Here is a 56792-nt window from a genome sequence, read left to right on the forward strand (position 1 = left end):
TACACCGGCCCGATCCTGCTCACGATCACCCTCGCGGGCGGTGTCGCCCTGGTCGTTCTGATGATCGCGATCACGCTCCATGTCGCCTCGGCCGCCGCTGTCGCCGTGCTCTCCGCGACCGGCGGCGTGGGCCTGACACTCACCCTCCGCAAGCACCGCAAGTAGCCCTGACAGCAAGAAACCAACCACGGAAGGAACCGCACATGAGCTTCTTCGAACCGGGCACCACCTACTTCTTCAAGCCGCACAACTACGCCGCTCCTGAGCAGTGGCAGTACTTCCAGTGCAAGGCCGTGACCGTCAGGCCCGGGACAGAGATCCGGATTGCCTTCGGCTTCATCAAGAGCGGTCTGCCCGACAGCGCCTGGACCCCCACCGGTCTCGGCTACAGCGAATGGGCACGCGACTGGACCACCTGCCAGGACAACTGATCAACGCCCGGGGCGGCCTCAACCGCCAAGTCTCCGCCGCCCCGGGCGCCTGCACCTCTTCCAGATCCAACGGACCCGAAAGGGAGACCCCATCATGCCCCAGCACACCCGGCCCCGGCCCATCTGCCGCGCCTGTGACGGATTCCCCGTCGTGGCGATCACGACTGGATCCCGCCACCACGACGGCACCCGCACCACCCTCCCCGTCACCTGCACGGCCTGCCACGGCAGCGGCACCCGCACCCCCGCCCGCCGGTCGGTGAACGCCTGATGGGCATCTTCCGCCGCGACGACTCCGGCCGCGACATCGGCGAGGACATCGACCGCGCCAAGGAACAGGCCGCGCAGGAGCGCGACATCAACACCGCGCACACCGCCCTCGGATGCGGACACGGCAGCAAGACCCCCGGGAAGCCTTCTGGCCCCGCGTCCCCCACCGCCTCCACCCCCCAGAAGCGCGGGTGGCTCCGGTGACCGGCCTGAACCCGACCCCGCAGACCCCCGGCATTCACATCGCCTCCGCGACCGGTAGCAAGCCCGCTCGCGCCTCGGCTGTGTGCCACTGCGGCGCCTCGGCGACCGCCACCGGCCCCGAACAGGTCCAGCGCCTGGCCGAGGGCTGGAACACCCACCACGGCCCCGCCCACCAGGGAGCCGCCACGTGACTGACACCGCCACTCTGGCGGGCCCGGAACCGGCCACCCTCGCCGACGCGCTGAGGGTGGCCGGGGCTCCCGGCTTCGACCGCTGGCAGGACCAGATCCGCCGCACCGGCGGATGCTTCGACCCCATCCACCTCCAGGGCGCGACCGTCACCCGCGACGCCGCATCGGGTCAGGTCCTGCACTCCTACTCGACCGACACCGAACCCGGTGGACGGCTCCGGGTCGCCTGCGGCAACCGCCGGGTCTCCCGCTGCCCCTCCTGCGCCTGGACCTACGCAGGAGACACCTACCACCTGATCCGAGCCGGCCTCACAGGCGACCCCGCCAAGGGCACCCCGTTCACCGTGCGTGACCACCCTCGTGTGTTCGCCACCCTCACTGCCCCCTCCTTCGGCCCCGTGCACAACCGCCCCGGCACCCGCCCGTGCCGCTGCGGCACCCGCCACCGGGACGACGCACCCGAACTCGGCACCCCCCTCGACCCCGACCGCTACGACTACCCGGGCGCGGTCCTGTGGAACAACCACGCTTCCGAACTCTGGCGCTACTTCACGATCTATCTCCGGCGCGAGATCGCCCGCCGCGCCGGACTCACACAGAAAGAAGCCCGGGAACAGTCGAAGATCTCCTTCGGGAAGGTCGCCGAGTACCAGAAGCGCGGGGCAGTGCACTTCCATGCCGTCATCCGCTTCGACGGCCCCGAAGGACCGCATACCCCGCCTCCGGCCTGGGCCACCCTCGATCTCCTCACCGACGCCATCCAAGCCGCTGCCGCCCGCGTCGCGGTCGACGTCCCTGCGGCCGGACACCAACCCGCCCGGACCCTTACATGGGGCACCCAGCTCGACATCCGGCCCATCAAAGCCCTCGGCGCCGGAGAAGAGATCACCGAACAGGCAGTCGCCTCCTACGTCGCCAAATACGCCACCAAAGCCGCCGAAACGACCGGCGCGGCAGACACCCCCGTCCACTGCCGCAAGTGCGGCGGCACCGGCCTCTCCTCCCGCTTCCCCCGCCCAGGCACCGTCCTCGGCCAGTGCTCCGCCTGCCACGGCACCGGCACATCCGGTGACCTCACCGGCCCGGAGATCTCCGACCATGCCCGGAGCCTGATGGCCACCTGCATCACACTCCAGCGCTCCTATCCCGAACGGGCCCTGGCCCCCTGGGCTCACATGCTCGGCTTCCGGGGCCACTTCTCCACCAAATCCCGCAACTACTCCACCACCCTCGGCGCACTCCGACAGGTCCGCGCTGACTACCGCGCCGCCCAGCAACGCACCGCCCTCGGCCTCCCCGACCCCGACGACCACCCCGAAGCAAGCACACTCACCCTCGCCCACTGGACCTACGCCGGCCACGGCCATACCCCCGGCGAAAGCTGGCTCGCCGCCACCATCGCAAAGGAGATCCATCTGAACCGTGAGATCGCGCGGGAGCACCGATCCAACGACTCCGATGGCTGGGAGGTTCGGGCATGAGTGCGGTGCTGCCTGACCGGTACCTGAAGCCGGAAGACCTTGTGACTCTGCTGGGGCTTCCGAGTGTCGAGACGATCTACCAGTGGCGTCGCCGTGGATGCGGACCGCGCGGGTTCCGCGTCGGCCGGTACGTCCGCTTCGACCCCGAGGATGTTCGGGCCTGGGTCGAGTCCCAGATGGGTGGTGCGGCCTGATGGCGGGGCATATCCAGGATCGCTGGTTCAAGTCCGAGGTGGGCCCTGGCGGTAAGACGCGTCGGGTCAAGACCGACCGGTACGGCACCGGACTCCGCTACCGGGCCCGTTACATCGGCCCCGATGGCAGCGAGCAGTCACAGAGCTTCCCCGACCGGGAGAAGGGGCGGGCCGAGAAGTGGCTCAACCGGATCAAGGCCGACATGGACTCGGGGCAGTTCCTCGACCCGAAAGCCGGGCGGATCACCTTCAGTGAGTACGCGGAGAAGTGGCTGGGCGGTCTCACAACCGACCTGGTCAGCCAGGAGGCTGTACGTCGGCGTGTTCGGCTCCATGCGGTCCCGTATATGGGCACACGGCCCATGGGGTCGTTCAAGCCGGAGCACGTGCGCTTCTGGCTGAGCAGGCTCACGAAGGCCGTTCCGAACGCGACGTACCGGCGCTCCATCTACGACTCGGTGTCGTCGCTGTTCAATGCGGCAGTGGACGACGGAGTGATCCGGTCGAATCCGTGCCACGCACAGTCGGTCAAGGCCCCGGAGCCCGATCCGCGCCTCGTCCAGCCCTGGCACGAGGACCGTGTCTTCGCGGTCCGGGCCGGCCTGCCCGACCGCTACGCGGCCACGGTGGACGCGGGTGGTGGCTGTGGTCTGCGGCAGGGTGAGATCTTCGGGTTGGATCAGGAGAACATCGGCTTCGGCGCCGGATGGGTCCATGTGCGTCAGCAGGTGAAGCGCGTGGGCGGTGCGCTCGTCTTCGCTCCTCCGAAGCGGGGCAAGCTCCGGGACGTGCCGCTGAGCCCGGCTACCGCTGCGGCTTTGAGCGCCCACATGAGGCGTTTCCCGCCTGTTGAGGTCAAGTTGCCCTGGAAGACCCCGGATGGGCCGCTGGTGGCCCGGCGGCTGGTCTTCACGAGCGGCGTGGGCAAGGCCATCTGGCGCAGCTACTTCGACGACCACGTCTGGAAGCCCGCTCTTGCATCGGCGTCGGTCATCCCGCCCAAGGAACCCGGCGCCCGGTACGCTGCCGCGCCGGATGACGGGATGCACGCGCTCCGGCACTTCTACGCATCGGTCCTCCTGGACGGCGGGGAGAGCATCAAGGCCCTGAGCATCTACCTCGGTCACTCGGACCCCGGGTTCACGCTGCGGATCTACACTCACTTGATGCCGAGCAGCGAACAGCGCACCCGCGCGGCCATCTCGGCGGTCTTCAGCCGGACTCCCGGCGAGACTTCCCCTCCGACAGTCTGACGGCCCACAGACGGCCCACGGCCCCACAACAGCCCCTGCCCGGCGATCCCGTCGCTGGTCAGGGGCTGTTCGGCTGCGCCCGTTGGCCAGAAACACCCCATCTTGCCGTACGTCCAGCCGAGGACGAAAACGAGTGAGCCGCGCCGTCCCGGCCGCCCCTGCCGTCCCGGCGGTCCCGCTCTCAGCTCCCGGCCGTCCCTTCCGTCTCCGTCATCAGCTGTTCGATCCGGTCCGGTGTCCAGGTGCCCGCCGCGCCCGGGGCACGGGACAGATAGCGGGCGATGGCCGGGAGGTCCCAGGCCCGGGCCGTGAGCAGGCCGGCCGCGAGGTGGCGGAGATACGCGGCCGAGGGGGCGGTGACGGGGACGCCGGCGTGCCGCCACGGGGCGGTGAAGGTCAGTACGGGGATGCCGTCGAGCCCGCCGGGGCAGACCAGCGTCTCGTAGCGCCCGGGGCCGAGGGTGTCGCGGCCGTCCCTGAGCACCGCCGTGAGGTCGAGGTCGGTGCCCGGTGGCCGGTACATCTCCTGGGCCGCGATGTCCGAGAACTGGCGGGCGGTGATGAGGTGGGCGCATGCCCACACGGGGCCGGCGGGGTGTGCCCCCGGGGCCGGGGCGGGGTCGAGGAACGCCCGGCCGCCGGTCCACACCGGGGACTCGGTGGCGAAGTACAGCGTCCCGGGGAGCTCGACGGGGACCGAGCGCTCCGGAGGGGTGTGTTCCCTGCATCCGGGGTGGGTCCGGGCGGCGCCGGCGGGCCGGCCGCCGGCCAGGTAGGCGCGGAGGCGGGCGGGGTCCGTGTTGGAGCCGTAGGCGGCGTACCAGACCCGGTCGGGGCGGTACGGGGGGCCGGGCGGCGGTGGGACCGGGCGGTGGACGGTGTTCAAGGGCGACTCCGCGGTGATGTCCTGTTCTCGTCCCCCCGCCCGCTCACCCCCCGCGCCCGCGGGCTCACTGCGTGGCGGGTCCGGTCCGTCGGAGCCGTGCGGGCCCACCCCCCGCGCCCGCGGGCTCACTCCTCGCCGGGGGACTTCTTCTTGCGGAGGAGGAAGACGGCGGCGCCGCCGATGACGACCAGGGTGATCGCGCCGCCGGTGATCAGCGGGGTGGCTCCGGAGCCGCCCGTCGCGGCGAGGTCGCCCTCCAGCCCCGCCGAGCCCCCGCCGACGGAGGCGGGTGCGAGCTGCGAGACCGGGGCCTCCGTGGCGGTGACCTCGGTGGCCGCCCCGATGGTCAGGCAGTCCAGGACTCCCCGGTGGGTCCGGCTGAAGCCGCCGGACGCGGTGACCGTGAAGTCGTACGCCTGGTCCTCGGCCACCGGGAGGGTGACGGTCCGCGTCGCCCCGGCCGGGACGGTGTGCTCGGTCCCCGCCAGCTCGAAGGTGAAGGGGGCGTCGCCGTTGTTGCCCGCGGTGATGTCCACCCCTCCCTTCGCGCAGTTCTTCCGGTCGGTGACCGCGGGTATCGGGCCCGTCTTCGCCCAGCCGGCGCTCGTCCGGGCGGAGACGGCGGACTCGCTGGAGCCCGCGAGGATCTGGATCTGGCTCCTGGTGGTGGAGGAGAAGGCCCGGCCGACCGGTATCGAGGTGGTCGCGCGGGCGGTCAGGGTCGCCGTGGCGTCCGGGGCGTCGGCGGGTATGTCGAAGTACACCTTGGCGCCGTTGACCACCGAGGTCAGGGGCTTTCCGGCGGCGTCGGTGACGGTGGCCCCGCCGGACGCGGGGGTGTCCGCGGGCGGAATCAGGTCGACCCGGTCCGCGTCCGTGCGCACGGTCACGGGTCCGAGGCGGTCGCCCGGCAGCCCGGTGACGGCGGCGGGTTCAAGGCTGAGCGAGGCCCTCGGCTCGGGGGAGTTCCGGGCCTGCCTCTCCAGCCAGTCGGCGAGCTTCTCCGCGGCCGGGTCGAGGGCCCGGACATCGGAGCCGTCCGCGTGGCGCCAGATGGCGACCTGGGTGCCGGCGGCGGCGGTCTCCGGGGTGAGCGGTCCGGTCCGGGCGTCCTTCGCGAGCTGGGCGAGATCGTCGACGAGGGGGTAGGAGTGCCGGAGGATCCAGCGGATCTTCCCGGCGTTTCTGTTGGTTCCGAGGGAGGTCTGGTCCCAGGCGGTCTCCAGATATCGGGCCTGCTCCTGAGCGGGCTTCTGGATGTCCGCGCCGTAGGTCTTCAGCCGGCCGCCGCCCTCGACGGTCATCTCGGAGAGGCCGGCGGGCAGCTCGTGGTCCCGGCCCTCGACCCGGAGCACGGCCCGGTCGAAGGTCTTCAGCCCGTCGAGTGAGGCGACCGCACCGCCCTGGTGGTGAACGCCGTCGTCGGCCGCGGCGGCTCCCGCGCCGGCGAGCGAGCCGGCCACCACGAGGCCGGGCAGCAGAACCGCCGCCGCGAGCCGCCGCGAGCCGCCCCGTCCGCGTACAACCAGCTCAGAGAACGTCGCAAACACAGAATTCCCCTCCGGGCGAGGCGGCTTCAGCAGCTGACAGGGACTCACATGCGCGGTCCGGTACCGGTGTGCCGCTTGCCCCCGGGCCCGGTGACCACCGCTTCCGTGATCCGCCGAGCCCGTGCGCACATGCTTCACGTGTGACGCGTGAGGGAGTGTGCCTCGCCAGCAAACTCAAGTGCCCCGTGATTACTGGGAAATCCTAGAGACGCCGCGCGGCGCGGTCCCCCGTCACAGGGCGGGATAACCATTCCGAATCGGAATCGTTATCGCTCCTCACCCGGCACACGCGGTTCCCTCATTCCTGAATCGACAAATCTCCACAATTCGAGGGAGTGGCGGGGGCGGGGCGTGACAGCCGGCCCGGGGAGCCGGTCGCCGCCGGTAGCCGGTCGTCCGCCGCCCGGCCGCCGGCGGTGGCCGGTAGCCGGTCGCGCCGGTCGCCCGCGATCAGAAGGGTGCCGCCGGCGGCCGGGCCTCCGCTCCGGTCGGCGCCGGGGCGGCGGGCCGTGCCGGGGAGGGCGGCCCGCCCGGTCCCGCCGCGCTCCCGGGCGGTCCCGACCGGCCGGACCACACCTCCGCCACCTGGGAGATCTGCTTCGGAGCACGCCGGAACACCGTTGTCCCGCGCGTCAGATCGTGCCCCACGCTCAGCGCCTCGATGTCCACGAACGTCCTTCGCGGCGGATCGTCCCGCCCGTCCCGGAAGCCGCCGGGCTCACCGGTCCCGTCCCGCGTCTCCTCCCGCACCCGCAACCGCCCGTGCACCAGGAGCGGCTCACCGAGGGTCACCGAACCGGCCAGATTCGCCGCGAGAGCCCGCCATGCGAAAACCGTGTAAAAAGCGGTGTGTCCATCGGTCCAGCTCTCGCTCTGCCGATCCCAGCGCCTCGGCGTCACGGCGAACCTGAATCGCACCATCATTCCCGACGCGGTTTCCCGGGTTTCCACATTCGTGGCGACATTTCCAGCCACGGTGACCAGGGTCTCCTGCATGGCATCCACCTTCCCCAAGGGCCCGGTCGGCCCGGCGCCGACCGGATTTCTCCATGCTGGACCGATCCCCGGAATCCCGCCGGAGCCTGTGGACAACCGGCCGGTTGTGGACAACTCCGTCACCCTCGGAGGGAGGCGGAGTCCACCGACAGCCCGGACCGGCACCCTCGACCGGCGCACTGAACAGGCGCCGTCGACCGGCACCCCTGCCCGCCCCCGGAACCAGGGTTCACCCGCCCCTGACCGCCCCCTCCCGGACCCCCGTCCCCGCCCCCACCCCGCCCCGTCCGCCGGCCGCCCCGCCGGCCGGACCACCCCCCGGCCGCCCCGAGACCGTCGCGTACTGCTCGCGCACCTCCCGGTACCGCAGCAGCTCCCCCGCGACCGGATCGAGCACCCGCGCCCGCCCGCACCCCGCCGCGGCCTCCCGCAGCCGCCGCTGGGCGTCCTGCCCGTACCGCCGCGCCGGCCCCCGCACCGCGGCCGTGCACGCCCACTCCACCAGCGGCCCGCCCACGATCCCCGCCAGCATCAGCAGCGCCGGAACCACCAGTCCCGGCTCCAGCACACCGAGAATCTGTCCCACCAGCCACAGGCCGCCATAGATCTGAAGGAGCGTCATCGACGCCTGGGCCAGTACGGCGGCGGGCCACCACGCGGGCCGCAGCGGCCGTTTGCCGGTGACCGCCGCCTCCCGTACGGCCAGCTCGTCCAGTGCCTCCGGCAGCCCCTCGGCCCCCCGGACCGCCGCCTCGCGCACCGCATGCGCCCAGGGCGCGGGCAGCCCGGAAGCCGCCTCGTCCGCCACCGTGCGCACCGCCTGCTCGACCCGCTGGCGCGCGGTCAGCTCCTCCTCCACCGGCGCCGCCGGCGGAGTGGCGGCGCCCCCCGGCGTGCGCGTCCGCTCGTACCAGCGCCACAGCCGCAGCCAGGGCGTCCCGCAGGCCCGCCCCGCGTGTCTGCGCCACTCGCGCTCGGCCGCCTCGCCCGCCGCCCGCGCGCCGACCGCCTCGGCCAGCCGGTCGGCGAAATCGTCCCGCGCCCGCTCGTCGAGACCGGTGCGGCCCTCGGCCACGTACTCCGCTCGCAGCCGTCCGGCGGCGGCGTCCACATCGGCGGAGAGCCGGCGCGCGGGGGCCGTCCGGTCCTGCACGAAGACCCCGAGCAGCTCCCGCAGCTCGGTCACGCCCTCCCCGGTGAGCGCGGAGAGGGCCAGTACGGTGGCGCCCGGCTCGCCGTGTTCGCCGAGTGCCATGCCGTCCTCGTCCAGGAGTCTGCGCAGATCGTCGAGTACCTGATCGGCGGCGTCCGGGGGCAGCCGGTCGATCTGGTTCAGGACCACGAAGGTGATCTCGGCATGGCCCGCCAGGGGCCGCAGATACCGCTCGTGCAGGGCGGCGTCCGCGTACTTCTCCGGATCGACGACCCAGATCACCGCATCGACCAGCGCCAGCACCCGGTCCACCTGCTCGCGGTGTCTGACCAGCGCCGAGTCATGGTCGGGGAGGTCGACCAGGACCAGTCCGGAGAGCTCGTCGGAGCCGCCCGCGAGCGGTCTGCGGCGCAGCCGGGAGGGGATCGCGAGCCGGTCGAGCAGCCCGGCGGCCCCGTCGGACCAGCTGCATGCGATGGGCGCGGAGGTGGTGGGCCTGCGCAGTCCGGTGTCCGAGAGCGGGACCTGGGCGAGTGCGTTGAAGAGAGTGGACTTGCCGCTTCCGGTGGCGCCGGCGATGGCGACCACGGTGTGCCGGGAGGAGAGCCGCTGCCGGGCCGCGGCCTCGTCGAGCACCCGCCCGGCCTCGTCGAGCGTGGTGCCCTCCAGCCGGGTACGGGAGAGGCCGACCAGCTCGCGGAGGGCGTCGAGCCGGGCGCGGAGCGGCCCCTCGTAGCTCCCGCCGATGGGTACGTGGTCGTCCTCGCCGGCCCGCCCGTCCCCGGCGCCGCGGTCGTACCGTTCCCGGCCGGCGGCGCGCCGGGCGATCAGTCCGTCGTCCCAGCGACCGCTCTCCGCCCCTTCGCGCTCATGTTCCGGTTCGCCGTCACCGGGGCCGTCCGCCCCGTCCGTCCGTTCCTCGTCACCCGTGATGGCGGTCACCGCCGTCACCTCACCTTCTGGAGCAGGGACAGTGCGGCGATCAGTTCGGCCTGCGGTTCGGGGGAGACATCGAGCGCGTCGAGGGGGGCGAGGCGGCGGTCGCGCTCGCCGTCGAGGACTCCGTCGACGCATCCGGCGAGGAGTTCCCCGCCCCGGTCCCGGAGCCGGAGCGCGCCCTGCGCCCCGATCCGCTCGGCCAGCCGCTCCCCCGCGCCCCGGGCCCGCCGCCCGCCGAGCAGGACGGCCGCGACGAGCGCGGCGACGGTCTCGGGGTCGGGCGGCGGGCTCAGCTCCAGCCCGCGCACCTCCTCGTCGGCGAGCTCCTCCAGCTCGCGCCGCCAGCGCCGGACGGCGAGCCCGAGGCGTTCCGCCGCCTCCGGATCGCGCTCTCCCCGGTCCACCACACCACGGGCGGCGGGCTCCCGGCGCCAGGTCTCCCGCACATGCTCGTCGGCGGCGGCCACCGCGCACTGCACCAGCGCGCAGAGGCTGCCGACGAGCGCGTCCAGCAGCTCGGCGGCCGAGCTGTCACGGGGGAATCCCCGCCAGCGGGTGCGGGCGTCCCCGGCCAGTACGGCCCCCTTGGCGAGCTGCCGGTTCACCCGCTCGCGCTCCCGGTCGTACGCCTCCTCGACCGCCCCCATGAGGCGTACGGCCGCCGCGTACTGCCCGGCGACCGCGGCGGCCAGTGCGGGCATCCGGGCATTGAGCGAATCGATGACCCCGGTGGCGGTGCGGCCGAGGGCCTGCTGGCGGGCGGCCGGGTCCTGGACCCGGTGGGCGAGCCAGGCGAAGAGCGGCGCCACGGCGGTGGTGGGCAGCAGCCCGTTGCCGCCGCCGGCCGATTCGGGCAGCTCGGGGATGGTGAAGCGGGGCACCTCGCCGAGCCCCGCCTTGGTGAGCAGGGCGGCGTACTGCCGGGACACCTCGGCGATCACCTGGTGGGGCACCCGGTCGAGGACGGTGACGAGGCTGGCGTCGTACTCCTTGGCGGTGCGCAGCAGATGCCAGGGCACCGCGTCTGCGTACCGCGACGCGGTGGTGACCATGACCCAGACATCGGCGGCGCAGATCAACTCGGCCGCGAGCAGCCGGTTCTCGACCACCAGCGAGTCGATGTCGGGCGCGTCGAGCAGCGCCAGCCCGCGCGGCAGCGAGGCCGCCTTCTCGACCCGCAGCCGCCGGCCGCCGTCGGCCGGTTCGCCGGTGTCATCGGTCTCGTCCTGCTGGGGCAGCCATACACGGGTGAGCTGCGGCAGGATCCGCATTCCCGCGAACCAGTGGTGGTCGTCGGGATGACAGACAAGAACAGGCGTACGAGTCGTGGGCCGCAGCACTCCGGCCTCGGTGACCCGCCGCCCGACGAGGGAATTGACCAGCGTCGACTTCCCGGCCCCGGTCGACCCCCCGACGACGGCGAGCAGTGGCGCGGCCGGATCCCTGAGCCGGGGCACCAGATAGTCGTCGAGCTGCGCGAGCAGCTCGACCCGCGTCTGCCGGGCCCGTGGCGCACCGGGCAGGGGCAGGGGCAGACGCACGGCTGCGACACGGTCGCGCAGGGCGGTCAGTGCGTCGATCAATTGAGGCCGCGCATCCAAGGTCACCACATGCGAAGAATGCCTAATTTTGGACGCTTTTTGAAGCGTATGGGTTTGTCTGCGCGCCGGTCGGACACTTGGGACAGACGGAATGAGTGGGACACAGGCATAACGAGTGCACAACACCCGCGACGAGAGACGCCAAAAGCGATGCAGGAATCGCACCTGCCTGCGATTATCGGTTCGCTTCACCGAACCTCCACATCGTGCCACGCAGGTGAAGCAACGGGGTCAAGGCACTCGGAGCCCTATCCTTGTCCCCGGCAAGGCTGCGGACCCCAGGGTTCCGGTAGCCCTGGCCGCCATCGGCCCCCGTAGCTCAGTGGATAGAGCAGGCGCCTTCTAAGCGCTTGGCCGCAGGTTCGAGTCCTGCCGGGGGCGCACACCAAGCCTCACCAGCCGGAATACCGGTGGGGCTTTCTCACGCCCGGAAGCACATCGCCGATGGGCCAAGCGCCCGGCCGCGGGTTCGAGTCCGGCCGGGGCACATCTCATCGCGATCCGCCGGCTCCCCGGCGCGGGGGGCCTTCCCCATGGCCGGAAGGCATCCGGCGGGGTGGCGGGCCCGGAGATCCAGCCGAGCGCATGCGGTGTCCACAGCCTCGTCCCATAACCTCTTCCGTGGAGACGTCACATCCCATGTGCGTCCACGGCGGGGAGGCGATGATGTCCGGAAAGGGTGTGCGGTTGCTCGCGGGCGTCACCGCCGTCGCGGCCTGTGTGGTGATCATTGGTCCCAGTACGCCGGACGGTGTCCCCGTCGCCAGGCCGCTGCCGCCCGACGCCGTCCGGGATGTCGTGCCGAACCGGGTCATGACCTGGAACATCTGCAATCCCTGCAAGGAGAGCAACATCGACCGGGCGGCGGAGATCGCCGCCTTCGCGCCGCAGGTCATCGGCCTCCAGGAATCGTGTGTGCGCGATGTCGAGGCGATACGGGGGTATCTGGAGCGGCTGCACGGGCTCGTCTACCACGTCGAGTACGGAATGGTGCTCAAGAACCGGGGCCGCTGCGGTGGAGTGCCGTGGAATCCGGGGGGCTTCGGCCAGGCGCTGCTCTCGGCCGCGCCGATGACCGACCGCGTCCGCGAGGAGTATCCCGACGGCGGATCCGAGGACCGGGGCTATCTGGCGGTCACCACCACCGTGGGCGGCAAGCCCGTCCGGGTCTTCAACACGCATCTCGCGCAGCGGCGCCAGGAGGAGGTCCGGGCGGACCAGACGCGCGTGCTGGCGAGGGAGATCGCCCGCCACGACCGGGCCATTGTGCTGGGCGACTTCAACGCGGTGCCGGACTCGTCCGAGCTCACCGGGATGATGAAGCTGGCCTCGGACACGGATCCCAACTGCCGTCCCGCGCCCGCCGGTGTCTGCGCGCCGACCACCGACTGGGAGCTGAAGTTCGACTACATCTTCCTCCGGGGCTTCGTCCCGGCCGAGCAGGGCGTACGTCCCTCCCGGTACTCGGACCACCATCTGGTCCACGCCGATGTGGACCCGGCGCGGGAAGCCGTGTCCGCCGGCGGTGCCCCCTCCGTGAAGGGAACACCATGAGCAAAAGGCCCTCGGACACCGCCCGGTTCGTCTCCCTCGGCGAGCAGCACGACATCCGCCGGGACCAGGTCGAGGCGGCGGCGTCCCGGCTGGTGCCCGCGCACAGCGGGGCGTTCGGTCCGAACCGGGAGTGGTACGCCCTGGTCGGCACCGGTCTGTACTACGTCAGGGACCTCGTGTCCGAGGCGACCGGGCACGCGCCGTCGGATGTGCGGACCGCGCGCATGGCACTGGCCGGGCTCGGTTTCCCGGTGCTCTGCTGGGCCTGGGGCGATCTGCTGGAGAACGGCCACCCGATGCATGTCGGCGGCTGAGCGGTACGCCGCGGATCACCCGGGCGGGCGGAGTGCCGGAGCGAGCAGCTCCAGGGCCTCCTCCCAGCGGAACCCGGCCGGCGCGCCGCCCGATTGGGGCGGGTGAGGGATGTGCGAGCCGAACAGGACGCCCATCCCCCGGAGCCTTCGCAGGCTCTCGCCGTAGGCGGGGTGCGCGGCCTGGGCCGAGTTCAGATACGGCAGCGCGGCGATCGGGACACCGAGGCCGTACGCCTCGCAGAGGATGCCCACGGCCAGAGTGTCGGAGATCCCGGCGGCCCATTTGTTGATCGTGTTGAAGGTGGCCGGGGCCACCGCGATGGCGTCGGGGGGCGGCAGCGGGCGGGGGTCGCCCGGGGAGCGCCAGGCCGAGCGGATCGGGTAACCGGTCAGCTCCTCGACCGCCGCCGTGTCGATGAAACCGAGGCCCTGCGGGGTGGCGACGGCGCCCACGTCCCAGCCCTCCGCCTTTGCGGACGTGATCAGTTGGCCGACATCGGCGGCGACTCCGGCCGCGCAGACGACCACGTACAGAAACGGCTTCCGGGACCGCCGGCCGGTCCGATCCTTCACGCGGGGCTCCTCTCGGCGTCCGGCATCACACGGCAGGGTACGGGGCGGGCGGCGGCGGATCACCGCCGCCGCCCGCGCTCGTGGTCCGCGAGCACGCCCCGCCGGCCGGTCACGGGCGGATCAGCTCCCCGCCGGCCGGTCACGACGGATCAGCTGCCGTTCAGTCGCGGCGGATCAGCTCCGGGTCGATCCGGCGGCCGGCCAGCGGCAGCGTGCCCGCGGCGGCCACCAGCACCACGCCCGCCGCCGCGAGAACCAGCAGCGGAAGGCCGTCGATGTCCCAGCCGACGGCCCCGCCCCCGGTGATCAGATAACTCGACTCCGCGAGTTTCCCGGTGACGATCGCCAGGACAAGCCCCAGGCAGAGGGGCAGGACGACCTGGACGCACTGCACCGCCCGCATCGTCCGCGCCCGGGCACCGATCAGCGTGACGGCGGTGACCTGTGAACGGCGCTCCATCGCCCGGTCGGTGACGGAGACCAGGAAGGCGGCCACCCCGATCAGCAGCCCCATGATCATGCCCAGTACGAGCAGGGTCTCGACCACCGAGATCTGTTCGAGGCCCTGGATGTTCAGCCCGACCAGCTCGACATCGGCGATCGGGGCCACCGCCCCGATGCCGTCGAGGACCCTGCGGACCTCACCGGGGTCCGAGCCGCTGGTGAGCACGAGTTGCGCGTCGTCGGGGCGCGCGCCGGCGGGCAGCGCCGAGGGCGGGACGAGCAGCGCGGCGCCGCCGATCGCCGAGGCGCCGTACCCGGTGTACACGATCCGCTCCGCCGGGAGGACGACGTCGGTCCTCCCCGGTTTCGCGCCGTCGTGGCGGAAGCGGAAGGTGGTGCCCGTCGCGAGGCCGGAGCCGAGGCTCGAATTGGGGTCGACGAGCCGCATCACCCTGCCGTCCACGCACCCCTCGGACGCACTGACCATGCGTTCCAGCTGTGCGCAGGTGGCGACCAGGGCGGTGGCCGAGGAGGCGAACGCCTCCTCGGGCCGTTCGGTGTCCAGGTCCACCCAGGAGTTCATCATCACGGCCGCGTTGCGCACCCCGGCCACCTCGCCCAGCTCCCGCTGCTGCCCTTCGGTGAGCCGGGACAGGGCGAGGGAGTAGTCCTGTACGGGGCCGGACGGTCGGCTGACCTGGGCGAGCTGGATGAGCACCCCCTGGGCGAGCGAGGCCGCGTAGACCAGGAGCACCAGGCCGGTGACGACCCGCATGGTGCTCCCCGGTTCCGCCTCATTGCGCCGCATGGCGAGATTGAGGGTGAGGGATCCGGTGGAGCCCGCCAGCCGGCGGGCGAGCACATGGGAGAGGTACGGCAGGGTCAGCACCAGGCCGACGCCGGTCAGCAGGACACCGGCGACCACCAGCAGGGCGTTCACCCCGGTACTGGAGGCGGGGCGCCCGATGAGGCCGGTGAGGCAGTAGCCGCACACAATGCCCAGACCGGCCAGGAGGAGGAATCCGTACCACTTGGAGGGCGGGCGGGGCACCGCTGTCCGCCGCACCGCCAGCGGGTTCGCGGTGGCCTCCCGCGCGCTCTTGCGGCCGACGAACCAGGCGAGCGCCGGGCAGCCGAGCAGGCACACCGCGACGGTGGTCGCGGAGAGCTCCCCGTCGGCCGGATACCACCGCAGGGACGGCAGACCCGTCCGTGCCATCACCTGGTTGAGCACCCAGTACTCACCGAGCCCCAGGACCGCGCCGGCGAGCGCGGCGGCCACCGTCTCGGCGGCGTTCACCCGCCGGGTGCCCTTCCGGCTGAGCCCGAGCAGCCGCAGCGAGGCGAGGCGGCGGGTACGGCCGGCCGCGGACAGCCGGGCGCAGACGGAGAGGAAGATGCCCAGCGGCAGAAGGACCAGCGTCGCCAGGGCGAAGCGCACATCCGTGAGGGTGGACGGCTCGACGGCCGGGAAGGGGGCGTAGCGGTAGCCGAAGTCCTTCAGATGGCGTCCGTCGCGGGCGAGCTCGTCGCGGGTGGTGCCGATGTAGACGTACAGCTCATCGGGGTGGGCCAGCCCGGCCGGGCCGATCAGACCACGGTCGCGTCCCGGCAGCAGGCCCCTGACGGCCGGTGCCTCGCGCAGGAGTTCGCGGACGCGCGGGGAGACGACCAGTTCCCCGGGGCCCGGCAGCTCTCCGACCCCGGGCGGGGAGGTCTTCGCTCCCCCGCTCCCCCGTGCCACGAAGACCCGGGTGAAGGAGTGCGAGCCGTACGCGTCCGAGCGCAGGAGGACCAGGGTGCTGTCAGCCGTGCCCTTCGGCGCGGTGACGGGCTGCCGCGCCGCGGCCCGGCCGTCGTGCGCCTCCAGGATCGCCGGGACGGTGAGTACGAGCGCGAGACAGCAGACCCCGATGGAGCCGCCGACCGCCATCAGCAGGAACCGTACGCGGTTGCCCCGTCCCGAACCGGCGAGCAGTCGCAGACCGAGCAGGAACTCCGTCACCCGTCCCCCCAGGGGGACAGGACTCCGTCGGTCATCGTGTAGCGGGTGTCGGCCTGTTCGGCCACGGTCCCGTCATGGGTCACCAGGATCACGGCGGTGCTCCGGGAGCGGGCCAGGCCGAGGAACTCCCCCAGCACGGCGGAGGCGTTGGCACTGTCCAGGGAGCCGGTCGGTTCGTCGGCGAACACCACGGCGGGCCGGTGTACGAGGGCCCGCGCCACCGCGACCCGCTGGCTCTGGCCCCCCGACACCTGCGCGGGCCGGCGTTCGCCCAGCTCGCCGATGCCCAGCCGGTCCAGAACCTCGCGCGCCGCCTCGATGGCCGGCCGTTTGCGCCTGCCGGCCAGGCGGAGCGGCAGTGCCGTGTTCTCCTCGATGGTCAGTTCGGGGAGCAGTTCGCCGTACTGGAAGACGAAGCCGAAACGCTCCCGCCGGAGGGTGCTGATCTCGTCGTCGGAGAGGGCGCCGAGCACCCGTCCGCCGAAGCTCACCCGGCCGCGGGTGACGGGCAGGACCCCGGCCAGGCAGTAGAGGAGCGAGGACTTGCCGGATCCGCTCTGCCCGGTGATGGCCACGACCTCTCCCGGGGACACCGCGAGCCGGGCGCCGCGCACGGCGGGCTGGTCGCCGTAGAAGAGGTCGACTCCCTCGGCCGAGAGTATTTCTGACGTGCTGATGGTTCCCCCCGAAACGAAGGTGCGGGTCCAGGGGCGATCCCTTGGAACCGAAGGCTTGTGGGCCCTTCTACCGCTGTTGGCTCGTCGCCGGCGAGGGGGGCGGGGTTCGGTGAGCCCGGTCACGGGAAAGCGAATGCCCGGCTTCCGGGCAGTGGGGAGCATATGCGCCCGCCGGCCGTCCCTTCTGTCCGGTACGACCGGTGCCCGCGGGTGTCGGCGGCGTCTTGACGATCACCTCGTGATACGCCGCCGGGCCGTCGGCGCCGGAGCCGGAACCTCACCTCCGGCCGGGGTCAGAACTTCTCCGGATGGAGGAACGCGGCCACCAGATACCCGACCAGACAGGCGGCGACAATCAGGCCCACCACATTCTCGATACCCATGCCGCGATCAGCTCCCTGTCCATGACTGCGCCCGGCCGCCGGCACGAGCCTCTCTCCGGCCGGCCGGCCGGGGAGGACCCGACGCGTTCACCTTGACGCCTTCCTGGCGCTCATCACGCCGATACTGACGCGGCCTTGACAGGGAGTCGGGGCGATGATCGGACCGCGATACGGCGATCATTCGCCGACATCACGGCCGCATGCGGGGACGGCCTCCCTCCGCTCGGGGCCGGAGCCGTAACGCCCCCTGCACGGAACCGCCTTGACGGTCCCTTCCGCTTCGCCGCCAATAAGCCGTCAGCGCGGCGTCAACAGCGCGCGAAGGGCCTCCCCCGGGGCCCCGGGCGGGCCTAGATTTCCGGTCAGCCGCTCCATTTCCCCGGGGACGTCAGTGGCATGACCGGACTCGGGGAACGAGGCGCTCGGTGGCAGCTCTCCCTGCCCCGTGCGGAGCCGCGGTCTGCCGGCCGACAGGGACATGCCCCGGGTCGGCAGACCGCCCGGCGGCCGGTACTCCACCGTCCGGCCGCTGCCCGCCGTACCGGGCCGCGGCCCCTCACGAAGGCTGCCCGCGATGCGTCCTGCCGCGCCCCCGTCCCCGTCCGCACCCGTGATCGCGGGCGGGCAGGCGCCGCCCGCCGAGCCGCGGCACCGGGCCGTGCCGGGGGGTCTGCTCGATCCCGTACAGCTGCTGACATCGCTTCCGGCGGCCGTGCGCAAACTGCACCCGCGCGCGCTGGCGCGCAACCCCGTGCTCCTCGTGGTCGCCACTCTCTCCGCGCTCACCACTCTCTCCGCGCTCATCCATCCATCGGTCTTCACCTGGGTGATCAGCCTCTGGCTCTGGCTGACGGTGATCTTCGCCAACCTCGCCGAGGCGGTGGCGGAGGGACGCGGCAGGGCACAGGCCGAGTCGCTGCGGCGGTCGCGCGCCGACACCTTCGCGGTGCGGCTGCGGCACTGGCGGTACGGGGCCGACCCCGACCGGGCCGAGTCGGAGCGGGTGCCCGCGGGCGAGTTGCGGCTTCTCGACTTCGTCGTCGTCCGGGCCGGGGAAAGGATCCCCGCCGACGGTGAGGTGGTGGACGGGGCCGCGGCGGTCGACGAGTCCGCCGTCACCGGCGAGTCCGCACCGGTCATCCGGGAGTCCGGCGGCGACCGGTCCGGTGTCACCGGGGGCACCACCGTGCTCTCCGACCGGATCGTGGTCCGGGTCACCTCACGCCCCGGGCACTCCTTCATGGAGCGGATGATCGCCCTGGTGGAGGGGGCGAAGCGGCAGAAGACCCCGAACGAGATCGCGCTCAACATCCTGCTCGCCGCGCTGACCGCGGGCTTTGTGCTGGTGGTTCTCACCCTTCAGCCGATGGCCTCGTACGCCGGAGCCGCGCAGTCCACCACCGTGCTGGTCGCTCTGCTGGTCACCCTCATTCCGACGACGATCGGGGCGCTGCTCTCCGCGATCGGGATCGCCGGGATGGACCGGCTGGTCCAGCGCAATGTGGTGGCCATGTCCGGCCGGGCCGTCGAGGCGGCGGGGGATGTGGGCACCCTGCTGCTCGACAAGACCGGCACCATCACCCTCGGCAACCGGGCGGCGGCCGACTTCGTGCCGCTGCCGGGGGTCGGCGCCCTGGCGCTGGCGGACGCGGCGCAGCTCTCGTCTCTCGCCGACACCACGCCCGAGGGGCGGTCCGCGGTCGCTCTGGCGGAATCGCGGTACGGGCTCCGGGCACCGGATCCGGCCACCCTGACCCGGGCGCTCTTCGTGGAGTTCAGTGCCCGGACCCGGATGAGCGGGATCGATCTGCGCTGGGAGAACGGCACCGGGTGCGCGATCCGCAAGGGCGCGGCGGCTCAGGTGGCCGACTGGGTACGGCTGCGCGGCGGCACCGTGCCGGCCGAGGCCCGGGACTGGACCGACGCCATCGCCGCGAGCGGGGGCACTCCGCTCCTCGTCGCCGTGCACGACTGGGACGGGCCGCGGGTCCTCGGGATCGTCCATCTCAAGGACGTCGTCAAGGAGGGGATCCGCGAACGCTTCGCCGAGCTGCGCCGGATGGGCATCCGCACGGTCATGGTCACCGGCGACAATCCGCTGACCGCCCGGGCCATCGCGCACGAGGCGGGGGTGGACGACTGGCTCGCCGAGGCCGGGCCGGAGGACAAGCTGGCGCTCATCAGGAGGGAGCAGGAGGGCGGCAGGCTCGTGGCGATGACCGGCGACGGGACCAATGACGCGCCCGCGCTCGCCCAGGCCGATGTGGGGGTGGCGATGAGTTCGGGCACCTCGGCGGCGAAGGAGGCCGGGAACATGGTCGATCTCGACTCCAACCCGACCAAGCTCATCGAGATCGTCCGGATCGGCAAACAGCTCCTCATCACCCGGGGCGCGCTCACCACCTTCTCGATCACCAATGACGTGGCGAAGTACTTCGCGATCATCCCGGCGATGTTCACCGGCGCGTATCCGGGTCTCGACGCGCTCAACATCATGGGCCTGCACAGCCCGGTCTCCGCGATCACCTCGGCGATCATCTTCAACGCGCTGATCATCGTGGCGCTGATCCCGCTGGCACTGCGGGGTGTGCGGTACGAGCCCGCGTCCGCGGACCGGCTGCTGCGGCGCAATCTCGCGGTGTACGGGCTCGGCGGGCTCGTGCTGCCCTTTCTCGGTATCAAGGTGATCGATCTGGGCGTCTCCGCCATTCCCGGGCTGGGGTGAGGGCGGGAGCGAGGCGGGGGGGAGTCGGGGGGGACGGTGGCAGCGGGGCGGGGTGACCGCCCCGGTGCGGGGCGGGGGTCATCCCGGCGGGTCGTCCCCGATCGCGGGCGTTCGCCATCGGGCGGGCAACACGAATTCATGGCCAATGCTTTGACGGTGCGTCATTCCGCTGACCCTCGCGGCTGATTTACGCCCCACCCAGGCGTACCGGACTCCCGATTCGGGAACAAACCGACCGTACGCACCGTGCCCCGGCGGAATCCCCAGAACCCGGGCCATCGCGCACACTCCCCCCGCTCGTCCCCGCTCCTCACAGCGCCGGCCAGGGCGCGCCGAAACGTGCTGCCCGACGCCGGCCCGGCCCCGTGCGACCGCACCCGGGGCCGCTCCCCGCCGTCCGCCCGGAGGACTCCATGCGCCGTCGTCGCACCACTCCCCTGACCGCCGCCGCACTCGCTCTGCCCCTCGCCATCGGCCTGGCCGCCTCCCCGGCCTGGGCGGCCCCGGCGGCGGTCCCCGCCGACAAGCCCAGGGTCCTGAGCTCCTGGACGCAGACCGGCGCGAGCAGCTACAACGCCTGGCACGCGGCCAGGCAGAACCAGTCCGCGTGGCGCGCGTACAAATTCGACTGGTCCACCGACCTCTGCACCAGCTCCCCGGACAACCCCTTCGGCTTCCCCTTCCAGAAGTCCTGCGCCCGGCACGACTTCGGCTACCGCAACTACAAGGCCGCGGGGAGCTTCCCGGCCAACAAGGCCCGCCTGGACAATGCCTTCCACGCCGACATGAAGCGGGTCTGCGCGGCCTACTCCGGTGCGCGGAAGGTCTCCTGCACCGGCACGGCCTGGACCTACTACCAGGCGGTGGTGAGATTCGGTTCCGTCATCGGCATCGAGGGCCGGGCGGCCGGGCGCTGAGCCGCCGCCGGACTTGGGGCCGCCGCCGACCCGGGGCCGCACCCGGGGCCGGCAGGCCGGCGGGCGCCGGCCGGCCCCGGTCAGGCGTCCGTCAGCTCGCGGATGAACTCGGCGACCCGTTCCGTCTCGATGAGGAAGCCGTCGTGTCCGTACGGCGACTCGATGATCCGCAGACCGTCCGCGCCGGGAATGTGCGCGGCGAGGTATCCCTGCTGGGCGAGCGGATAGAGACGGTCCGAATCGACCCCGGCCACCAGGGCGGGGGCACTGATCCGGCGCAGGGCGGCGGCCGCCCCGCCGCGGCCCCGGCCGATGTCATGGCTGTTCATCGCCTCGGTCAGCACCACATAGCTGCCCGCGTCGAAGCGCCGGGCCAGCTTCGCCGCGTGGTGGTCGAGATACGACTCCACCTGATACCGGCCGCCGCGCAGCGGGTCCTCGCTCCCCTGGGGGGAACGCCCGAACCGGGCGCCGAGTTCCGATTCGCAGCGGTAGGTGACATGCGCCAGGCGCCGGGCCAGCCCCAGGCCCTCGTGCGGGCCGCGGCCGGGCGGCGCGTCGTGATAGTCGCCGCCGCGCCAGTGGGGGTCCGCGCGGATGGCGCGGAGCTGGAGGCCGGCCCAGGCGATCTGTTCGGCGCTCGCGGCGGCGGTGCAGGCGAGCAGCAGGAGCGAGCCGGTGCGTTCCGGGTGGGTCACCGCCCACTCCAGGGCACGCATCCCGCCCATGGATCCGCCGATCACCAGTGCCCAGCGCCCGATGCCGAGCGCGTCCGCCAGCCGGACCTCGGCCGCGACCTGGTCGCGGGTGGTCAGGAAGGGGAACGCGCCTCCCCAGCGGCGGCCGTCCGGCCGGAGCGAGGCGGGGCCGGTGCTGCCCTGGCAGCCGCCCAGCACATTGGGGGCGACGACGAACCAGCGGTCGGTGTCGAGCGCGCGGCCCGGGCCGATCAGCCCGTCCCACCAGCCGGCGGTGGGGTGGCCGGGCCCGGCCGGGCCGCTGACATGGCTGTCGCCGGTGAGCGCGTGGAGCACCAGAACGGCGTTGGAGCCGTCGGCCGCCGGCTCCCCCCAGGTCTCGTAGGCGAGCTGGACCGAGCCCCCGGCGGCCTCGGCGCCGGGGCCGAAGGGCTGGGCGGGAAGGATGCCGGAGTGCGTGCCGGGGGTCGGGATGTCGGAGGGCAGGCCGCCGGAGTACGCGCCGCCGGGGAGTTCCCCGCCCGCCTCCAGAGCGAGCGGGGCGCCCAGCCGGACCCATCGGCGCCGGCCGGGCGGATCCCCCTCCCGCCAGGCCCCGGTGGCGGGAGGCGGGAGGGCGCCCGGGCGCTGCCGGCCGGGGGCGGAACCGGCGTGCCCGGAGGCAGTGCCGGCGTGTTCGGAGACGTTCACGGAACCGGAGCGTCCGGAGCCGTCCGCCCCGGAGCCGACCGCCCGGGAGCCGACCGCCCCGGAGCCGACCCCTCCGGAGCCGACCGATCCGGCCACCTCGGCCGCCCCTGAACCGACCGGCCCGACCGGCCCGGCCGCCCCGGGGGCCGCGGGGGCCGCGGGGGCCGCGGGGGCCGCGGGGGCCGCGGAAACGACCCGCCCGGGGCCCCCGGAACCGGTGTTCAGGAGGCGCCCTTGGCCGCGCGGAAGCCGGCTTCCAGGTCCGCCTTCAGATCGGCGATGTTCTCGATCCCGGCCGAGAGCCGGACCAGTCCGGGCGAGGTCCCGGTCGCCGCGAGCTGCTCGGCGTCGAGCTGGCTGTGGGTGGTGGAGGCCGGGTGGATGATCAGGCTCCGCACGTCCCCGATGTTCGCCAGATGACTGAAGAGCTCCACCGCGTCCACGAACCGCTTCCCGGCCTCCACCCCGTCGCGGAGCTCGAAGGAGAGCACCGCCCCCGCGCCGCGCGGCAGATACCGCCGGGCCGCCTCGTACCAGCGGTTGCCCGGGAGTCCCGGGTAGTGCACCGCCGCCACCTCGTCGCGCTGTTCCAGCCATTCCGCGAGCGCGAGCGCGTTGGCGGAGTGACGCTCGATGCGCAGGCTGAGGGTCTCCACGCCCTGGAGGAGCAGGAAGGCGGAGTGCGGGGCGATGGCGGGGCCGATGTCGCGCAGCAGCTGGACCCGCAGCTTGACGGCGAAGGCGCCCGGACCGAGGGCGGGCCAGTACTGGAGGCCGTGGTAGCTGGCGTCGGGCTGGTGGAAGTCGGGGAACCGCTCGGCGTGGGCGCCGAAGTCGAAGGTGCCGCCGTCGACCACCACACCGCCCAGGGTGGTGCCGTGCCCGCCGAGGAACTTGGTCGCCGAGTGGACCACGATGTCCGCGCCGTGCTCGATCGGCCGGAGCAGATAGGGCGTGGGCACCGTGTTGTCGACGATCAGCGGCACACCCGCCGAGTGCGCGGCGTCGGCCACCGTCCGTACGTCGAGGACGTTGCCGCGCGGGTTGCCGAGGGTCTCGGCGAAGAACGCCTTGGTGTTGGGACGGACGGCGGCGGCCCACGCCTCCCGGTCGTCGGGGTCCTCCACGAAGGAGACCTCGATGCCGAAGCGGGGCAGGGTGTGCCGGAAGAGGTTGTACGTCCCGCCGTAGAGCGAGGCGCTGGAGACGATGTGGTCCCCGGCGCCCGCCAGGGTCAGGATCGCCAGGGTCTCCGCCGCCTGCCCGGAGGCGAGCGCCACGGCCGCGACACCGCCCTCCAGCGCCGCCACGCGCTGCTCCAGGGCGTCCTGGGTCGGGTTGTGGATACGGGTGTAGATGTTGCCGGGCTCGGCGAGCGAGAAGAGATCGGCGGCGTGCTGGGTGTCCCGGAAGACGAAGGAGGTCGTCTGGTAGATCGGCACCGCGCGGGCCCCGGTGGCCGGATCCGGACTGGTTCCGGCATGGACCTGCTTGGTCTCGAAGGACCAGCCCGGCTGTGGCTGAGCGGCGGTGTCGTCGGGGGTGTGACCGGCGGCGACCGAGTCGATGGGCTGGCTCATGGTTCGTCTTCCTTCGGCGCGTGAGGGTGGGCGGCGCGCGGGCCGGGGGCGGCCCGATCCGGAGCAAGGTAACGACCCGCAATTCGAACGCGGAAGGGCACGCACCGTATCGCCATACGGCCGCAACACAGCCGACATGTCCGATAGTTGGCCGAATGTGTGTGCGAGGGAGTTCCGGCGGGGTACGGAGCCGGCACGGCCCGGCGCTCGCGTACGCGTTCGGCCCACGCACCCCCGGTCCCTGTGATCGCATCGGGCCATGGAGACTCAGCGTCGCTTTCTTCTCGTGGCCTACGACGGGGCGCAGATCATCGACATCGCCTGCCCCAGCGGCGCCCTGGACTGCGCGAACAGGTTCGGCGCCACCCCGCCCTACACCATCGAGCTGGCCACCCTCGGCGGGCGCGACGCCGTCACATCGGCCGGCATACCGCTCGGCGCGGGCCGGGAGCTGGAGTCGGTGACCGGCCGGCTCGACACCCTGATGGTGGTGGGCGGTATGGGGTGCCTGCGGGCCGCCGAGGATCCCCGGCTGCTGGCACAGGTGCGGCGGCTGGCGGCGGCGAGCAGGCGGATCGCCTCCGTCTGCACCGGCGCCTATGTGCTGGCCGCCGCCGGGCTGCTGGACAACCGCCGGGTGACCACGCACTGGGGATACGGCGACTGGATCACCGATCGCCACCCCCTGGTCGCCGTCGATGTGGGCCCGCTGCACATCCGGGACGGGAACATCCACACCTCCGGCGGGGTGACCAGCGCACTCGATCTGACCCTCTCCATGATCGAGGACGACCACGGGCCGGCCATGGCGCGCACCGTCGCCCGGGAGCTGGTGCTCTATCTGCACCGGCCCGCCGACCAGGCGCAGATCAGCATGTTCCTCGGCGCCCCGCCCCGGGGCGACCGGCTGGTGCACGATCTGATGGGACACATCGCCGGTCATCTGAACGGGGATCTGACACCGGGCGCGCTGGCGGCGCGGGCCGGGGTGAGCACCCGCCATCTGGCCCGGCTCTTCACCGCCCATCTCGGCACCACCCCGGCCCGGGCGGTCCGGGCGGCCCGTACCGAGGCCGCCGCGCATCTGGTCCGCACCAGCGGTCTGCCGCTGGCCGCCGTCGCCCGCCGCTGCGGTTTCCGCTCCGCGCAGACGCTGCGGCAGGCGTTCCTGGACCACTACGGCATCAGCGGGGACAGGATTCGCAGGATGCCGGACATGCCCCGGCCGAAGGGCGCCCCGGAGCACGAGACTCCGGTGCCATGACGACCTCATCCACGCGCAGAACCCTTCTCCGGGGAACGGCGGCGGGCGCGGCGCTCGCCGCCGGCACCCTCACCAACACGGCCGCCGCCCTGTCCGTGCACGACGGGCCGCCCGCGCCGCCGCGGCTCGGCGGCCGGCCCGCCGAGGCGGGCGGTCCGGGCGGGCGGGGGCGGAAGCGGACCGGGCCGCGGATCGGCGTCCTGCTCTACGACGGCTACAGCCTGCTCGATCCCACCGGCCCGGCCGAGGTGCTGTCCCGGCTGCCGGGCGCCGAGGTGACGATGGTCGCCGAGCGCCGGGGCCCGGTCCGCACGGACACCGGCGATGTACGGGTGATGGCCGAGCGCTCCCTCGCCGAGACGGACCGGCTCGATGTCCTGGTGGTGCCCGGCGGCGGCAATCGCGGCACGGTCGGGGCGATCAACAACCCGGTGCTGCTGGAGTGGATCCGCCGGACGCACCGCCGGACCCGGTGGACGACCTCGGTCTGCACGGGATCGCTCGTCCTCGCGGCGGCCGGGCTGCTGAAGGGCCGCCGGGCCACCACCTACTGGGCCTCGGCCCCCTATCTGGAGTCGGCGTTCGGGGTCACCTATGTCGCCGAGCGGTATGTGCGCTCGGGCCGGATCATCACGGCCGCCGGGGTCTCGGCGGGACTGGACATGTCGCTGTACCTGGCCTCCCTGATCAGCGGCGAGGAGACGGCCATGGCCCTCCAGCTGGCCATGGAGTACGACCCGCAGCCGCCCTTCGAATCGGGGAACGCGGCGGAGGCCGAACCCTGGCTGAAGGAGCGGGCGCTGCGGCTGGTCGAGGAGTCGGGCACGTAGGCCGTCTCTCACGGATCAGGGGGCGCGTCCGGCGGTACGGGAGTGATCGGGCCTTCCCCGTACGGCGGTTGGGGCGGGTAGCCTGCCGGTGACCGGGTGGTGCGGAGCGGGGGAGAGCGTGGCGGTACAACGGATAACCACGCGCAATGCCCGCTTCCAGCAGTGGCAGGCCCTGCTGGGCAATCGCGCCAAGCGGGGTCGCGCGCAGGAATTCCTGGTGCAGGGGGTGCGGCCGATCACCCTCGCCGTGGAGCACGGCTGGACCATCCGCACCCTGCTGTACGACGAGAGCCGTCCCGTCTCGCGGTGGGCCGGGGGGCTGCTGCGCGACGTCCGCGCCGAGCGGGTGGCGATGGCCCCCGGGCTGCTGGCGGAGCTGGGCGAGAAGAGCGACGGCACCCCCGAGGTGCTGGCCGTGGTGGAGATGCCCCCGGACGATCTGGCGCGGATCAGGGTGGGTGATCACTTCCTCGGTCTGGTCTTCGACCGGCCGGCGCAGCCCGGGAACATCGGCAGCGTCGTGCGCTCGGCCGACGCCTTCGGTGCCGACGGGCTGATCGTGACGGGGCATGCGGCCGATCCGTACGACCCCAAGTCCGTGCGCGCCTCCACGGGGTCCTTCTTCGCACTGCCGGTGGTGCGCAGCCCCTCCCACCGCGAGGTGGTGGAGTGGCTGGCGCGGCAGCGGCCGGTGACCGTCGCCGGGCTGGACGAACGCGGCGAGACCGATCTCGCGGATTTCGACCCCGGCGGCCCGGTGCTGCTGGTGATCGGCAATGAGACCACCGGGCTCAGCTCGGCCTGGCGCGAGCGGTGCGACCGGCTGATCAGCATCCCCATGGCGGGCTCGGCCAGCTCGCTGAACGCGTCGAACGCGGCGGCGGTGGTGCTCTGGGAGACGGCCCGGCGGCGCGGGGCGGCCGCTCAGGGTCCGGGGCGCCCCGGCGGGTGAGGGGGCGACCGGGCCCGTGCACGGCGGTACGCGGACATCCGCTATGCTGTGCGTGCCGCATCGGACAGTTGTCCGCTGTCGCGCGTGGTGGGTGTAGCTCAGCTGGTAGAGCACCTGGTTGTGGTCCAGGAAGTCGCGGGTTCAAGTCCCGTCACTCACCCTTCCGACCCCGGGGCGAAGATCAATCTTCGCCCCGGGGTTCTTTGCGTACGCCCCCGGTCCGCCGGCGCCGGCCCGGGGCGCTCCCTCCCCCGCCCGGAGGCGAAGGGAGCGGAGGGAGCGCCCGCCCGGCCCGCGCCGGTCAGGGAGCGGTCAGCATCGGGAGGTCCCCGAGATGCTCCTCCGGTACGTGGAAGGCGTCGGCGATCACCGACAGATGCGGGGTGAGCCGGGCGGTCAGCCGCTCGATGGTGTCCGGGATCGCACGGACCTGCACGGCGGCGAGATGGCCGTCCGCGAGCAGCTCGCCGGAGCGCGGTGCCAGCGCCTCCAGGAGGAAGAGACAGCAGAGATCCTTCAGCACGGCCCGGGTCGGGGGGTGGGCGACCCTGTCGAGGGCGGCGATGAAGGCGTCGGCGGCCTGGAGGGTGGCATGGGCGGCGACGAGTTCGAGGGCCGCGCTGGAGGCGTTGTTCCAGCGGCCCAGGGAGTCTCCGGCGGGCCCGGATCTGAGGTTGAGACGGGCCCGGTGGTGCCAGCGGCGCTCCGACGCCGCCAGCAGGTTCCGCAGAAAGATCTGGTCGGTCAGGGTCTCGTGGCCGTGGGGGCGGTGCAGCGGGGGCTCGGAGGGGGTGTATCCGAAGATCATCTCCGCGCCGGCCTTGCACCAGATGGCGAGATTGTCGCCCTCGGCGGTGATGGCGCCGTCCGCGTTGGCCGGGTACTCGGCCAGACCGTTGACGGGGAAGAGCGCCCGGGCGCCGCACCGCTCCCGGGCCTCGATGGTGATGGTGCGCGCCTGCCAGGTGATCCAGCCCTTGGCGATGGCGACCAGCCGCTCGGCGCGATCCCGGCCGGCCGGCTCATGGTTGACCCAGACATCGGTGACCGCACGGTGCAGAAAGGTCATCGCATAGGCGGTGGCCAGGGATTTCAGCAGCCGGGCGGAGTGGCTGCGGTGGGCCGCCAGCGGCACCCGGCTGCCCGCGGTGGGGCCGGAGATCCGCCGGGTGTGGGCGTAGCGGACGGCGATGGCGAGGGCGGCCCGGCAGCCGCCGAGGGTGCTGGCGCTCATGCAGAGCTTGCCCGCGGTGACCCGGCCGATGGCCTGGAGGAAGCGCTTGCGGGTACTGCCGACCGTACTGACCAGGGTGCCGTCCGGAAGCAGCCTGCCGTGCGGGCCCTGCACCAGGGCGGTACGGGGCAGCAGCACCCGGTCGAAGGAGGTGACGCAGTGGTCGACGGGGCTGCCGATCCGGTCGGGGAGGTACTCGATGGTGACACCGGGGAGCGGACCGCCGCGGTCCGTCAGCGGGGTGAGGAAGAGGAAGACCCCCTGATCCTGCCCTCCGGAGATGAGGCGCGCGGCGACGACCGCCGACTTCGGGCCGCCCACCTCGCTCGTATTGGGCATGAACTTCTGGGCGCCCTCGTTGGGTGTGTGGAGCAGGAAGGTCTCGGTCGCGCGGTCGTACGTGGCGGTCGTCTCCAGCGCGGCGGCGTCATTTCCATGGCCGCGCTCGGTGCACAGGAACGTTCCTGTACGGAGAAGATCAGTAAAAGGTTCAAGATTCCGCTCCGGTGAATCCTCATCGTCGACGAGACTGCCGAGAAAGAGGTTGTAGTGGATACCCGCGACGGTGGCGAGTGCCCCGTCGACAACTGCCGCCCATTCATGCATGGCGGCCAGCGAACGCGGATCGCGGGCCAGCTCCTCGGCCGATCGGATTTCCTCATTGAAGGCCCGCAGTCGTGCGTAGGAAAGCTTCCAGCGGTCCTTGACGCTCAAATCCGGATTATGCCGGAAGAACTCAGTTGAAATGATCTTGCGCCATTGCGCATGGGCATCGGCGCCACCGTCCCGGAATAGGGCGGCGGTCAGTTCACGACGGGCTGGCGACGCGCGTTTCGCGGTGGCCGTGGTGATGTCGGCACGGGCATATGCGGGGGTGTCGGCATGGGTGAACACGGCCCACTCAACGATCATGGGTTGCACTGGTCACCGTCAGCACCATCGCTCGTTTGAGTGATGATAGACCGTCAGCTCCGAGCGAACGCCTCACCAGGGCCCCGATGGGGTGAAACGGTCATCTCTGGCCGATATAAAGACCGTTGCCCGGCAGTGAAACATCGCCGAGGCCCCGCCATTCGATCGGATAGTAGGACATAAGCAAGGATTCATTGTGGCTTCGAAGACCCCGGACCGCCAGGCCGGAAAGCACACCCTCAAGGATCGCGAAGAGGTCGCGGAGCGCCTTCTGGAGGCGAGCCTCAGACACAGCATCGACCCCGACCGGGAACTCGACTGGGATTCCCCTTTCGAGGACGGAAAATGGTTCTGGCCGCCGGAGCTGATCTCGCTGTACGGCACTCCGCTGTGGCAGAACATGTCCGAGGAGCGCCGGCATCGACTCGCCAGGGTGGAGGGCGCCGCACTGGCATCGATCGGCATCTGGTTCGAGATCGTGGTCATGCAGTTGCTGCTGCGGCACATCTACGACAAGCCGGTCACCAGTAAGCATGTGCGTTACGCACTGACGGAGATCGCGGACGAGTGTCGGCACTCGATGATGTTCGCACGGTTTCTCACAAAATCGGGGACGCCGGTCTATCCGGTTTCACCCGTCACACAGAATCTCACCCGCATTTTCAAATCAACTTCCAACACGGCCTGCTCCCTGGTTTTCACGCTGCTGTGCGAGGAAGTCATCGACTGGATGCAGCGGGTCACCTTTCCGGATGAGCGGGTTCAGCCGCTGGTGCGCGGGGTGACCCGTGTCCATGTCATCGAGGAGGCCCGTCATGTGCGGTACGCGCGGGAGGAGCTGCGCCGCCAGATGGACGCGGCGGGGCGGCTGGAGCTCCGGGTGACGCGCGCCGTCACCGGCGAACTCGCCCGGGTGTTCGTCCGCTCCTTCGTCAATCCGGAGGTGTACCCGGACTGCGGGGTGAACCGGCGGGCGGCACTGCGGCAGATCCGGGAGAGCGAGCACCGGCGCGAGGTGCTGCGCAAAGGGGCGAGGCGGCTCACGGACTTCCTGGAGGAGGTGGGCGCCTTCGACCGGCGGGGGCGCCGGCTGTGGCGGGAGGCGGGGCTGCTGTAGCCGGGGAACCCCGGAAGCGGGGCCGGGCTCGGGGCCGGGCTCGGGGGGTCTCGGGCGGGGGGGCGGTCTCGGAGAGCCGGGCCGCCCTCGGCGTCCGCCCGCCGTCCGTCCGACAGTCGGGCAGTCCGGCAGTCCGGCAGTCGGCCCGGCTCAGGGTACGAGGATGAACTCCGGGTGGCTCGCGGCACCGGCGGGAAACCCGTACACGGATTCCGTGCTTCCCCCCCGCCGGCGGGAAGGCCGGCGGAGCCGTGCGGCGGGGGCACCCGCGCCGGGGCCGGACACGCAAAGGCGGGCGACCCGTCCGCATTACGGGTCGCCCGGCCTTTACTGCGGCCGTCCGGGTGGGTGGGTTCACCCGGATGACCGGTCTTCCGGGGAGTCCCCTCCCCTGCAAGGGGGTGCAGCGGAGGGGACTCCTCCAGGGCCCAGTGGGGGAAGCTTTCGCTCAAGGCCCCGGGCCGCTCACGGAACCCCTGCGGGAGTACCGGTTCCGTGGGCGGGGTCTGTCGGCTCGGATCACCGCGGGGGTCGCGGACCGTTCCGGGGGCGTGCCCCCGCGGCCGGTGCGGCCCGTGCGGCCGGTGCGTGCGGCTCGGTCGGCCCGGTCAGTACGGGTCGGGCCGGGACGGCCCCCGGGCGCCGGTTCCCTCGTCGTACCCGTACCGCCGCCGGACGGGCGGTGCCGTCGCGGCGCTCTGCGGTGCGGTGAGGAAGTGGTGCATGGCGCGCAGGAATTCGAAGAGCGGGTCCTGATCGCACTCCCAGGGCGCCCGGCCGGGGTCGGCGGCGGGGCCGGGGGCCCGCCACTCGTTGACCGGTTCCTCGGCTCCGGCGAGGCCGCCGGGCGTACGGTCCGCGCCCGTGCAGTCGGTGCCGGAACGGTCGGCCCTGGAGCGGCCGGTGCCGTACTGACCGGCCTTGCGGCCGTCGGGCTCGGGGCACTCGGCGCCGGTGGCGCGGTCCGGGCCGCGGCGGTCGGATCCGTAGCGCTCCTGGGGACTCGGGCCGGCCGGGTGGCGCGACGGCCGTCCGTGGTGCCGCAGCTCAGGTAAGTGGAGCGCGCTCGCGAGTGTGTGCCGCAGAGGTTTCATCGCCGGGTCCCTTCCTCGTACTGCCGGCCCGTCCAGTCGTCCTCGGGCCGCCAGTGGGTGCCGTCGGGCTGTGGCTGGTGTCCCTGCCCGCCCGTGCCCTGGCCGGTCATGCCCTCCGGCGAGGTGTCCTGGGCGGGGACATAGCCCAGGATCTCCGGAGGCTGGTTGTAGGCCGGGTGGGAGGCATACGGCTGGCCGTGAACCTGATGGTGTGGGAGATGCACTTGGGACTGCTGGGTGGTGTAGTGCGCCGGCTGGTGCCCCGGGCGGTTGTTCACCGCTCCGCCGCCCACTCCGTACTGCGCGGGATGGCCGGCCGTGTGCTGGTGCACAGTGGCGTGCTGGTGTGCGGACGCGGTGTGCTGGTGCTGGCGGGCGTACGGGCTCCCGTGCGGCTGCGGACCGTGGGAGTGGCCCTGGGCCATGGCGGGAACCGGCAGCTGCGCCCGGTCGGGCTGCTGTGCCGGGTGCACCGGGTCCTGCCGGTCCGCGTCACCGATACCGGCGGCGGTGTCGAGTTCGGCGGTCTCGGCCTCGTGGTCCGGGGTCGCGGGGGTGTCGCCGGGCAGCAGCACTTCCACGTACTCCGCACCCGCCTTGCGCCGCTGATCGGCCCACTCCTCGATCTGGCTGCGGCAGGCGAGGTCGAGATGGGAGATGCCCCTGCCGTCCACGATGATGCGCTCCGACTCCTCGACGGCCGCGAGTTCGTCGATGAGCCGGGGCAGCCGGAGGAAGGTGGCGTTGCCGCGCAGCTCCACCCGGGTCGTGTCCCCCTGGGTGGCCTTGCGGATGGTCAGCCGGGACATCCGCAGCGCCACCAGGATGACGGCGACCGCGAGCCCGGCCAGTACGCCTTCCAGCAGGTTGGCGACCACGATGGCCAGGGTGGTGATGAACATGACCACGCCCTCGCCGCGGTCCTTCTTCCACATGTGGACGAAGGCGGGCGGGTTGAAGAGCTTCCAGCCCGCGTGGAGCAGCACACCGGCGAGGACGGTGACCGGGATGAGCCCGAGCAGCCCCGGCAGCAGCAGACCGAAGCCGAGGAGCCAGGCACCGTGGAGAATCCGGGAGACCTTGGTCTTGGCACCTGCCTGGACGTTGGCTGCACTGCGCACGATGACGGCGGTCATGGGCATTGCACCGAGGAACCCGCAGATGGTGTTTCCGACTCCCTGGGAGAAGAGTTCGGCGTTGTACTTGGTGCGGGGACCGGTGTGCATCCGGTCGACCGCGGCGGCGCTGAACAGGCTCTCGGCGGAGGCGATGACCGTGAAGGTGATGATCATCGTGAGTACGGCCGGATCCATGATGCCGTTGAAGGAGGCGGGGCCGACGATGTCGACCGCGTCGAGCATGTTGCCGAAGGAGACCTTCTTGATGTCGATGGCCGGCAGCGCGGCGATGGCGGATCCGAGGATCACGGCCACCAGGGGCGCGGGCACCTTGTTCAGCGGCGCGGGGACCTTCCGCCAGACGAAGCAGAGGACCAGGGCCATCACACCGAGGGCGAGCGCGGCGATCTTCTGGCGGTCGCCGAGGACATCGGAGGCGAGCTGGGGAAGCCCGGCGATGTTCTTCAGGGCCGTACCGAGCTGCTTGGAGTCGACCAGGGCGTACATCTGACTCAGAATCAGCGGCACGCCGATACCGGCGAGCATTCCCTGGACGACGGAGAGCGAGATGGACTGGAACATCCGGCCCATCTTCAGCATCCCCAGGCCCATCTGGAGGAGACCGCTGATCAGGACGACGGGGCCGAGGAGGCCGAGTCCGTGGTTGGTGACGAACTCCAGTACGAGTACGGCGAGTCCGGCCGCGGGGCCGCTCACCTGGAGGCTGCTGCCGGGGAGGAAGCCGACGATCAGTCCGCCGACGATGCCGGTGATGATGCCGAGGGCGACGGGGACACCCGAGGCGGCGGCGACGCCGATGCAGAGGGGGAGCGCTACGAGGAAGACGACGATGGAGGCGGTGAAGTCCGCACTGAAGGAACCGGAGAGGGAGGGGCCGTCCGCGGTTTTGACCGCGGCGCTGCCGTCGCCCTTTCGCGCATGCCGTCCAGCACCAGGACGCATTCGTTCAGTCGACACTGTGTTCCTTTCGCCGCACCGGTGACCGATGAGCTGGGGGGTGCTCATTTCAGGCGGTCCGGTGCGTGTGGGGGGTGGGAAGCCGGGCAGGCCCGGGCTCTTCTCAGTTGCGGTGGAACACTCCGTCGGCCTCGTCGAGCTCCAGCACCTCGGCGGTGTCGACGCGGTAGTACCAGCCGTGCAGGGCGAGCCGGCCCTGGCTCACCGCGTCCCGCACCATCGGGTACGTGCGCAGTGTGTCCAGCTGGCAGATGACATTGCGCTGGACGAAGCGGGAGAGCTCCACATCGTCCGGCGGGGTGCCGAGCATCGGGGCGAGACCGGGCCGGGCGACGGCCACCCACTGGGCCACGCTGGGGAGCGCGGTGAGATCCTGGTCATTGGCGAGGGCACCGACCGCGCCGCAGTGCGAGTGGCCGCAGACGATGATGTCGCGGACCTTCAGGACCTCCACCGCGTACTCGACGGTGGCGGCCTCCCCCGATTCGCCCTCGGGGGAGTACGGGGGGATGATGTTGCCGGCGTTGCGGAGTTCGAAGACCTCGCCGGGGACGGCGCCGGTGATGAGCGCGGGGATCACCCGGGAGTCGGAACATGTGATGAAGAGGGTTCCGGGGGTCTGGCCGGCCGCGAAACGGCGGAAGGTCTCGCTCTCGGGGGCGACGCGGTGGCGGAAGTTGCGCGCGTTGTCGAGCAGTCGCTTCATGGGCACACTCCTGGCTCAGCCGGCTGGGGGAAGCCGGCTTGTGGGGGGACATCCGACGCTGGATGTCTTGGCCCGGAAGCATGCGCCCAAGTGATGAGTCACCTGTGAGATCACAGTGAGAGAGTTCTCATGGCTCTGACAACGTTGTCGCCCTTGTGCGGGCGGGCCTCGGGGGTGGCGCCCCGGATGTCGGGGCGGGTGTTTCGGCCACCGCGGACGGCGGCCGAAAAGACCTGGCCGCCAAGGGCTCGGCCGGAGGTGGTTCCTCAGTGACGCGCGTAGTTCATGGGGTGGAGGGTGGGGGTGGGGCCGGAGCCCCGGGGGGTGGGGGTGGTGGTGCCGCCGGGCCGGTCCGGCTCGCGCGGCGGGTGGTGCGGCGCCCTCGGAGGGTGGTGGGGCGAGGGTGCGGGTGGTCGTGCTCCGTTGTGCGGCTCGTGCTGGTTTGTGCGGCTCGTGCTGGGTTGTGCGGTTCGTGCTGGGTTGTGCCGTGCTTGGCTGGGTGCGGGGCGGACTTGGCTGGGCGGTTCGTGCTGGGTCGCGCCGTGCCTGGTTGGGCGGTTCGTGCTCGGTCGCGCCCGGCGGGGCGGTCTCGCGGGTAGGCCAGGTGGGGCGGAGGGCGGCTCGGTCGTACGGGAACGGCGGCGCCGATTCTCAGGCCCGCAGCCGGTAGCCGACTCCCCTGATGGTCTCCACCCGGTCGGGCCCCAGTTTCCGCCGGAGGTAACGGACATACACATCAACGATGTTGGAGCCCGGGTCGTAGTCGAAGCCCCAGACCCTGCTCAGCAACTGCTCACGCGTCAGCACCTGATCGGGGTTGCGCAGAAAGACCTCGGCGAGCGCGAACTCCCGCGCGGACAGCTCGGCCACCCGCCCGTCGACATGGACCCGCCGGGTGCGCAGATCCAGTACGAGATCGCCGACCCGCAGTACGGACGCCTCCGGCCCGGCCTCCCCGCGCAGTCGAAGCCGGACCCTTGCCAGCAACTCCTCGAAGGCGAAGGGCTTGGAGATGTAGTCGTCCGCTCCTCCCTCCAGCCCCGCCACCACGTCCGAGACACTGTCCCGGGCGGTGAGGATCACCACGGGAAGGGTCACCCGCAGCTCCCGGAGCTTGCGCAGCACCGTGAGGCCGTCGACCGCGGGGAGCCCCAGATCGAGAATCATCAGATCGCAGGCACCGGCCCGCGCGTGCTCATACGCCGACAGACCGTCACCGACGACCTCGGTGGCGAAACCATTGCTTCGCAGTCCTTTTTCGACGAAGGAGGCGATTCCCGCTTCGTCCTCCGCTATGAGAATCCGGTGCATGGTGTCCTCTCTGCCAGGGGAAATACGCCGGCAAGTCCAGTACGAAACGGGCGCCGCCGGTCTCGGCGTCCTCCACCCACGCGGTGCCGCCGTGCGCTTCGGCGATCTCCCGCACAATGGCGAGCCCGAGCCCGATGCCCGTACCGGCCTGAGCGGGTGAGGCGACCCGGCCCGCCTGTACGAATCGCCCGAAAATACGGTCCCGGTCGACGGGGCCTACGCCGGGACCCGTGTCACGGACCCATAGGAGTACACGTCCTTCCCTTACCGCAGAACCCATTTCGATGAGATCACCGTCCAATGTGTGCCGGACGGCGTTGGCCGCCAGCTGGATCAGCCCCTGGGTGAGGCGCTGGCCGTCGACCAGCACGGTGGCCTCGGAGACCGCCGCGACCCGCCAGTGCCGTTGACCCAGCGCCCTCGCCTTGGCGACCACGTCCACGATGAGATCGGTGAGGTTGGTCTCTCCCACGTTGAGGAAGTCCGGCCGCTCGGCTCTGGCCAGCAGCAGCAGATCATCCACGATCCGGCTCATCCGGTCGAGTTCGTCGACCACGAGAGCCCTGGTCATGGCGCGTTCCTCGACTCCGTCCTCCATCAGCTCCAGATGGCCGCGGACCACGGTGATGGGGGTGCGCAGCTCGTGGCCGACCTCGTCCAGGAAGCGGCGCTGGGTGGTGAAGGCGCTTTCCAGCCGGTCGAGCATATGGTTGAAGGTGTGGGTGAGCGCGGCCACATCGTCGTCACCCTCGACCTCCAGACGCTGTTTCAGATCCGACTCACCGATCTGGGCGGCGGTCTGCCGCACCAGCCGGATCGGCGCCAGGATGCGCCCGGCCACCAGCCAGCTGGCGAGGCCGGCGCAGATCAGCGCGCCGAACGCGGTGGCGAGCAGCATTTTCGCCACCCGCTGCTCCTCGCGGAGCTGACGGTCCCGGAATTCCAGGACCACCAGCCGCACATCCCGGGGGTCACCCGCGACCTGGACCGGCACCACTCCGTACCGCACCTTGCCGGCCGTGGAATCCAGCCAGCCGGTGGCCGGACCGTGCAGGGCCGCCAGCTTCATCACGGCGTCGGGTACGCGGTCGACCCGCGCGGGCGGTTCGATGGGGCTGCGGCGGTGGGCCTGGCCGTCGACGATGCTGAAGAACGTCTCCTCTCTGTTGGGCAGGTTGACCGTCATGAAGTGGGTCACCAGTGAGGTGCCGTCACGGAACGGCTGCCCGGTGGAGGGATCGGTGGCGTTTCCGGCGAACCTGCGCAACTTGTCCACCTCGCGCTCCAGTTGGGCATCCATCTGGTTGTCGAGCTGCGCCTGCCAGACCACGGTGATGCCGACGGTGGGCGCGGCGAGTGCGGCACCCACGAGGAGGAGCATCCAGCCGACGATGCGGGACCGGGCGCTCGCGGTGTGACGTCTCACGATCAGTCGTCCTCACTGCTGTCTTCGCGGTCTCCGTCCTCTCCGTCTCCTCCGTCCTCGCCGCCCTCCCCTGGATCTCCGCTTCCGCCGCTTCCGCCGCTCCCGCCGCTCCCGCCGTCGGGGCGCAGCCCGCTGCCGCCCCCTCCGCCGTCCTCGTCCCACTCCTCGTCCTCGTCCTCGTCCTCGAACTCGGGCACGGCGTTGTCGCCGTCCCAGCTGTACGGCGGCTTGATGGTGCGCACCGGGCTGCCGCCGTCCCGCGGGGACGGTGACGGACGAGCGGAAGCGGAATCCCTTCCGGAGGCGGCGGAGGACGGCGAGGCAGCCCTGGTCAGCGAGACGCTCGGCACCGGAGAAGCGGACGGCACCGCCGGGGCCATCGGGGAGGGCGAAACGGGTCGCGCGGTCGCCGCGGGCATCGTTCCGCCGTGGGGGCGCACCATAATCGGTGGCCCGATATCGAGCGGCCCCGGACCCTCCGCCCACACCCGGCCGGCCATCAATCCGGCCCCCGCCATGGCGCATACGAGGGTGATAACAATATTGGCTCTCCTAAGCGTCATGCGGAGAGTGTCCTTCCTGATTCCCCCAGATGAATGAAAGAGGAGAGGATTCTCATTTCCCGGGTGATCAGGGCGTGCATCTGCACGTTCGCCGAGGAAGGGCACCTTCGGACTTGCCCTCCCGAGGTCGCCCTCCGGGGTGAGTCGGGCCGATTCGCCGATGAGTACGGAGAGTTGACCGTCAATGACCGACCATCGCGGCGGGCGGCACTCGGCGGAGTTGCGCGATTGCGGACAGCATTCGAAGCGGGGCGTTCTGCGTTGAATTGCGGGGTACTTTCAACGAGCGGGAGACAAAGAATGAACAGATCGGACAACGCCTCTTTGACGGAATGGAATACACCCGGTGACGCCCGGAAAGGCCGCGGGGCGCGGACGCCGGGCCGGGCCGCCGGCGGAACGCTGGTTCCAGTAATACGGAACCTCAGATTCCGTTGATGAGGAATCACCGGACCGCCGAAGGTGCGGGAGTAGGAAGAGGGTTCTCGGGGAAGAGGGGTACGGGCGCGGGGCGCGGGGGATGCGGTGCGCGCGAGGTCCGCGGAGGTGCGGGGGCGGGCGGGGGCACGGGATGCGGGGGCGTGGCGGGGGGTTGATGCGGGGATGCGGCGTGGGGGCGGGCCGGGGGGGAGGGAGGCGGGCCGGGGACGCGGGGGATGGTCCGGCGTACTCAGACCCCGGGCCGGCACTCAGTACGGAACCGAGTATCCGGGCGGATGCCCTTCCCGGAGCGCCGGCCCGACGCTGATCCCATGATCAAGGGACTGAAGAACGCGCGCTGGGCGGCCATGCGACTCCTCCTCGGTACGGCCGGCCGGCTCAGCCGTGGCGTCAGGATCGGCTACCGCCACGGCTTCGACAGCGGGTCGATGCTCGACTACGTCTATGTCGACAAGGCCCATGGCTCCCTCGTGGTGGGGCGGCTGATCGACCGGGTGTATCTCAACGCGATCGGCTGGCGCGCCATCCGCGCCCGCCGCGAACTCCTCAAGGATGTCCTGCGCGAGAGGATCGCCGAACAGCACGGCGAGGTGTTCATCCTGGACGTGGCGTCCGGGCCGGGACGCTACCTCCAGGATCTGGCCGAGGAGTACGGACCGGGGAGCATCCGCGTCGAATGCCGCGATCTGGACCGGGCCGGGCTCGCACAGGGGGAGGGCCGGGCGCGGGAACGCGGGCTGACCAACATCTCCTACGCGCACGGCGACGCCCTGAACCCGCCGCCCTGCGAGCGGGCGCCGGATGTGATCGTGGTGTCGGGGCTCTATGAACTGCTGCTGGACGACTCCGCCATAGCCGCTTCCGTCGAGCGGCTGCGCGGGATGCTGGCACCGGGCGGCGTCCTGGTCTTCACCACCCAGACCCGCCACCCGCAGCTGGAGTTCATCGCCCGGGTACTGCCGAACCGGGAGGGCAATCTCTGGGTGATGAAGTGCCGTCCGGTCGAGCAGGCAGAGAAGTGGGCGGTGGACGCCGGGTTCACCGGGGTCACCAGCGCGCGGGAGTCGGTGGGGCTCTTCACCGTCACGACAGCGCGGCGCTGACCAGCAGCGCGAAGGCCGCGATCGTGAAGAGCGTCCGGATCAGATGAAGCCGGTTCCAGCGCGGCTCGAAGGCGGTACGGGCCTCGTGGTCCGAGATCTCGCCGGACTTCTCGCTCGCCGCGAGCGCGTTGTTCAGCGGCACATTGCCGGCGACGGTGATGAGGTGGTTGACCACCGCGCAGACCAGTCCGGCGATGATCAACCACAGCTGGGTGCCGCTCCTGCCCTCGACGGGGACCACGAGGGCCACCGCCGGGAAGACCACGATCGCGAAGAAGGTCAGCAGGAACAGGGGCCGGGGGACCACCTCGTTGATCCGGCGCATGGCGGCGGCGAACTGTTCATCGGTGAGCCGGGCGAGAGCCGGCATGATCCCGGTCCGGAAGGTGAGCATGAAGCCCGCGTAGAGACCGTTCGAGATGATCGCGAGTGCAAGCAGAGCGGTGGCCATGGCGCACATCATGGCCGCTGCACGCCCCCGGCGCAGTCACCCGGGCCACTTGCGCCCGCCCTGCCCCACCGAGGCTCCCGCCCCGGCCCGGCCTGCCACACTCCCCCGGCCGTACTCCTTTCTCCGTACTCCCTTCGCCGCAGTCCCCCGGCACCGCTCGGCCGCCCGTCCGCCGCCCGTCGGCCGCGCTCCCGGGCCTCGCCCGTTCTGCCCGCCCTGCCTGTTCTGCCCCGGCCTGCCCGTCGGACGCCCACGGTCTGGCACCTCGCCGGTCTGGCACCCCGCCGGCCTTGGACTTCCGCCGGCCCGGCGCCCTCGCCGAGTGTGCCCACGGCGGGCGGCGAGCGGCGAGCGGCGGGCGGCGGGCGGCGGGCGGCGGGCGGCGGGCGGCGGGCGGCGGGCGGCGGGCGGCGGGCGGCGGGCGGCGAGTGAGCGTTACCGCAGCTTCCGGGCCCGGTTGATGGATTCGGCCAGCTCCTCCACCTCGTGGTCCTCCGTGCTCCGTGCCAGCTCTGCGGTGCGTTCGGCCAGTTCCCGCAGGCCCGGCGCGGCCGGCAGCCGTCCGTCGCGCAGATGCTCGGCGAAGTACGCGGCGGCGGCCGTGACCTGAAAGCGCTGGGAGGCACTTCCCCAGAGCGGGCCGTCCGTCCCCCGGGTGTCGATGGAACCCGATGTCTCGCGCGGGGTCCGGGTCGCCGGGTCGAGCCAGCGGACGGTCGCCGTGGCCACGGGTCCGCTCGCTCCGTGCCTGAGCCGGACGGCATAGAGCGCGGTCACGGTGTGGCCGGGGCCGACCTCACCGCCGTCCACCCGGTCATCGCGGAAGTCCTCGTCCGCCACCTCCCTGTTCTCGTATCCGACGAGCCTGAACTGGTGCACATTCTCCCGGTCGAAGACCACCTGGGCCTTGGCGTCCCGTGCCCGGAGCTCGACATGAGCCGGCAGCTCGTACCGGAAGACCTTCCGCGCCTCCTCACTGGTGGACACATAGGTGGTGTGTCCGTCCCCGCTGTCCGCGAGCCGCTCCATCAGGGCGTCGCCGTACTCACTGCCGACGCCGACTCCGAAGAGCGTGATCCCGTGCTCCCGCCGGGCGTCGTCGATCCGGGCGAGGATCTCGTCCGCCTCGGTCTCCCCCGTGTTGGCCAGGGCGTCGGAGAGCAGGACCACCCGGTTGGTGGCGCCCGGCCGCCGGCCCTCCTCGGCCACCCGGTAGCCGGTCCGCACCCCCGCCTCGACATTGGTGGAGTCGGCCGGCTCCAGCGCCTCCACCACCTTGCGAATGCGGTCCCGGTTGCCGTCGAGCCGGGTCATCGGGAGCCGGGTCTGCGCCCTGCCGCTGAAGGTGACCAGAGCGATGGAGTCGTCGTCGCGCAGCTCTTCGGTGAGAACCCCCAGCGACTCCTGAACCAGATCGAGCCTGCCCGGCTCGGCCATGGAACCGGAGGTGTCGATGACGAAGGTGAGGGCGGCGGGCGGCCGTTCGCCCGTGCGGGTGGTGGGGCGGGTGGCGAGACCCACCCTCACCAGCGACCAGTCACCGCCCGACTCCTCCTGTGCTCCGGCCTCGCCCCGGATCTCACCTTCGGCACCCCGGGGGCGGGCACCGTCGACGGTCACGGAGAAGCCGTTGCCCTCGGGCCTCGGGTAGTCCTGCCGGAAGCTGTTGATGAACTCCTCCGGCCTGATGTCGGCCGGATCCGGTTTCCTCCCTTCCTCCAGTGTGCGCCGGGCATAGCCGTATGAGGCCGTGTCCACATCGAGAGCGAATGTCGAGACGAAGTCGGGGAACAGCCGCTTGCCCGCGTGGTCGTCCCCGTCCGGGGTGTCGTCGGTGCTGTCCGTGCCGTCCGTGCGCTCCCGGACGGTGTCCCCCTCCGCGCCCTCCGGCGGCGCCTGCGCGCCCCGGCCCCAAGAGTCCGCGGCGGGTGCGCGGCCCCGGTCGCCGCCGCCACCGGGCCCCTCGGATGTTCTGTGAGCCGAACTGTCCCCGCTTCCGCCGCCCCCGCCGCAGCCGGCCGTCAGCACGAGCCCTCCGGCGAGGAGCACGGCCGTCATTACCCGGTATCTCCCGGAGCGGGCACGCGCCCCCGCTCCGGCGCGCGTCGTTGTACGGAGCATCATCCGGACCCCCTTGGATCGTCGGCACTTGTGGATGTGACGTACGACCCGGCGCCGGGGACCGGACGGGGAGATTGCGGAAGGGTCTCAATGCGGTGGCGGACCGCGCACCGGTCGCGGTGTGCGATGCGGACGGGCTGTTTCGTTCACTGTCATCTCCGCGCGTTTCACGGTCACTTCGGGCGTCTTCGGGCCACGAGGCCCTCGCACAGCAAGAGTTACCCGGAATCCCGGCGAATGGGCCCGGATGGCAAGGACTCGCCACTCCCCTCAACAGCCCTTGTCGCGATGTGCTGTCGTGTGCGTACATGGAGTACGCGGGCCGGTCCGGGGGGACGGGCTGTGGCGGGTATGGATTGCGGGGGATGATGCGCCATGTCTGTGGCGGTGGTGCCGGGCAGTGTGCTCGGCGGGGAGGCATTGAGGTCTGTCCTGCGGGAGACGCCGGGGCAGCCTGTGCGGGGAGACGCGCACATCAGAGCGGCTCTCACCGGCCTGGTGCGGTCGGCGGGCCGGGAGCTGCTCAGTTTCGACGACCCGGTAGGCGCGCTGGGACGGGGCGTTCCCGAGCACTTTCTGAGATTCGCGGACGCGTGTGTCCGCACGGCGGCCGACCGGACCGCCACGATCCGGCGGATCACGCCCCGGGAGGGGCTGGCTCATGTCCGGGAGCCCTGGCACTGCCCGGGTGACGCCCGGGTCGCGGACTCCATCCCGTTCAAGATAATCGTCGCCGACCGCTCGGTCGCCGCCGTTCCGCTCGACCTCGACCTGCACTACAACGGTGTGCTGCTGATCAGGGATCCCGTGGTCGTCCAGGCTCTGGTGCGCGTCCACAGCAGCTGGTGGGAGATGGGTGACGAACCGGGGCAGCGCACCCCGGCGGGAAAGGCTCCCGGCCATCTCCGGCCCGTGCTCCAGGCGATAATGGCGGGCCTCACCGACGAGGCCGCCGCCACCAGGCTCGGTATGTCCGCACGGACATACAGCCGCCGGGTGGGTGAGCTGATGTCCGTTCTCGGCACCGCGAGCCGCTTCCGGGCGGGAGCGGAAGCGGCTCGTCGGGGGTGGATCCAGTGACGGATCCCTCTCCGGCGCCGGCCCCGGGGTGAATCCGGAGCCTGCCCGGAAGTGGATCCTCCCAAGGGCCGCCGGACCGGGGCGCGCCCCGATTGCCGGGGCAGTGCGGGCGCAGGCGGCCCCCGGGTGTCAGGACACGATGTCCTTCCGGGAGAAGTTCCGGAAGGCGAGCGCGAACAGCACCAGGGCATAGGCGACCGAGACCGAGGCGCCCTTGGCCATGCCGCTCCACTCCAGTTGCGGCTGGAGTGCGTCGATCCAGGCGAACTGCCAGTGCGCGGGCAGCACCTCGCGCCAGGTGCCGAGCGCGGTCACCGCGTCCAGCACATTTCCGACGATCGCCAGTCCGACGGCTCCGCCCACCGCGCCCAGCGGGGCATCGGTCTTGGTGGAGAGCCAGAAGGCCAGTCCGGCCGTGACCAGTTGGGAGAGGAAGATGAAGACAACCGCGATCGTCAGCCGTGACAGGGTCTCGCCGGCGGCGAGGGAGCCACCGGTGGGGAGCTTCAGCGGCCCCCATCCGTAGGCGATCGAGCCGGCCGCCAGGGCGATCAGCGGCAGCAGCACCATCGCCGCCGCGCTGAAGCCGAGCGCCACCGCCAGCTTGGACCAGAGCAGCCTGGTCCGGGGTACGGGGGCGGCCAGCAGATAGCGCAGCGAGGACCAGTTGGCCTCGGAGGCCACCGTGTCGCCGTGGAACAGCGCCACCGGCACCACCAGGAGGAAGCCCGCCGAGACGAAGAGGCAGGTCGCGGCGAAGTTGACGCCCGAAGCGGTCGCCACATCCATCAGGTTGATCCGGTTGTTGCGCTCGGCGCCCTCGCCGCCGGGGGTGCCGCCGATCGCGAAGGCGATGATCAGGATCAGGGGCAGCGCGCCCAGGATCCCGGCCATCACCATGGTCCGCCGGCGCTTCAGCTGCCGTACCGCCTCGACGCGCAGCGGCAGGGTGTGCCGGGCGCGGTAGCCGGGGGCCGATTCGGTCAGCGTGCTCATGCGGAGCCTCCGATCAGGGTGAGGAAGGCGTCTTCGAGACGGCGGTGCGGGCCGACGCCGGTCAGCGGCACGTCCAGCCGGACGAGTTCGCTGATCATGGTGGTCGCGGTCGCTCCGTCGAGCCGGATGAGCAGGCCCTCGTCCACCCGTACCGCGGATCCGATGCCCGGCAGGGCACCGATCTTCTCGACCAGGGGGTCGGAGATGTCGGCGGAGGTGGTGACCAGCAGGGTGTCGGTCCCGCCGGTGATCTCGGCCACCGGGCCCGCCTGCACCAGCCGGCCCCGGTCCATCACCACCAGATGGGTACACGACTGTTCGACCTCGGAGAGGAGGTGACTGGAGACGATGACGGTACGGCCGCCGGCCGCATAGCGGATCATGACGTCCCGCATTTCGCGGATCTGCGGCGGGTCGAGCCCGTTCGTCGGCTCGTCGAGGATCAGCAGATCCGGCATTCCGAGCATGGCCTGGGCGATGGCGAGCCGCTGTCGCATGCCCTGGGAGTAGGTGCGGACGGCGCGGGCGAGCGCGTCGCCGAGCCCGGCGATCTCCAGGGCCTCCGCGATATGGGCGTCCTCGGCGGGGCGTCCGGTGGCCTGCCAGTACAGGTCCAGGTTCTCCCGGCCCGTCAGGTGCGGCAGGAATCCGGCGCCCTCGACGAAGGCGCCGACCCGGGAGAGCACGGGCGCGCCCGGCCTGATGGCATGCCCGAAGACCCGGATCTCACCCTCGTCGGGGCGGATCAGCCCCATCAGCATGCGCAGGGTGGTGGTCTTGCCCGCACCGTTGGGGCCGAGAAGACCGAGTACCTGCCCCTGTTCCACCCGGAAGGAGAGCTGCTGGACCGCATAGCGATCGGAGGACTTGGCGTACCGCTTGGTGAGATCGGTGATCTCCAGCGGGACCTCGGCGAGTGCCGGGTCGGGGGCCGGGGCGATGGCCCTCCGGCGGGCGGTGAAGAGGAGGGCGGCGGCGATGAGCGCGCCCGCTGCCGGAAGGCCCCAGGTCCACCAGGGCAGCCCGGCCGCCTGGGTCTTCACCGAGGGCGCGGTGGGGACCGCCAGCTCTCCGCCGCCGGCGAGGGCGACGGTGTAGCGGGCGGGCGCGGCCGGGGAGGCGTAGCCCAGGTCGGTCGGGGAGAGGACCAGCCGCAGCCGGTGTCCCGCATCGACCTCGTGGTCCACGGCGGGCAGGGTGAGGGAGACCTCCCGGCCCTGCTGGGCGCCGGTGACACGGATGGGTGCGACGAGCTGGGAGGGCAGCACCTGTCCGCGGCCGTCGGGGCCGACGTCGTAGACCTTGCCGAAGAGGACCGCCTCGCCGGTGGTGGAGGTGACCTTGACCCGGACCGCCGGTGAGCCGGTGATCCGCAGGGACTGTTCGAGGGGAGCGGATTCGAAACGGGCGTGCTGGCCGGGGAAGTCGAGTGACAGCCCCACACCGAGGGAGGAGAGACCGCCGAGGCCGCCGCTGAGGCCGGGGACGGCGGAGATGGCGGGCGGAGTGGCACCGGCGGGGTTGGAGAAGGTCTGCTCCCGGCCGGTGAGGGCGAACTTCCGGCTGTCCCCGCCGAGGCCGGGGTAGCGGTCGCCGGTCGCGCCGCGGAGTACGGCCCGGCCGTCGGTGGAGTCGACACCGCCGGTACGGCTGACGCGGAAGGCGGGCCCGGTGTCGGCACCCTTGTCCCGCTTGAGGTGGCGGTCGAACCAGGCGGTGACGCGCTCACCGACCCGGTCACTCTCGGGGTCGCCGCCGTCGTGGCCGCCGGCGATCCAGTCGACGGCGACGGGCGCGCCATTGGCACTGATCCGCTCGGCCATGGCATCGGCATGGGAGAGGGGGAAGAGCGAGTCCGACTGGCCCTGGAAGATCAGGGTGGGGACCTTGATGCGGTCGCCCACGGCGGAGGGGCTGAGACCGTCCAGCAGATTCCGGGCGGCGGCGTCGGGCTTTCCGGCCACGGCGACGCGTTCGTACATGGCGCAGAGCTCCGGCTGGAAGCGCCCGCAGCCGGCCGGGTTCACCGGTGCGCCGGGGGCGGGGCGGGGCGTCGTGACCGTACCCGGTGGCGTACCGGAGTCCTGTGCCGTGCCCGTACCGCTGCCGCCGCCGGGGGTGTCGGCCGGCGGTTCGGGGCGCGGGCGGGTGCCCGGGCCCGCCCCGGGTGCCGTGGTCGAGCCGGTGGAGAAGAAGATGCCCGTCCAGAGCTTCTTGAAGACGCCGTTGGGGAAGAGGGCGTCGGAGAGGTTCCAGTAGGTGATGGCGGGCGCGATCGCGTCGACCCGCTTGTCGTACCCGGCGGCGAGCAGCGAGACCGCCCCGCCGTAGGAGGAGCCGGCCACGCCGACACGCGGGTCGCCGTCGGAGTCCAGCAGCACCTCGGGACGTTCGGCCAGCCAGTCGATCAGGCGCGAGACGTCCTTGACCTCGAAGTCGGGATCATTGAGCCCGATCCGCCCGGTGGACTCACCGAAGCCCCGGGCCGACCAGGTCAGTACGGCATAGCCGGAGCGGGCGAGATCCTCGGCCCGGTCCCGTACGTCGTTCTTGTCACCGCCGAACCCGTGCGCGAGGAGAACAGCGGGCCGGCGCTCCTTGCCGTCACCCGCCGTGAACCAGGATGTGTCGATCTTCGCCCCGGGCATGTTCCGCACCCGGTCCTCGCGGTGCACGGTCGGGGCGCTGTCATCGGCTGCCGCGGTCCAGGTGCCCGCACCGGCGAGGACCACGAGGGCGGCTGCCCCGGCGAGCCATCGGCCGCGCGGGCGTACCCGGGGGATTCGGATCTGCATGGTGGAAACCCTACGGGGAGCGGGCCGGGCACTCGGCTGCCACCGGTCTGAACCGGGAGTCTCCCCGGGGAGTACGGGAGCGGACCGCAGTACACCAGACGCAGTAGGTGCCGGCGCCGGCCATGCGGAGGCCATCGGGACCGTCCGCCGGGACGCCCGGCGGACGGCACCAGCGCACGGCACCCGGCGGCACCCGGCACCATCCGGGGTCATTCGGGGTCACCCGCCGTCGTCCGCCGTCATCCGCCGTCATCCGGCGGAGGCCGACACCGGGCGGATCGCCGGGGCCACGCCCCCGGCCGGACGATCGGGCCGGTGGTCGGAGCCCCCGCGCACGGCCTCCCTCCACCGCTCCGGCCCAGGGGGCCGCGGCGGCGATTGTCCGCCATTCTTCGCGCCGGACCGCAGTACTCCGGTACCGCATCTTGTGTCATGTCACATGACAGGTGACCCTGTTCGGCACGTCCGCGCCTTCCCGCACCACGCACACCCGTACTTGTCCGTGATCCGGTCAACGAAAGGTCAGGTGCACGAGATGAGAATCACCACCCGCCGCACATGGGCCCTGCTCCCGGCAGTCGCTCTCGCGGCCGGCCTCCAGTTCGCCGTCTCCCCCGTCGCCCACGGCGCCACCGCGCCGGACGCACGGTCCGGCGATCTCCGTCTCGCCCCCTCCGCAACCGCCGTCCCCAACAGCTGGATCGTCGTCCTCAAGGACGGCTCCACGCGCGCCGCCGACCTCGGCGTCACACCGAAACACACCTATCGCTCCGCCCTGAGGGGCTTCTCCGCCACGATGCCGAGCGCCGCGGCCGCGAAACTGGCGGCGGACCCGCGCGTCCTCTACGTCGAGCAGGACACCGTCGTCCGGCTCAGCGCCACCCAGACAAACGCCACCTGGGGCATCGACCGCATCGACCAGCGGGACCTCCCCCTGTCCACGACCTACACCTACAACACCGGTGCCGCCGGGGTGAACGCGTACATCATCGACACCGGCATCCGCACCAGCCACTCCGAGTTCGGCGGGCGGGCGACCGTGGGCACCGACACGGTGGGCGGCGGCCAGAACGGACAAGATTGTCAGGGGCATGGCACCCATGTGGCCGGTACGGTCGGCGGGCGGACCTACGGGGTCGCCAAGAACGTCAATCTCATCGCCGTACGCGTCCTCAACTGTCAGGGCTCCGGCACCAACGCCGGTGTGATCGCCGGCGTCGACTGGGTGACCGCCAACGCCCGAAAGCCCGCGGTGGCGAACATGAGCCTCGGCGGCGGCGCCAACACCACCCTGGACAACGCGGTGAAGCGCTCCATCGCCTCCGGAGTCAGCTACGCCGTGGCCGCCGGCAACGGCAACATCTTCGGCCAGCCGCAGAACGCCTGCTCCTACTCCCCCGCCCGGGTCCCCGAGGCGATCACCGTCGGCGCCACCGACAGCGCGGACCGCCGGGCGTCGTTCTCCAACTTCGGCACCTGCCTCGACCTCTTCGCCCCCGGCGTGAGCGTCACCTCGGCCTGGCTGACCAATGACACCGCCACCAACACCATCTCCGGCACCTCGATGGCCGCCCCGCACACGGCGGGTGTCGCCGCGCTCCATCTGGCGTCGAACCCGGCCGCGAGCCCGGCGCAGGTGCGGGACGCGATCGTGAACGGCGCGACCAGCGGCAAGGTCACCGACCCCCGAACCGGTTCGCCGAACAAACTGCTGTACTCCCTCTTCTAGCACCGGCCCGCACGGACGACCCCGGGGCGCGGCCTGCGCCGCCCGCCCCGGGGTGTCTCACAGCCCGGGCGCCTCCGCGGCCGGATAGGGCCGCTCCTCGGGCAGCAGCCCGACCGCCTCTTCGGGACGCCCCGCCCGGACCAGCTCATGAACCCGGCGCGCCAGTGGTGTCACATCGCGGATGGAGACGGTCCACTCGTCCGCGTACCGCTCGGAAGCCTCCCCCGCCAGGCCCAGCTGGAGCGAGCGATACGGCAGCGCTTCATGCCGCAGCCCCCGCTCCGGATCCCACTGCACCCGGGCGGGCGCCTCGCGCAGCCGCCGCTTCCAGGCCGCGTGGTCGGGGTGGGCCGTGCGGTCGTAGTGGGAGAGACAGGAATGGCGCAGCGCCCAGTCGAAGCCCTCGCGAGTGATCTCGACGGCGAGTACGGTCTCCTGGTCCTGCTTCAGCCCCCAGCCGCAGCGGTACATCATCCACAGAAAGCTCGGCTTGATCCATGTCATCCGCCCCCGCTTCCATAGGGCGGGAAAGCGCCCGTCACGGGCGGCGGGAAGCCCGATCGCCGGTCTGTACGCCTGGTAGACCGTGATCGTGCTGTCGGTGTGGAGCGCGCGTATCCGGCGCAGGGGTTCCGGTGCGTCCGGGGTGCGGTCCGCCGTGTGCGGGACCGGATTCGGAGCGGGCCGGAGTGCCGCCCGTACCGGCGGATTCTGCCGAGATTCCTGCATACGCACCAGAATGCGGGCGACGGCGGGGGGCCTGCCACCGAAATAGCGGGCCCCCGGCCCGGAGCCGCCCCGGGTCAGTGGTTGCGCGGGAAGCCCAGGTCGACGCCCGCGTGCGGCTCGGAGGGGTCCGGCCAGCGGGTGGTGACGACCTTGCCGCGGGTGTAGAAGTGGACGCCGTCGTTGCCGTAGATGTGGTGGTCGCCGAAGAGCGAGTCCTTCCAGCCGCCGAAGGAGTGGTATCCGACGGGGACGGGGATCGGGACATTCACCCCGACCATGCCCGCCTGGACCTCCAGCTGGAAGCGGCGGGCCGCGCCGCCGTCCCGGGTGAAGATCGCGGTGCCGTTGCCGTACGGCGAGGCGTTGATCAGCGCCAGGGCCTCGTCATAGCTCTCGGCGCGCAGTACGCACAGGACCGGGCCGAAGATCTCGTCGCGGTAGGCGTCGGAGTCGGTGGAGACCCGGTCGAGCAGCGAGAGACCGATCCAGTGGCCGTCCTCGTGGCCCGGGACGGTGTGGCCGGTGCCGTCCAGGACGACCTCGGCTCCCTGGGCCGCCGCGCCGGTGACATAGGAGGCCACCCTGTCGCGGTGGGCCCGGGTGATCAGCGGGCCCATCTCGGAGGCGGGGTCGGTGCCGGGGCCGATGACGATCTTCTCGGCGCGCTCGCGGATCTTCTCCACCAGCTCATCGGCGATGGATTCGAGCGCGACCACGGCGGAGATCGCCATGCAGCGTTCGCCCGCCGAGCCGTACGCCGCCGAGACCGCCGCGTCGGCGGCGGCGTCCAGGTCCGCGTCGGGGAGGACCAGCATGTGGTTCTTGGCGCCGCCGAGTGCCTGGACGCGCTTGCCGTTGGCGGAGGCGGTGGTGTGGATGTGGCGGGCGATCGGGGTGGAACCGACGAAGGAGACCGCCGCGACATCGGGGTGGGCGAGGAGGGCGTCCACCGCGACCTTGTCGCCGTGCACCACATTCAGCACACCGTCCGGCAGCCCGGCCTCGGCGGCCAGTTCGGCGAGCAGATTCGCGGCCGACGGGTCCTTCTCGCTCGGCTTGAGGACGAAGGTGTTGCCGCAGGCGATGGCGAGCGGGAACATCCACATCGGCACCATCGCCGGGAAGTTGAACGGGGTGATGCCGGCGACGACGCCGAGCGGCTGCCGGATCGAGGAGACATCGACCCGGCCGGCCACCTCGGTGGAGAGCTCGCCCTTGAGCTGGGTGGTGATGCCGCAGGCCAGCTCGACGATCTCCAGACCCCGGGCGACCTCGCCGAGGGCGTCGGAGTGCACCTTGCCGTGCTCGGCGGTGATCAGCGCGGCGATCTCGTCACGGCGGGCGTCGAGCAGGGCGCGGTAGCGGAAGAGCACGGCGGTGCGGCGGGCGAGCGAGGAGGTGCCCCAGCCCGCCGCGTACGCCTCCTTCGCGGCGGCGACGGCGGCGCCGACCTCCTCGGCCGAGGCGAGCGCCACCCGGGTGGTGACGGCACCGGTCGCCGGATCGGTGACCGGGCCCCAGTTGCCGGAGGTGCCCTCGACGGTCCTGCCGGCGATCCAGTGGTTGACGGTCTTCGTCATGACGAAAGGCTCCTTCTCAGCTGCCGGTTGCGCGAGCTCTGCGGGTGCGCCGATCGGTTCGCGGGCGCCGATCGGCCGGTACGCGGGGTGCCGGCGGGTGCGTCGGCCGGTCCGGGACGCGGTCGGTCCCGGCCCGCGGCGGCCGGTGCGCCGCGCGGGCACCGGATGTCCGGTCCCTCACAGATGGCGGCGCCGGGCCGCGATCCGCCGCTCGTACTCCTCACGGGCGCCGACGGCGGACGCGCGGCTCGCGATCGCCGCCACGGGAACATCCCACCACGCCTGCGCCGGGGGCGCGCCCGACACAGTGTCTGCCGTTTCGGTCTCGATGTAGACACCTGTGGGGACCGTGGACGCCCGCGCCTCGGCGAGTGCTTCTCGCAGGTCACCCACGGTCTTGGCACGGATCACCCGGAGTCCGAGCGAGGCCGCGTTGGCGGCCAGGTCGACCGGGAGCGGGTCGCCGGTGTAGGTGCCGTCGGCGGCCCGGCGGCGGTAGGCGGTGCCGAAGCGCTCGGCGCCGACGGCCTCCGAGAGACCGCCGATGGAGGCGTATCCGTGGTTCTGGATGATCACCACCTTGATCGGGATGTCCTCCTGTACGGCGGTGACGATCTCGGTGGGGTTCATCAGATAGGTGCCGTCGCCGACGAGCGCCCAGACGGGGCGGCCGGGGGCGGCCATGGCGACCCCGATGGCGGCCGGGATCTCGTATCCCATGCAGGAGTAGCCGTATTCGACGTGGTACTGGTCGGCGGAGCGGGCACGCCAGAGTCTGTGCAGGTCGCCGGGGAGCGAGCCGGCCGCGTTGATCAGGATGTCGTCGCCGGTGACCAGGGCGTCGAGTGCGCCGAGGAGCTGGGTCTGGGTGGGGCGGGCCGCCGGGTCGCCGGCCAGGTACGCGGCGTCCACCCGGCTCTCCCAGCGGGCTTTGGCCGCGCCGTACTCCTCCCGGTACGCGGCCGGAACCCGGAAGTCCGCCGCTCCCGCGCCGAGCTCCGCCAGCACCTCGCGAGCGTCGCCGACCAGGCTGGTTCCGGCCATTTTGTGGGCGTCGAAGGAGGTGATGTTGATATTGACGAAGCGGACGTCGGGGTTCTGGAAGAGGGTGGCCGACGCGGTGGTGAAATCGGTCCATCGGGTGCCGGCGCCGATCACCAGATCGGCGGTGCGGGCGAGTTCATCGGCGGTGGCGGTGCCGGTGTGGCCGATGGCGCCGATGTCGGCGGGGTGGTCGTGGGGCAGCGAGCCCTTGCCCGCCTGGGTGGCGGCGACCGGGATCCCGGTGGCTTCGGCGAACTCTCGCAGCGCGCCCTCGGCCTCGCTGTGGCGGATGCCGCCGCCCGCGACGATCAGCGGGCGCCGGGCGGCGGCCAGGGCCTGCCGGGCAGCCGCGAGGGCGTCGGTGTCGGGCCGGGGGCGGGCCACCCGCCAGACACGCTCGGCGAAGAACTCCACCGGCCAGTCATACGCCTCGGCCTGCACGTCCTGCGGCAGCGCCAGGGTGACCGCGCCCGTCTCGGCGGGGTCGGCGAGGACCCGCATCGCCTGGAGCGCGGCCGGGATGAGCGCCTCGGGGCGGGTGACCCGGTCGAACCAGCGGGAGACCTGGCGCAGGGTGTCGTTGACCGACACATCACCGGCCCAGGGGAGTTCGAGCTGCTGGAGTACGGGGTCGGCGGGCCGGGTCGCGAAGACATCGCCGGGCAGCAGCAGTACGGGCAGCCGGTTGACCGTCGCCAGCGCGGCGCCGGTGACCAGATTGGTGGCGCCGGGGCCGATGGAGGTGGTGACGGCGTGGGCGGAGAGCCGGCGGGACTGCCGGGCGTATCCGACGGCCGCATGAACCATGGCCTGTTCATTGCGGCCCTGGTAGTACGGCATGGGGGTGCCGGGGCCGGTGCCGGATTCCACCAGCGCCTGGCCGATGCCCGCGACATTGCCGTGGCCGAAGATGCCCCAGGTGGCGGCGATCAGACGCCGGCGCCGGCCGTCTCGTTCGGTGTACTGGCGGGCGAGGAAGGCGACGAGCGCCTGGGCGACGGTCAGCCGGCGTGTGGTCATCGGTGGCCCTCCTCGGTGGCGGAGTCGGAGTCGGAGTGCGAGGGGGTCGCGTGGGCATCGGCCCCGTGGAACGGCAGCCGGGGGTCGACGGGCAGGTCCGGCCAGGTGTCGCGGATCCAGGCGTGGTCGGGGTGGTCGCGGATCAGCCACTCGCGGTCGCCGGGCCCGGCCATCACATTGAGGTAGTACATCGTCCGCCCCGGTGCGGCGACGGACGGGCCGTGCCAGCCGTCGGGGATGAGGACGGCGTCCCCGGTGCGCACCTCGGCGAGCACATCGGTGCCGCCCGGCCGGGACGGCGAGACCCGGTGGTAGCCGGGGCCGTCCCCGTCGATCTCGAAGTAGTAGATCTCCTCCAGCACGGATTCGGCGCCCGGGTGGTGCTCATCGTGTTTGTGGGGCGGATAGGAGGACCAGTTCCCGCCGGGGGTGAGCACTTCGACGGCGATCAGGCGGTCGCAGTCGAAGGTGTCGGCGGCGGCGAAGTTGTTCACCTGGCGCGAGCAGACGCCCGCGCCGCGCAGTTCGACCGGTACCTCCGGCGCGGGGCCGTAGCGAGCGGGGAGTCGTCGCTCGCACTTCGCTCCTGCCAGGGCGAAGCGGCCTCCCGCACCGGAGGCGATCTGTGCGCGGGTGTCACGCGGTAGATAGGCGAAGTCGGTGACTTCGCCGAATACGCTCTTCCTTCCCCGCAGTTCGAAGATTTCACCTTCCGTGCGAACTGTGCACCCCCCGCTCAAGGGCAGTACGAGCCATTCACTACCGCCGGTGTCCAGAACATGCGTTTCGCCCGGCTCCAGCTCCAGTACGCGCAGGGCGGAGTACCGCCAGCCCGCGTCCTCGGGGGCGATCCGGAGCGCGTACGGGCCGCGGGCGGCGCTGCCGGCCGGGAGATGGCGGCCGGTCCGGGCGGGCGGTGTCGTGGATGCTTCCTGTTCGGCGTTCATGCCCTCTCCCTACCCCTGGAGCAGACCGACGGCCGTGTCGACCGCGCCCGCGACATCGCCGTCGACCGGATAGAGCAGCGAACGGCCCACCACCAGCCCCCGCACGGTGGGAAGCCGCAGCGCGCCGCGCCACTTCTCGTACGCGCCGTGCTGATCGCCGCCGATCTCGCCGCCGAGGACGACCGCCGGGAGGGTGGAGGTCTCCATCACCCGCGCCATGTCGCCGGGATCCTCGGTGACCGGCACTTTCAGCCAGGTGTACGCGGAGGTCCCGGCCAGCCCGGAGGCGATGGCGATCGAACGGATGACGGCCTCGGCGCTGAGGTCATTGCGGACGATCCCCCCGACCCGATGGCAGATGAAGGGCTCGATGAAGACGGGCAGCCGCCGTTCGGCCATCTCGTCCACCGTGCGGGCGGTGGAGTGGAGGGTGTCGAGCGACCCGGCGTCCTGGTAGTCGATGCGCAGCAGCAGCTTGCCGGCGTCGAAGCCGAGACGGTGCAGATCCTGGGCGCGGTGGCCGGTGAAACGGTCGTCCAGCTCGAAGGAGGCGCCCGCGAGGCCGCCGCGGTTCATCGACCCGACGACGATCTTGTCGTCCAGCGCGCCGAGCAGCAGGAGGTCGTCGAGGATGTCGGCGGTGGCGAGCACGCCGTCGACGCCGGGCCGGGAGAGTGCCAGACAGAGCCGTTCGAGCAGATCGAGCCGGTTGGCCATGGCGAGGCCGCGCTCGCCGACGGCGAGGGAGCCGCGGGCCGGATGATCGGCGGCGATGATCATCAGCCGGCCGCTCGGACCGAGCAGCGCGGGGCGTCTGCGGCGGCGGAGCGCGGCCTCCGCCACGGCCTCCGGCCGGCGGCTGCGGATGGCGACGAGCTCGGCGATGTCGACGCGGCTCACCGCGGTTCCCCGGGGGAGGCGGGTGCGGCGGGAGTGCGCGGTACGGGGGCCGGCGGTGCGGCGCCGGGCAGGTCGGGCGAGGGCGGGGGTGTGGGGGACGGCGGGACCGGGCCGCCGGAGAGGACCTGTTCGACCTCGGAGGCGTACGGCATCGCCGTCGAACAGGCCAGCCTGGAGGCGACGATCGCCCCGGCGGCGTTGGCGTACCGCATGATCCGGCCGAGATCCCAGCCGGAGAGCAGACCGTGGCAGAGGGCGCCGCCGAAGGCGTCGCCGGCGCCGAGGCCGTTGACCACCTCGACCGGGACCGGCGGCACCTCGGCGCGGGTGCCGTCGCGGTGCAGGGCGAGTACGCCCTCGGGGCCCTGCTTGACCACGGCGAGCTCGACGCCGGTGGACAGCAGCGCGCGGGCGGCGGCCTCGGGCTCGCGTTCACCGGTGGCGATCTCGCACTCGTCGAGATTGCCGACGGCGACCGTGGCATGGGCGAGCGCCCGGCGGTAGTGGGGCCCGGCCTCGGCGGGGTCCCGCCAGAACATCGGCCGCCAGTCGAGATCGAGGACGGTGATCCGGGGCCCGGCGGCGCGGCTGTGGCTTCCCGGGGTGTCGGCGTCGGCGCGGGCGCGATGGGCGAGCGCGGCCAGGGTCGCCGTCCGGCTGGGCTCCGCGCACAGACCCGTGCCGGTCACCCAGAAAACCCGGGTGGCGCGGATCGCCGCGAGATCCAGCTCCCGCTCATGGATCTCCAGATCAGGGGCGGTCGGCTGCCGGTAGAAGTAGAGCGGGAAGTCGTCCGGCGGGAAGATCTCGCAGAAGGTGACCGGGGTGGGATACGCCGCCACCGGTGTGACCCAGCGGTCGTCCACCCCGAATCCGGCCAGCGCCTGGTGGAGATAGTCCCCGAAGGCATCCCGCCCGGTGCGGGTGATGAGGGCCGTACGGCGGCCGAGCCGGGCCGCGCCGACCGCGACATTCGCCGCCGAGCCGCCGAGGAACTTCCCGAATGTGTCGACCTGCGCCAGCGGCACCCCGATCCGCAGCGGATAGAGATCCACCCCGATCCGGCCCATGGTGATCACGTCGTACGGCGGCGGGTCGTACGCCTGAGTCATGCGCGTCCCTTCGGTTCGACGCCCGGCTCCCCAGGTCTAATGGTCGCCCTGGAACCCTGTCAACATTTTGTCCTGACATTCGGACGAAGCCTTGACACTCTTCCGGCGCGGCCGGAAAGCTCGGCGCCATGACCTCCTCCGTCCCCTCCCTGAACCGCATCCGGGTCGGCTCGGCCCCCGACTCCTGGGGGGTGTGGTTCCCCGACGACCCTCAGCAGGTGCCCTGGCGGCGCTTCCTCGACGAGGTCGCCGAAGCGGGGTACGAGTGGATCGAACTCGGCCCTCACGGCTACCTCCCCCGCGACCCGGCGGTACTCGTGGACGAGACCGCCCGGCGCGGCCTGAAGGTCTCGGCGGGAACGGTCTTCACCGGACTGCACCACGGCCCGGCCGTCTGGGAGAAGACCTGGTCGCATGTCTCGGAGATCGCGGAACTGACCCGGGCGACGGGGGCCGGGCATCTGGTCGTCATCCCGTCCTTCTGGCGGGACGACAGAACCGGCCGGGTGCTGGAGGAGAGCACGCTCACCCCCGGGCAGTGGCGCGATCTCGCCGCTCAGACCGAACGGCTGGGCCGTGAGGTGCGCGACCGGTACGGGCTGAAAATCGTGGTGCATCCGCATGCGGACACCCATGTCGACAGCGAGGAGAATGTCGCCCGCTTCCTCGACGCCACCGATCCGGAACTGGTCTCGCTCTGCCTGGACACCGGGCACTACGCCTACTGCGGCGGCGACAGCGTCAAACTGATCGAGACCTATGGCGAGCGGATCGGCTATCTCCATCTGAAGCAGGTCGACCCGGAGATCCTCGCCGGGGTGATCGCCGAGGAGGTGCCTTTCGGGCCGGCCGTCGGGCGCGGGGTGATGTGCGAGCCGCCGGCCGGCGTGCCCGCTCTGGAGCCCGTACTGGCCGCCGCCCAAGCGCTGGGAGTCGACCTTTTCGCCATCGTGGAGCAGGACATGTATCCCTGTCCGCCGGACAAACCCTTCCCCATCGCCCAGCGGACCCGCCGATTCCTGCGCTCTTGCGGGGCCTGAACACAACGCGCCACTTCTGTCACGGTTGTCCCCCACCCATCTCGCATTTCTCCATTACGCGGGTTTTCCGTCACAGACGGTCAACAGCCCTCGGCTGCATCTCCCCTGCGACCACTCATCAGGCGCAGTCTCAGTGATCGCCAGCGTCGGTGCGACTGCTCCCCCGACGGCCCCCAGGCCGCCGCTGTCGCACGCGCAGGGAGGTGTCGCGGAGATGACGGACAGAAGGCTCTGGTCTTACAAGGACATCGCTGCTCACATCCGGGTGCAGCCGGACACGGTCCGCACCTATCGCAAGCACGGCCTGCTCCCGCCGCCCGACCTCGTCGAGGGAGGCAAGCCGTACTGGTACCCGGAGACCATCCGTGCCTGGGTGGCCAACCGTCCGGGCAACAAGGGCCGGTGAGAAGAGGACCGCACGGCCGGCGGCACGACGAACACCGCAGGCACCGCGAACACGGCGGACACGGCGAGCGCAGCCGACCGCGAT

At 71.9% G+C, this 56792-nt stretch carries 49 protein-coding genes and 2 tRNA genes (1 of these 51 cut by a window edge); 23 read left to right on the forward strand and 28 right to left on the reverse strand.

Annotated features, from left to right (window positions below):
- The 8 genes from AAFN69_RS08590 to AAFN69_RS08625 all read left to right on the forward strand — a co-directional run.
- Positions 1–165: the 3' portion of a hypothetical protein gene (locus AAFN69_RS08590; protein WP_347727745.1), read on the forward strand. It extends 117 nt beyond the left edge of the window; only the last 165 of its 282 coding nucleotides appear in the window; the start codon falls outside the window, past its left edge; it ends in the stop codon at positions 163–165.
- Between the two features lie 38 nt (positions 166–203).
- The gene (locus AAFN69_RS08595; RefSeq protein WP_347727746.1) at positions 204–431 is read left to right on the forward strand and encodes a hypothetical protein; all 228 of its coding nucleotides are present in this window, start codon (positions 204–206) and stop codon (positions 429–431) included.
- Between the two features lie 94 nt (positions 432–525).
- A complete protein-coding gene (locus AAFN69_RS08600) occupies positions 526–702 on the forward strand; it encodes a hypothetical protein (protein WP_347727747.1) in 177 nt (58 codons plus the stop codon).
- The gene (locus tag AAFN69_RS08605) at positions 702–905 is read left to right on the forward strand and encodes a hypothetical protein (RefSeq protein WP_347727748.1); all 204 of its coding nucleotides are present in this window, start codon (positions 702–704) and stop codon (positions 903–905) included. The genes AAFN69_RS08600 and AAFN69_RS08605 overlap by 1 nt, the downstream gene beginning before the upstream one ends.
- A complete protein-coding gene (locus AAFN69_RS08610; RefSeq protein ID WP_347727749.1) occupies positions 902–1096 on the forward strand; it encodes a hypothetical protein in 195 nt (64 codons plus the stop codon). Before AAFN69_RS08605 ends, AAFN69_RS08610 begins: the two co-directional genes overlap by 4 nt.
- Positions 1093–2577, forward strand: a complete 1485-nt coding sequence (locus AAFN69_RS08615) for a replication initiator (RefSeq protein ID WP_347727750.1) — start codon at positions 1093–1095, stop codon at positions 2575–2577. The genes AAFN69_RS08610 and AAFN69_RS08615 overlap by 4 nt, the downstream gene beginning before the upstream one ends.
- On the forward strand, positions 2574–2771 hold the full coding sequence (locus AAFN69_RS08620) for a helix-turn-helix domain-containing protein (protein ID WP_347727751.1): 198 nt from the start codon (positions 2574–2576) through the stop codon (positions 2769–2771). Before AAFN69_RS08615 ends, AAFN69_RS08620 begins: the two co-directional genes overlap by 4 nt.
- Positions 2771–4024, forward strand: coding sequence for a tyrosine-type recombinase/integrase (locus AAFN69_RS08625; RefSeq protein WP_347727752.1), 1254 nt, complete (start codon positions 2771–2773; stop codon positions 4022–4024). Before AAFN69_RS08620 ends, AAFN69_RS08625 begins: the two co-directional genes overlap by 1 nt.
- Positions 4025–4205: 181 nt before the next feature.
- On the opposite strand, the gene AAFN69_RS08630 is transcribed toward AAFN69_RS08625, so the two are convergent.
- The 5 genes from AAFN69_RS08630 to AAFN69_RS08650 all read right to left on the reverse strand — a co-directional run bounded on the left by AAFN69_RS08630 (position 4206) and on the right by AAFN69_RS08650 (position 11149).
- Positions 4206–4910: a histone deacetylase gene (locus tag AAFN69_RS08630; RefSeq protein ID WP_347727753.1), complete on the reverse strand. Its 705-nt coding sequence runs from the start codon at positions 4908–4910 to the stop codon at positions 4206–4208.
- 125 nt (positions 4911–5035) lie between these two features.
- Positions 5036–6460 (reverse strand): LAETG motif-containing sortase-dependent surface protein, encoded by a 1425-nt coding sequence (locus AAFN69_RS08635; RefSeq protein ID WP_347727754.1) that lies wholly within the window; start codon positions 6458–6460, stop codon positions 5036–5038.
- Between the two features lie 450 nt (positions 6461–6910).
- Positions 6911–7456, reverse strand: coding sequence for a single-stranded DNA-binding protein (locus AAFN69_RS08640; protein WP_347727755.1), 546 nt, complete (start codon positions 7454–7456; stop codon positions 6911–6913).
- Between the two features lie 229 nt (positions 7457–7685).
- Entirely contained in the window at positions 7686–9560 is a 1875-nt protein-coding gene (locus AAFN69_RS08645; protein WP_347727756.1) for a GTPase, read from the reverse strand.
- Positions 9557–11149 carry a dynamin family protein gene (locus tag AAFN69_RS08650; RefSeq protein ID WP_347728087.1) on the reverse strand — a complete coding sequence of 531 codons (1593 nt, stop codon included), beginning with the start codon at positions 11147–11149 and terminating at the stop codon, positions 9557–9559. The genes AAFN69_RS08645 and AAFN69_RS08650 overlap by 4 nt, the downstream gene beginning before the upstream one ends.
- A gap of 308 nt (positions 11150–11457) precedes the next feature.
- On the opposite strand from AAFN69_RS08650, the gene AAFN69_RS08655 reads away from it, so the two are divergent.
- From AAFN69_RS08655 to AAFN69_RS08665, 3 genes are all read left to right on the forward strand, one after another.
- A tRNA-Arg gene (locus tag AAFN69_RS08655) sits at positions 11458–11530 on the forward strand.
- 282 nt (positions 11531–11812) lie between these two features.
- On the forward strand, positions 11813–12703 hold the full coding sequence (locus tag AAFN69_RS08660) for an endonuclease/exonuclease/phosphatase family protein (protein ID WP_347728088.1): 891 nt from the start codon (positions 11813–11815) through the stop codon (positions 12701–12703).
- Complete coding sequence (locus tag AAFN69_RS08665; protein WP_347727757.1) at positions 12700–13017, forward strand: hypothetical protein; 318 nt, start codon at positions 12700–12702, stop codon at positions 13015–13017. Before AAFN69_RS08660 ends, AAFN69_RS08665 begins: the two co-directional genes overlap by 4 nt.
- A 15-nt stretch (positions 13018–13032) precedes the next feature.
- Here AAFN69_RS08665 and AAFN69_RS08670 read toward each other — a convergent pair whose 3' ends face one another.
- The 4 genes from AAFN69_RS08670 to kdpF all read right to left on the reverse strand — a co-directional run bounded on the left by AAFN69_RS08670 (position 13033) and on the right by kdpF (position 17099).
- On the reverse strand, positions 13033–13590 hold the full coding sequence (locus AAFN69_RS08670) for a flavoprotein (RefSeq protein ID WP_347727758.1): 558 nt from the start codon (positions 13588–13590) through the stop codon (positions 13033–13035).
- Positions 13591–13750: 160 nt separating this feature from the next.
- Positions 13751–16039, reverse strand: coding sequence for an FtsX-like permease family protein (locus AAFN69_RS08675; protein ID WP_347727759.1), 2289 nt, complete (start codon positions 16037–16039; stop codon positions 13751–13753).
- On the reverse strand, positions 16036–16653 hold the full coding sequence (locus tag AAFN69_RS08680) for an ABC transporter ATP-binding protein (RefSeq protein WP_347727760.1): 618 nt from the start codon (positions 16651–16653) through the stop codon (positions 16036–16038). The genes AAFN69_RS08675 and AAFN69_RS08680 overlap by 4 nt, the downstream gene beginning before the upstream one ends.
- A gap of 356 nt (positions 16654–17009) precedes the next feature.
- Positions 17010–17099, reverse strand: coding sequence for a K(+)-transporting ATPase subunit F (kdpF, locus tag AAFN69_RS08685; RefSeq protein WP_347727761.1), 90 nt, complete (start codon positions 17097–17099; stop codon positions 17010–17012).
- 574 nt (positions 17100–17673) lie between these two features.
- Here kdpF and kdpB point away from each other — a divergent pair.
- Together kdpB and AAFN69_RS08695 are read left to right on the forward strand one after the other, a co-directional pair.
- Positions 17674–19824 carry a potassium-transporting ATPase subunit KdpB gene (gene kdpB, locus AAFN69_RS08690; protein ID WP_347727762.1) on the forward strand — a complete coding sequence of 717 codons (2151 nt, stop codon included), beginning with the start codon at positions 17674–17676 and terminating at the stop codon, positions 19822–19824.
- 413 nt (positions 19825–20237) lie between these two features.
- Complete coding sequence (locus tag AAFN69_RS08695) at positions 20238–20741, forward strand: phospholipase (RefSeq protein WP_347727763.1); 504 nt, start codon at positions 20238–20240, stop codon at positions 20739–20741.
- A gap of 80 nt (positions 20742–20821) precedes the next feature.
- Here AAFN69_RS08695 and AAFN69_RS08700 read toward each other — a convergent pair whose 3' ends face one another.
- Positions 20822–22129: a homoserine O-acetyltransferase gene (locus AAFN69_RS08700; protein WP_347727764.1), complete on the reverse strand. Its 1308-nt coding sequence runs from the start codon at positions 22127–22129 to the stop codon at positions 20822–20824.
- Between the two features lie 221 nt (positions 22130–22350).
- Entirely contained in the window at positions 22351–23709 is a 1359-nt protein-coding gene (locus AAFN69_RS08705) for a bifunctional o-acetylhomoserine/o-acetylserine sulfhydrylase (protein WP_347727765.1), read from the reverse strand.
- 259 nt (positions 23710–23968) lie between these two features.
- Here AAFN69_RS08705 and AAFN69_RS08710 point away from each other — a divergent pair, with 259 nt between their 5' ends.
- The 4 genes from AAFN69_RS08710 (at position 23969) to AAFN69_RS08725 (ending at position 26915) form a co-directional block, all read left to right on the forward strand.
- Positions 23969–24973, forward strand: coding sequence for a DJ-1/PfpI family protein (locus AAFN69_RS08710; protein ID WP_347727766.1), 1005 nt, complete (start codon positions 23969–23971; stop codon positions 24971–24973).
- On the forward strand, positions 24970–25803 hold the full coding sequence (locus AAFN69_RS08715) for a DJ-1/PfpI family protein (RefSeq protein WP_347727767.1): 834 nt from the start codon (positions 24970–24972) through the stop codon (positions 25801–25803). The genes AAFN69_RS08710 and AAFN69_RS08715 overlap by 4 nt, the downstream gene beginning before the upstream one ends.
- A gap of 118 nt (positions 25804–25921) precedes the next feature.
- Positions 25922–26755 carry a TrmH family RNA methyltransferase gene (locus AAFN69_RS08720; RefSeq protein WP_347727768.1) on the forward strand — a complete coding sequence of 278 codons (834 nt, stop codon included), beginning with the start codon at positions 25922–25924 and terminating at the stop codon, positions 26753–26755.
- 87 nt (positions 26756–26842) lie between these two features.
- A tRNA-His gene (locus tag AAFN69_RS08725) sits at positions 26843–26915 on the forward strand.
- A 141-nt stretch (positions 26916–27056) separates the two neighbouring features.
- Here AAFN69_RS08725 and AAFN69_RS08730 read toward each other — a convergent pair.
- Positions 27057–28901, reverse strand: a complete 1845-nt coding sequence (locus tag AAFN69_RS08730) for an acyl-CoA dehydrogenase (protein ID WP_347727769.1) — start codon at positions 28899–28901, stop codon at positions 27057–27059.
- Between the two features lie 196 nt (positions 28902–29097).
- On the opposite strand from AAFN69_RS08730, the gene AAFN69_RS08735 reads away from it, so the two are divergent.
- The gene (locus tag AAFN69_RS08735) at positions 29098–30018 is read left to right on the forward strand and encodes a diiron oxygenase (RefSeq protein ID WP_347727770.1); all 921 of its coding nucleotides are present in this window, start codon (positions 29098–29100) and stop codon (positions 30016–30018) included.
- 608 nt (positions 30019–30626) lie between these two features.
- On the opposite strand, the gene AAFN69_RS08740 is transcribed toward AAFN69_RS08735, so the two are convergent.
- From AAFN69_RS08740 to AAFN69_RS08765, 6 genes are all read right to left on the reverse strand, one after another.
- Positions 30627–31112, reverse strand: a complete 486-nt coding sequence (locus tag AAFN69_RS08740) for a hypothetical protein (protein ID WP_347727771.1) — start codon at positions 31110–31112, stop codon at positions 30627–30629.
- Positions 31109–33193, reverse strand: a complete 2085-nt coding sequence (locus AAFN69_RS08745) for a SulP family inorganic anion transporter (RefSeq protein WP_347727772.1) — start codon at positions 33191–33193, stop codon at positions 31109–31111. The genes AAFN69_RS08740 and AAFN69_RS08745 overlap by 4 nt, the downstream gene beginning before the upstream one ends.
- A 118-nt stretch (positions 33194–33311) precedes the next feature.
- Positions 33312–33914 carry a carbonic anhydrase gene (locus AAFN69_RS08750; RefSeq protein WP_347727773.1) on the reverse strand — a complete coding sequence of 201 codons (603 nt, stop codon included), beginning with the start codon at positions 33912–33914 and terminating at the stop codon, positions 33312–33314.
- A gap of 651 nt (positions 33915–34565) precedes the next feature.
- Positions 34566–35225, reverse strand: a complete 660-nt coding sequence (locus AAFN69_RS08755) for a response regulator transcription factor (protein ID WP_347727774.1) — start codon at positions 35223–35225, stop codon at positions 34566–34568.
- On the reverse strand, positions 35128–36606 hold the full coding sequence (locus AAFN69_RS08760) for a HAMP domain-containing sensor histidine kinase (protein WP_347728089.1): 1479 nt from the start codon (positions 36604–36606) through the stop codon (positions 35128–35130). The genes AAFN69_RS08755 and AAFN69_RS08760 overlap by 98 nt, the downstream gene beginning before the upstream one ends.
- A 47-nt stretch (positions 36607–36653) precedes the next feature.
- Positions 36654–36893, reverse strand: coding sequence for a hypothetical protein (locus AAFN69_RS08765; RefSeq protein WP_347727775.1), 240 nt, complete (start codon positions 36891–36893; stop codon positions 36654–36656).
- 1073 nt (positions 36894–37966) lie between these two features.
- Between AAFN69_RS08765 and AAFN69_RS08770 the strand changes: the two genes are divergently transcribed.
- Positions 37967–38758 carry a class I SAM-dependent methyltransferase family protein gene (locus tag AAFN69_RS08770; protein WP_347727776.1) on the forward strand — a complete coding sequence of 264 codons (792 nt, stop codon included), beginning with the start codon at positions 37967–37969 and terminating at the stop codon, positions 38756–38758.
- On the opposite strand, the gene AAFN69_RS08775 is transcribed toward AAFN69_RS08770, so the two are convergent.
- Complete coding sequence (locus AAFN69_RS08775; RefSeq protein WP_347727777.1) at positions 38739–39209, reverse strand: anthrone oxygenase family protein; 471 nt, start codon at positions 39207–39209, stop codon at positions 38739–38741. The genes AAFN69_RS08770 and AAFN69_RS08775 overlap by 20 nt on opposite strands.
- 435 nt (positions 39210–39644) lie before the next feature.
- Positions 39645–41267, reverse strand: a complete 1623-nt coding sequence (locus tag AAFN69_RS08780) for a von Willebrand factor type A domain-containing protein (protein ID WP_347727778.1) — start codon at positions 41265–41267, stop codon at positions 39645–39647.
- 438 nt (positions 41268–41705) lie between these two features.
- Between AAFN69_RS08780 and AAFN69_RS08785 the strand changes: the two genes are divergently transcribed.
- Entirely contained in the window at positions 41706–42410 is a 705-nt protein-coding gene (locus AAFN69_RS08785) for a DNA-binding response regulator (RefSeq protein WP_347727779.1), read from the forward strand.
- 129 nt (positions 42411–42539) lie between these two features.
- Here the strand turns inward: AAFN69_RS08785 and AAFN69_RS08790 are convergent, their stop codons facing one another.
- A complete protein-coding gene (locus tag AAFN69_RS08790; protein WP_347727780.1) occupies positions 42540–43406 on the reverse strand; it encodes an ABC transporter permease in 867 nt (288 codons plus the stop codon).
- Positions 43403–46201: an alpha/beta fold hydrolase gene (locus AAFN69_RS08795; protein WP_347727781.1), complete on the reverse strand. Its 2799-nt coding sequence runs from the start codon at positions 46199–46201 to the stop codon at positions 43403–43405. Before AAFN69_RS08795 ends, AAFN69_RS08790 begins: the two co-directional genes overlap by 4 nt.
- Before the next feature lie 526 nt (positions 46202–46727).
- Between AAFN69_RS08795 and AAFN69_RS08800 the strand changes: the two genes are divergently transcribed.
- On the forward strand, positions 46728–47930 hold the full coding sequence (locus tag AAFN69_RS08800; protein WP_347727782.1) for a S8 family serine peptidase: 1203 nt from the start codon (positions 46728–46730) through the stop codon (positions 47928–47930).
- 57 nt (positions 47931–47987) lie between these two features.
- Here the strand turns inward: AAFN69_RS08800 and AAFN69_RS08805 are convergent, their stop codons facing one another.
- From AAFN69_RS08805 to iolC, 6 genes are all read right to left on the reverse strand, one after another.
- Positions 47988–48659: a DUF4291 domain-containing protein gene (locus tag AAFN69_RS08805; protein WP_347727783.1), complete on the reverse strand. Its 672-nt coding sequence runs from the start codon at positions 48657–48659 to the stop codon at positions 47988–47990.
- Between the two features lie 74 nt (positions 48660–48733).
- Positions 48734–50239 carry a CoA-acylating methylmalonate-semialdehyde dehydrogenase gene (locus AAFN69_RS08810; protein ID WP_347727784.1) on the reverse strand — a complete coding sequence of 502 codons (1506 nt, stop codon included), beginning with the start codon at positions 50237–50239 and terminating at the stop codon, positions 48734–48736.
- A gap of 177 nt (positions 50240–50416) precedes the next feature.
- Entirely contained in the window at positions 50417–52303 is a 1887-nt protein-coding gene (gene iolD, locus AAFN69_RS08815; RefSeq protein ID WP_347727785.1) for a 3D-(3,5/4)-trihydroxycyclohexane-1,2-dione acylhydrolase (decyclizing), read from the reverse strand.
- Entirely contained in the window at positions 52300–53250 is a 951-nt protein-coding gene (gene iolB, locus AAFN69_RS08820; protein WP_347727786.1) for a 5-deoxy-glucuronate isomerase, read from the reverse strand. Before iolB ends, iolD begins: the two co-directional genes overlap by 4 nt.
- A gap of 9 nt (positions 53251–53259) precedes the next feature.
- Positions 53260–54150, reverse strand: coding sequence for a deoxyribose-phosphate aldolase (locus tag AAFN69_RS08825; RefSeq protein WP_347727787.1), 891 nt, complete (start codon positions 54148–54150; stop codon positions 53260–53262).
- Positions 54147–55262, reverse strand: coding sequence for a 5-dehydro-2-deoxygluconokinase (iolC, locus tag AAFN69_RS08830; RefSeq protein ID WP_347727788.1), 1116 nt, complete (start codon positions 55260–55262; stop codon positions 54147–54149). The genes AAFN69_RS08825 and iolC overlap by 4 nt, the downstream gene beginning before the upstream one ends.
- A 128-nt stretch (positions 55263–55390) precedes the next feature.
- On the opposite strand from iolC, the gene AAFN69_RS08835 reads away from it, so the two are divergent.
- A complete protein-coding gene (locus AAFN69_RS08835) occupies positions 55391–56302 on the forward strand; it encodes a sugar phosphate isomerase/epimerase (protein WP_347727789.1) in 912 nt (303 codons plus the stop codon).
- 214 nt (positions 56303–56516) lie between these two features.
- Positions 56517–56708: a MerR family transcriptional regulator gene (locus AAFN69_RS08840; protein ID WP_347727790.1), complete on the forward strand. Its 192-nt coding sequence runs from the start codon at positions 56517–56519 to the stop codon at positions 56706–56708.
- Positions 56709–56792 lie beyond the last annotated feature (84 nt).

It is taken from the genome of Streptomyces sp. CAU 1734 (assembly GCF_039888735.1).
In the GTDB taxonomy this organism is placed as follows: Bacteria; Actinomycetota; Actinomycetes; order Streptomycetales; family Streptomycetaceae; genus Streptomyces.

What these genes read in the sequence shown, in the direction of transcription:
- AAFN69_RS08595 (WP_347727746.1), top strand. Translation starts at nt 204, where the DNA reads ATGAGCTTCTTCGAACCGGGCACCACCTACTTCTTCAAGCCGCACAAC.
- AAFN69_RS08600 (WP_347727747.1), top strand. Translation starts at nt 526, where the DNA reads ATGCCCCAGCACACCCGGCCCCGGCCCATCTGCCGCGCCTGTGACGGA.
- AAFN69_RS08605 (WP_347727748.1), top strand. Translation starts at nt 702, where the DNA reads ATGGGCATCTTCCGCCGCGACGACTCCGGCCGCGACATCGGCGAGGAC.
- AAFN69_RS08620 (WP_347727751.1), top strand. Translation starts at nt 2,574, where the DNA reads ATGAGTGCGGTGCTGCCTGACCGGTACCTGAAGCCGGAAGACCTTGTG.
- AAFN69_RS08625 (WP_347727752.1), top strand. Translation starts at nt 2,771, where the DNA reads ATGGCGGGGCATATCCAGGATCGCTGGTTCAAGTCCGAGGTGGGCCCT.
- AAFN69_RS08640 (WP_347727755.1), bottom strand. Translation starts at nt 7,456, where the DNA reads ATGCAGGAGACCCTGGTCACCGTGGCTGGAAATGTCGCCACGAATGTG.
- AAFN69_RS08660 (WP_347728088.1), top strand. Translation starts at nt 11,813, where the DNA reads ATGATGTCCGGAAAGGGTGTGCGGTTGCTCGCGGGCGTCACCGCCGTC.
- AAFN69_RS08665 (WP_347727757.1), top strand. Translation starts at nt 12,700, where the DNA reads ATGAGCAAAAGGCCCTCGGACACCGCCCGGTTCGTCTCCCTCGGCGAG.
- kdpF (WP_347727761.1), bottom strand. Translation starts at nt 17,099, where the DNA reads ATGGGTATCGAGAATGTGGTGGGCCTGATTGTCGCCGCCTGTCTGGTC.
- kdpB (WP_347727762.1), top strand. Translation starts at nt 17,674, where the DNA reads ATGCGTCCTGCCGCGCCCCCGTCCCCGTCCGCACCCGTGATCGCGGGC.
- AAFN69_RS08695 (WP_347727763.1), top strand. Translation starts at nt 20,238, where the DNA reads ATGCGCCGTCGTCGCACCACTCCCCTGACCGCCGCCGCACTCGCTCTG.
- AAFN69_RS08705 (WP_347727765.1), bottom strand. Translation starts at nt 23,709, where the DNA reads ATGAGCCAGCCCATCGACTCGGTCGCCGCCGGTCACACCCCCGACGAC.
- AAFN69_RS08710 (WP_347727766.1), top strand. Translation starts at nt 23,969, where the DNA reads ATGGAGACTCAGCGTCGCTTTCTTCTCGTGGCCTACGACGGGGCGCAG.
- AAFN69_RS08715 (WP_347727767.1), top strand. Translation starts at nt 24,970, where the DNA reads ATGACGACCTCATCCACGCGCAGAACCCTTCTCCGGGGAACGGCGGCG.
- AAFN69_RS08730 (WP_347727769.1), bottom strand. Translation starts at nt 28,901, where the DNA reads ATGATCGTTGAGTGGGCCGTGTTCACCCATGCCGACACCCCCGCATAT.
- AAFN69_RS08740 (WP_347727771.1), bottom strand. Translation starts at nt 31,112, where the DNA reads ATGAAACCTCTGCGGCACACACTCGCGAGCGCGCTCCACTTACCTGAG.
- AAFN69_RS08745 (WP_347727772.1), bottom strand. Translation starts at nt 33,193, where the DNA reads ATGCGTCCTGGTGCTGGACGGCATGCGCGAAAGGGCGACGGCAGCGCC.
- AAFN69_RS08750 (WP_347727773.1), bottom strand. Translation starts at nt 33,914, where the DNA reads ATGAAGCGACTGCTCGACAACGCGCGCAACTTCCGCCACCGCGTCGCC.
- AAFN69_RS08755 (WP_347727774.1), bottom strand. Translation starts at nt 35,225, where the DNA reads ATGCACCGGATTCTCATAGCGGAGGACGAAGCGGGAATCGCCTCCTTC.
- AAFN69_RS08760 (WP_347728089.1), bottom strand. Translation starts at nt 36,606, where the DNA reads ATGCTCCTCCTCGTGGGTGCCGCACTCGCCGCGCCCACCGTCGGCATC.
- AAFN69_RS08770 (WP_347727776.1), top strand. Translation starts at nt 37,967, where the DNA reads ATGATCAAGGGACTGAAGAACGCGCGCTGGGCGGCCATGCGACTCCTC.
- AAFN69_RS08775 (WP_347727777.1), bottom strand. Translation starts at nt 39,209, where the DNA reads ATGGCCACCGCTCTGCTTGCACTCGCGATCATCTCGAACGGTCTCTAC.
- AAFN69_RS08780 (WP_347727778.1), bottom strand. Translation starts at nt 41,267, where the DNA reads ATGACGGCCGTGCTCCTCGCCGGAGGGCTCGTGCTGACGGCCGGCTGC.
- AAFN69_RS08785 (WP_347727779.1), top strand. Translation starts at nt 41,706, where the DNA reads ATGTCTGTGGCGGTGGTGCCGGGCAGTGTGCTCGGCGGGGAGGCATTG.
- AAFN69_RS08790 (WP_347727780.1), bottom strand. Translation starts at nt 43,406, where the DNA reads ATGAGCACGCTGACCGAATCGGCCCCCGGCTACCGCGCCCGGCACACC.
- AAFN69_RS08795 (WP_347727781.1), bottom strand. Translation starts at nt 46,201, where the DNA reads ATGCAGATCCGAATCCCCCGGGTACGCCCGCGCGGCCGATGGCTCGCC.
- AAFN69_RS08805 (WP_347727783.1), bottom strand. Translation starts at nt 48,659, where the DNA reads ATGCAGGAATCTCGGCAGAATCCGCCGGTACGGGCGGCACTCCGGCCC.
- AAFN69_RS08810 (WP_347727784.1), bottom strand. Translation starts at nt 50,239, where the DNA reads ATGACGAAGACCGTCAACCACTGGATCGCCGGCAGGACCGTCGAGGGC.
- iolD (WP_347727785.1), bottom strand. Translation starts at nt 52,303, where the DNA reads ATGACCACACGCCGGCTGACCGTCGCCCAGGCGCTCGTCGCCTTCCTC.
- iolB (WP_347727786.1), bottom strand. Translation starts at nt 53,250, where the DNA reads ATGAACGCCGAACAGGAAGCATCCACGACACCGCCCGCCCGGACCGGC.
- iolC (WP_347727788.1), bottom strand. Translation starts at nt 55,262, where the DNA reads ATGACTCAGGCGTACGACCCGCCGCCGTACGACGTGATCACCATGGGC.
- AAFN69_RS08835 (WP_347727789.1), top strand. Translation starts at nt 55,391, where the DNA reads ATGACCTCCTCCGTCCCCTCCCTGAACCGCATCCGGGTCGGCTCGGCC.
- AAFN69_RS08840 (WP_347727790.1), top strand. Translation starts at nt 56,517, where the DNA reads ATGACGGACAGAAGGCTCTGGTCTTACAAGGACATCGCTGCTCACATC.